This is a genomic window from Agrococcus lahaulensis DSM 17612, assembly GCF_000425105.1.
GTDB classification, from domain to species: Bacteria; Actinomycetota; Actinomycetes; order Actinomycetales; family Microbacteriaceae; genus Agrococcus; species Agrococcus lahaulensis.
In genome coordinates this window covers 275983-330829 of record NZ_AULD01000005.1, presented here as the reverse complement: position 1 = coordinate 330829, position 54847 = coordinate 275983, and the positions used below count along the sequence as shown (strand labels likewise).

General features: G+C 72.7%; 56 protein-coding genes, 1 pseudogene and 1 riboswitch (2 of these 58 running past the window's edge). Of the genes and pseudogenes, 25 read left to right on the top strand and 32 right to left on the bottom strand.

The window, feature by feature from the left end:
• A pseudogene (locus H508_RS18005) lies at positions 1 to 167 on the top strand (dihydrofolate reductase family protein); its annotated part reaches 415 nt to the left of the window's first position; the annotation flags it as partial.
• 125 nt (positions 168 to 292) lie between these two features.
• On the opposite strand, the gene H508_RS17030 reads toward H508_RS18005, so the two are convergent.
• Positions 293 to 901, bottom strand: coding sequence for a uridine kinase family protein (locus tag H508_RS17030; RefSeq protein ID WP_245569421.1), 609 nt, complete (start codon positions 899 to 901; stop codon positions 293 to 295).
• Between the two features lie 90 nt (positions 902 to 991).
• On the opposite strand from H508_RS17030, the gene H508_RS0102075 reads away from it, so the two are divergent.
• From H508_RS0102075 to H508_RS16535, 3 genes are read left to right on the top strand one after another with little or no spacing between them, the layout of a single operon-like run.
• Positions 992 to 1669: a response regulator transcription factor gene (locus H508_RS0102075; RefSeq protein ID WP_026372835.1), complete on the top strand. Its 678-nt coding sequence runs from the start codon at positions 992 to 994 to the stop codon at positions 1667 to 1669.
• Positions 1662 to 3014, top strand: a complete 1353-nt coding sequence (locus tag H508_RS0102070) for a sensor histidine kinase (protein ID WP_051222525.1) — start codon at positions 1662 to 1664, stop codon at positions 3012 to 3014. Before H508_RS0102075 ends, H508_RS0102070 begins: the two co-directional genes overlap by 8 nt.
• A 56-nt stretch (positions 3015 to 3070) precedes the next feature.
• Positions 3071 to 3814, top strand: coding sequence for a hypothetical protein (locus H508_RS16535; protein ID WP_051222523.1), 744 nt, complete (start codon positions 3071 to 3073; stop codon positions 3812 to 3814).
• A gap of 48 nt (positions 3815 to 3862) precedes the next feature.
• On the opposite strand, the gene H508_RS0102060 is transcribed toward H508_RS16535, so the two are convergent.
• From H508_RS0102060 to H508_RS0102050, 3 genes are all read right to left on the bottom strand, one after another.
• Complete coding sequence (locus tag H508_RS0102060) at positions 3863 to 4624, bottom strand: alpha/beta fold hydrolase (protein ID WP_051222521.1); 762 nt, start codon at positions 4622 to 4624, stop codon at positions 3863 to 3865.
• Positions 4625 to 4713: 89 nt separating this feature from the next.
• The gene (locus tag H508_RS0102055) at positions 4714 to 5211 is read right to left on the bottom strand and encodes an Hsp20/alpha crystallin family protein (protein WP_026372832.1); all 498 of its coding nucleotides are present in this window, start codon (positions 5209 to 5211) and stop codon (positions 4714 to 4716) included.
• 167 nt (positions 5212 to 5378) lie between these two features.
• Positions 5379 to 6146, bottom strand: a complete 768-nt coding sequence (locus H508_RS0102050) for a hypothetical protein (RefSeq protein ID WP_026372831.1) — start codon at positions 6144 to 6146, stop codon at positions 5379 to 5381.
• A gap of 186 nt (positions 6147 to 6332) precedes the next feature.
• Here H508_RS0102050 and H508_RS13990 point away from each other — a divergent pair, with 186 nt between their 5' ends.
• Both H508_RS13990 and H508_RS0102040 read left to right on the top strand, forming a co-directional pair.
• The gene (locus H508_RS13990) at positions 6333 to 8573 is read left to right on the top strand and encodes an ATP-dependent Clp protease ATP-binding subunit (RefSeq protein ID WP_084154944.1); all 2241 of its coding nucleotides are present in this window, start codon (positions 6333 to 6335) and stop codon (positions 8571 to 8573) included.
• A 91-nt stretch (positions 8574 to 8664) separates the two neighbouring features.
• Positions 8665 to 10110 carry a sugar porter family MFS transporter gene (locus H508_RS0102040; RefSeq protein WP_051222519.1) on the top strand — a complete coding sequence of 482 codons (1446 nt, stop codon included), beginning with the start codon at positions 8665 to 8667 and terminating at the stop codon, positions 10108 to 10110.
• A 7-nt stretch (positions 10111 to 10117) separates the two neighbouring features.
• Here H508_RS0102040 and H508_RS13985 read toward each other — a convergent pair whose 3' ends face one another.
• Entirely contained in the window at positions 10118 to 11437 is a 1320-nt protein-coding gene (locus H508_RS13985) for a cytochrome P450 (protein WP_035253644.1), read from the bottom strand.
• A gap of 418 nt (positions 11438 to 11855) precedes the next feature.
• Here H508_RS13985 and H508_RS0102030 point away from each other — a divergent pair, with 418 nt between their 5' ends.
• Positions 11856 to 13457, top strand: a complete 1602-nt coding sequence (locus tag H508_RS0102030) for a DEAD/DEAH box helicase (RefSeq protein ID WP_026372829.1) — start codon at positions 11856 to 11858, stop codon at positions 13455 to 13457.
• 186 nt (positions 13458 to 13643) lie between these two features.
• Here the strand turns inward: H508_RS0102030 and H508_RS0102025 are convergent, their stop codons facing one another.
• Positions 13644 to 14600, bottom strand: coding sequence for an ROK family protein (locus H508_RS0102025; RefSeq protein WP_026372828.1), 957 nt, complete (start codon positions 14598 to 14600; stop codon positions 13644 to 13646).
• A 99-nt stretch (positions 14601 to 14699) separates the two neighbouring features.
• On the opposite strand from H508_RS0102025, the gene H508_RS0102020 reads away from it, so the two are divergent.
• Positions 14700 to 15458, top strand: a complete 759-nt coding sequence (locus H508_RS0102020; RefSeq protein ID WP_026372827.1) for an endonuclease/exonuclease/phosphatase family protein — start codon at positions 14700 to 14702, stop codon at positions 15456 to 15458.
• Between the two features lie 19 nt (positions 15459 to 15477).
• The gene (locus H508_RS17770) at positions 15478 to 16620 is read left to right on the top strand and encodes a pyroglutamyl-peptidase I family protein (protein ID WP_084154940.1); all 1143 of its coding nucleotides are present in this window, start codon (positions 15478 to 15480) and stop codon (positions 16618 to 16620) included.
• Here the strand turns inward: H508_RS17770 and H508_RS0102005 are convergent.
• Positions 16605 to 17297, bottom strand: coding sequence for a YdeI/OmpD-associated family protein (locus tag H508_RS0102005; RefSeq protein WP_026372826.1), 693 nt, complete (start codon positions 17295 to 17297; stop codon positions 16605 to 16607). The two genes, H508_RS17770 and H508_RS0102005, sit on opposite strands and share 16 nt — an antisense overlap.
• A gap of 167 nt (positions 17298 to 17464) precedes the next feature.
• Here H508_RS0102005 and H508_RS17765 point away from each other — a divergent pair, with 167 nt between their 5' ends.
• The 3 genes from H508_RS17765 to H508_RS0101990 are packed head-to-tail and all read left to right on the top strand — an operon-like array spanning position 17465 to position 19610.
• Positions 17465 to 18505, top strand: coding sequence for a hypothetical protein (locus H508_RS17765; RefSeq protein ID WP_051222517.1), 1041 nt, complete (start codon positions 17465 to 17467; stop codon positions 18503 to 18505).
• Positions 18506 to 18552: 47 nt separating this feature from the next.
• On the top strand, positions 18553 to 18972 hold the full coding sequence (locus H508_RS17760) for a phage holin family protein (RefSeq protein WP_035253642.1): 420 nt from the start codon (positions 18553 to 18555) through the stop codon (positions 18970 to 18972).
• The gene (locus tag H508_RS0101990; RefSeq protein WP_026372824.1) at positions 18969 to 19610 is read left to right on the top strand and encodes a DUF3618 domain-containing protein; all 642 of its coding nucleotides are present in this window, start codon (positions 18969 to 18971) and stop codon (positions 19608 to 19610) included. The genes H508_RS17760 and H508_RS0101990 overlap by 4 nt, the downstream gene beginning before the upstream one ends.
• A gap of 69 nt (positions 19611 to 19679) precedes the next feature.
• Here H508_RS0101990 and H508_RS0101985 read toward each other — a convergent pair whose 3' ends face one another.
• A complete protein-coding gene (locus H508_RS0101985) occupies positions 19680 to 20738 on the bottom strand; it encodes a threonine aldolase family protein (RefSeq protein WP_035253875.1) in 1059 nt (352 codons plus the stop codon).
• A 134-nt stretch (positions 20739 to 20872) separates the two neighbouring features.
• On the opposite strand from H508_RS0101985, the gene H508_RS0101980 reads away from it, so the two are divergent.
• From H508_RS0101980 to H508_RS0101965, 4 genes are all read left to right on the top strand, one after another.
• Positions 20873 to 21118 (top strand): hypothetical protein, encoded by a 246-nt coding sequence (locus H508_RS0101980; protein WP_026372822.1) that lies wholly within the window; start codon positions 20873 to 20875, stop codon positions 21116 to 21118.
• A 9-nt stretch (positions 21119 to 21127) separates the two neighbouring features.
• Entirely contained in the window at positions 21128 to 22477 is a 1350-nt protein-coding gene (locus tag H508_RS0101975) for a cryptochrome/photolyase family protein (RefSeq protein WP_026372821.1), read from the top strand.
• A gap of 119 nt (positions 22478 to 22596) precedes the next feature.
• Positions 22597 to 22878 (top strand): hypothetical protein, encoded by a 282-nt coding sequence (locus H508_RS0101970; protein WP_026372820.1) that lies wholly within the window; start codon positions 22597 to 22599, stop codon positions 22876 to 22878.
• A 124-nt stretch (positions 22879 to 23002) separates the two neighbouring features.
• The gene (locus H508_RS0101965) at positions 23003 to 23185 is read left to right on the top strand and encodes a hypothetical protein (RefSeq protein WP_021009644.1); all 183 of its coding nucleotides are present in this window, start codon (positions 23003 to 23005) and stop codon (positions 23183 to 23185) included.
• A gap of 75 nt (positions 23186 to 23260) precedes the next feature.
• Here the strand turns inward: H508_RS0101965 and H508_RS13970 are convergent, their stop codons facing one another.
• The 9 genes from H508_RS13970 to H508_RS13960 form a co-directional block, all read right to left on the bottom strand.
• Positions 23261 to 24001 (bottom strand): hypothetical protein, encoded by a 741-nt coding sequence (locus tag H508_RS13970; protein ID WP_035253622.1) that lies wholly within the window; start codon positions 23999 to 24001, stop codon positions 23261 to 23263.
• 11 nt (positions 24002 to 24012) lie between these two features.
• Positions 24013 to 24912: an ABC transporter ATP-binding protein gene (locus H508_RS0101955; RefSeq protein ID WP_026372819.1), complete on the bottom strand. Its 900-nt coding sequence runs from the start codon at positions 24910 to 24912 to the stop codon at positions 24013 to 24015.
• Positions 24909 to 25268, bottom strand: a complete 360-nt coding sequence (locus H508_RS0101950; RefSeq protein ID WP_026372818.1) for a GntR family transcriptional regulator — start codon at positions 25266 to 25268, stop codon at positions 24909 to 24911. Before H508_RS0101950 ends, H508_RS0101955 begins: the two co-directional genes overlap by 4 nt.
• 98 nt (positions 25269 to 25366) lie before the next feature.
• On the bottom strand, positions 25367 to 26179 hold the full coding sequence (gene erm / locus H508_RS0101945) for a 23S ribosomal RNA methyltransferase Erm (RefSeq protein ID WP_026372817.1): 813 nt from the start codon (positions 26177 to 26179) through the stop codon (positions 25367 to 25369).
• Between the two features lie 231 nt (positions 26180 to 26410).
• Positions 26411 to 27559: an ABC transporter permease gene (locus tag H508_RS13965; protein ID WP_084154938.1), complete on the bottom strand. Its 1149-nt coding sequence runs from the start codon at positions 27557 to 27559 to the stop codon at positions 26411 to 26413.
• Positions 27556 to 28437: an ABC transporter ATP-binding protein gene (locus H508_RS0101935; RefSeq protein WP_026372816.1), complete on the bottom strand. Its 882-nt coding sequence runs from the start codon at positions 28435 to 28437 to the stop codon at positions 27556 to 27558. Before H508_RS0101935 ends, H508_RS13965 begins: the two co-directional genes overlap by 4 nt.
• A gap of 276 nt (positions 28438 to 28713) precedes the next feature.
• Positions 28714 to 29538: an MBL fold metallo-hydrolase gene (locus tag H508_RS0101930; protein ID WP_026372815.1), complete on the bottom strand. Its 825-nt coding sequence runs from the start codon at positions 29536 to 29538 to the stop codon at positions 28714 to 28716.
• A complete protein-coding gene (locus H508_RS0101925; RefSeq protein WP_026372814.1) occupies positions 29535 to 30005 on the bottom strand; it encodes an SRPBCC family protein in 471 nt (156 codons plus the stop codon). Before H508_RS0101925 ends, H508_RS0101930 begins: the two co-directional genes overlap by 4 nt.
• Before the next feature lie 40 nt (positions 30006 to 30045).
• The gene (locus H508_RS13960) at positions 30046 to 30441 is read right to left on the bottom strand and encodes an ArsR/SmtB family transcription factor (RefSeq protein ID WP_156905953.1); all 396 of its coding nucleotides are present in this window, start codon (positions 30439 to 30441) and stop codon (positions 30046 to 30048) included.
• Positions 30442 to 30548: 107 nt separating this feature from the next.
• On the opposite strand from H508_RS13960, the gene H508_RS0101915 reads away from it, so the two are divergent.
• Positions 30549 to 31424, top strand: coding sequence for a DUF72 domain-containing protein (locus H508_RS0101915; protein ID WP_026372813.1), 876 nt, complete (start codon positions 30549 to 30551; stop codon positions 31422 to 31424).
• Here the strand turns inward: H508_RS0101915 and H508_RS0101910 are convergent.
• A complete protein-coding gene (locus H508_RS0101910) occupies positions 31416 to 31826 on the bottom strand; it encodes an arsenate reductase ArsC (RefSeq protein WP_026372812.1) in 411 nt (136 codons plus the stop codon). The two genes, H508_RS0101915 and H508_RS0101910, sit on opposite strands and share 9 nt — an antisense overlap.
• A gap of 210 nt (positions 31827 to 32036) precedes the next feature.
• On the opposite strand from H508_RS0101910, the gene H508_RS0101905 reads away from it, so the two are divergent.
• Complete coding sequence (locus H508_RS0101905) at positions 32037 to 32381, top strand: ArsR/SmtB family transcription factor (RefSeq protein WP_026372811.1); 345 nt, start codon at positions 32037 to 32039, stop codon at positions 32379 to 32381.
• A 10-nt stretch (positions 32382 to 32391) separates the two neighbouring features.
• Here H508_RS0101905 and H508_RS0101900 read toward each other — a convergent pair whose 3' ends face one another.
• Positions 32392 to 33114, bottom strand: coding sequence for a response regulator (locus tag H508_RS0101900; RefSeq protein ID WP_026372810.1), 723 nt, complete (start codon positions 33112 to 33114; stop codon positions 32392 to 32394).
• A 32-nt stretch (positions 33115 to 33146) separates the two neighbouring features.
• Here H508_RS0101900 and H508_RS13955 point away from each other — a divergent pair, with 32 nt between their 5' ends.
• Positions 33147 to 34892: a cell wall-binding repeat-containing protein gene (locus H508_RS13955; protein WP_084154936.1), complete on the top strand. Its 1746-nt coding sequence runs from the start codon at positions 33147 to 33149 to the stop codon at positions 34890 to 34892.
• Positions 34893 to 34899: 7 nt separating this feature from the next.
• Here the strand turns inward: H508_RS13955 and H508_RS13950 are convergent, their stop codons facing one another.
• Positions 34900 to 36186, bottom strand: coding sequence for a sensor histidine kinase (locus H508_RS13950; RefSeq protein ID WP_051222513.1), 1287 nt, complete (start codon positions 36184 to 36186; stop codon positions 34900 to 34902).
• 128 nt (positions 36187 to 36314) lie between these two features.
• Between H508_RS13950 and H508_RS0101885 the strand changes: the two genes are divergently transcribed.
• The 3 genes from H508_RS0101885 (at position 36315) to H508_RS0101875 (ending at position 37276) form a co-directional block, all read left to right on the top strand.
• Positions 36315 to 36593: a hypothetical protein gene (locus tag H508_RS0101885; RefSeq protein WP_026372809.1), complete on the top strand. Its 279-nt coding sequence runs from the start codon at positions 36315 to 36317 to the stop codon at positions 36591 to 36593.
• A complete protein-coding gene (locus tag H508_RS0101880; RefSeq protein ID WP_026372808.1) occupies positions 36580 to 36777 on the top strand; it encodes a hypothetical protein in 198 nt (65 codons plus the stop codon). Before H508_RS0101885 ends, H508_RS0101880 begins: the two co-directional genes overlap by 14 nt.
• Before the next feature lie 121 nt (positions 36778 to 36898).
• Positions 36899 to 37276: a hypothetical protein gene (locus H508_RS0101875; protein ID WP_026372807.1), complete on the top strand. Its 378-nt coding sequence runs from the start codon at positions 36899 to 36901 to the stop codon at positions 37274 to 37276.
• Positions 37277 to 37294: 18 nt separating this feature from the next.
• Here H508_RS0101875 and H508_RS0101870 read toward each other — a convergent pair whose 3' ends face one another.
• The 5 genes from H508_RS0101870 to H508_RS0101850 form a co-directional block, all read right to left on the bottom strand.
• Positions 37295 to 38428 (bottom strand): MFS transporter, encoded by a 1134-nt coding sequence (locus H508_RS0101870; RefSeq protein ID WP_026372806.1) that lies wholly within the window; start codon positions 38426 to 38428, stop codon positions 37295 to 37297.
• A 176-nt stretch (positions 38429 to 38604) separates the two neighbouring features.
• Positions 38605 to 40299, bottom strand: a complete 1695-nt coding sequence (locus tag H508_RS13945; protein WP_035253618.1) for an HNH endonuclease signature motif containing protein — start codon at positions 40297 to 40299, stop codon at positions 38605 to 38607.
• Positions 40300 to 40459: 160 nt separating this feature from the next.
• Positions 40460 to 41284 (bottom strand): MetQ/NlpA family ABC transporter substrate-binding protein, encoded by an 825-nt coding sequence (locus tag H508_RS0101860; RefSeq protein WP_026372805.1) that lies wholly within the window; start codon positions 41282 to 41284, stop codon positions 40460 to 40462.
• A 9-nt stretch (positions 41285 to 41293) separates the two neighbouring features.
• The gene (locus H508_RS13940; protein ID WP_084154930.1) at positions 41294 to 42106 is read right to left on the bottom strand and encodes a methionine ABC transporter permease; all 813 of its coding nucleotides are present in this window, start codon (positions 42104 to 42106) and stop codon (positions 41294 to 41296) included.
• A complete protein-coding gene (locus H508_RS0101850; protein ID WP_026372804.1) occupies positions 42103 to 43089 on the bottom strand; it encodes a methionine ABC transporter ATP-binding protein in 987 nt (328 codons plus the stop codon). Before H508_RS0101850 ends, H508_RS13940 begins: the two co-directional genes overlap by 4 nt.
• Before the next feature lie 186 nt (positions 43090 to 43275).
• On the opposite strand from H508_RS0101850, the gene H508_RS0101845 reads away from it, so the two are divergent.
• On the top strand, positions 43276 to 44196 hold the full coding sequence (locus H508_RS0101845) for a DUF3883 domain-containing protein (protein ID WP_026372803.1): 921 nt from the start codon (positions 43276 to 43278) through the stop codon (positions 44194 to 44196).
• A gap of 174 nt (positions 44197 to 44370) precedes the next feature.
• Entirely contained in the window at positions 44371 to 45090 is a 720-nt protein-coding gene (locus H508_RS13935; protein WP_051222511.1) for a SinI family restriction endonuclease, read from the top strand.
• Here H508_RS13935 and H508_RS17020 read toward each other — a convergent pair.
• The 3 genes from H508_RS17020 to H508_RS13925 all read right to left on the bottom strand — a co-directional run bounded on the left by H508_RS17020 (position 45030) and on the right by H508_RS13925 (position 49193).
• A complete protein-coding gene (locus tag H508_RS17020; RefSeq protein WP_211220828.1) occupies positions 45030 to 46256 on the bottom strand; it encodes a DNA cytosine methyltransferase in 1227 nt (408 codons plus the stop codon). The genes H508_RS13935 and H508_RS17020 overlap by 61 nt on opposite strands.
• A 133-nt stretch (positions 46257 to 46389) precedes the next feature.
• Entirely contained in the window at positions 46390 to 47799 is a 1410-nt protein-coding gene (locus tag H508_RS0101830) for an LLM class flavin-dependent oxidoreductase (protein ID WP_026372802.1), read from the bottom strand.
• A complete protein-coding gene (locus H508_RS13925) occupies positions 47796 to 49193 on the bottom strand; it encodes an MFS transporter (protein ID WP_084154926.1) in 1398 nt (465 codons plus the stop codon). The genes H508_RS0101830 and H508_RS13925 overlap by 4 nt, the downstream gene beginning before the upstream one ends.
• 90 nt (positions 49194 to 49283) lie before the next feature.
• A riboswitch (SAM riboswitch) is annotated at positions 49284 to 49371 on the bottom strand.
• A gap of 131 nt (positions 49372 to 49502) precedes the next feature.
• Between H508_RS13925 and H508_RS13920 the strand changes: the two genes are divergently transcribed.
• Positions 49503 to 50276 (top strand): LEM-3-like GIY-YIG domain-containing protein, encoded by a 774-nt coding sequence (locus H508_RS13920; protein WP_051222509.1) that lies wholly within the window; start codon positions 49503 to 49505, stop codon positions 50274 to 50276.
• A gap of 39 nt (positions 50277 to 50315) precedes the next feature.
• Here H508_RS13920 and H508_RS0101815 read toward each other — a convergent pair whose 3' ends face one another.
• The 4 genes from H508_RS0101815 to H508_RS0101800 form a co-directional block, all read right to left on the bottom strand.
• Entirely contained in the window at positions 50316 to 50699 is a 384-nt protein-coding gene (locus H508_RS0101815) for a RidA family protein (RefSeq protein ID WP_026372801.1), read from the bottom strand.
• Between the two features lie 39 nt (positions 50700 to 50738).
• On the bottom strand, positions 50739 to 52469 hold the full coding sequence (locus tag H508_RS0101810) for a nuclease-related domain-containing DEAD/DEAH box helicase (protein ID WP_026372800.1): 1731 nt from the start codon (positions 52467 to 52469) through the stop codon (positions 50739 to 50741).
• Between the two features lie 70 nt (positions 52470 to 52539).
• A complete protein-coding gene (locus H508_RS0101805) occupies positions 52540 to 53298 on the bottom strand; it encodes an SDR family NAD(P)-dependent oxidoreductase (protein ID WP_026372799.1) in 759 nt (252 codons plus the stop codon).
• Between the two features lie 26 nt (positions 53299 to 53324).
• Positions 53325 to 54847: the 3' portion of an amidohydrolase gene (locus H508_RS0101800; protein WP_026372798.1), read on the bottom strand. Its footprint extends 115 nt past the window's final position; only the last 1523 of its 1638 coding nucleotides appear in the window; its start codon lies off the right edge, out of view; it ends in the stop codon at positions 53325 to 53327.

The window sequence follows — 54847 nt, the reverse complement described above, 5'->3', positions numbered from 1 at the left end:
GCGCCCTCAAGTCGACGGGCGACGGCGAGCTGCAGGTGCACGGCTCATGGCGGCTGCTGCAGACCCTCATCGCCGAGCACCTCCTCGACGAGCTGCGGCTCATCGTCTTCCCGGTGATCGTGGGCGAGGGGAAGCGCGTCTTCGATCGCGTGACGCAGCCGACCGGGTTCGAGGTGGCGGGTGCGCGCGTCGCGCCGAGCGGTGCCGTCGCGATGTCGCTCACCCCGGCGAGGTCGTCGACGGCCGCGAGGTCGCGGTCGAGGAGGAGCGGGGCGACCTCGACTGACGTCGCTCAGCGCCGGGCGGCTGCTCTCGCGAGCATGCGCCTGGCCGCGCGCACGCGCACGGGCCGGCAGCCCGCATCCGTGAGCCTCGCGACGATCGCCGGCTCGCGGCCGGCCAGGATGAGGCCGCGCTTGACGAGGAACGCGGGGCTCTTGCGCCGCTCGCGCAGGTCGCGCGCGAAGCGCAGCGCCATCGTGAGCCAGCGCGAGCGGTGCACGCAGAGCGCGTCGGCGAGGATGCCGCGCCGCCGCGCCTCCTCGACGACCTCGGCCACGAAGACTCCCTCGGCGACGAAGAGCCGCGCGCCGTCGAGCGCGACGGGATGCACGCCGACGGATGCGCTGCGGGAGATGTCGTAGACCGGCACGGTGGTGCGGCCGGTGCGGGCGAGCTGCTCGAGCGCGTCGATCGCCCGGTCGCGGTGCCATGAGCCGGGGTGGTCCCAGTCGACCTCGCCCGTCTCGAGCCGCGGCAGCTCGGGGTCGTCGCCCTCGCGGTAGAAGTCGTCGAGCCGCAGCACCGGGAGTCCGGAGCGCTCGGCGATGCGCGACTTGCCGGAGCCGGACGCGCCGCCGATGAGGACGACCCGCGCGAGGGGCTCGTCGGCGGCGGGCATGGGCTCCATCTTCTCACGGCGCTGGACCGCGGACGGCGAGGGCGCGTGCCGTTCAGCCGCGCGTCAGTGCCGAGCCGCCATGCTCGACGCATGCGCGTGCTCGTGGTCGACGACGAGGTGCGCCTCGCCGACGGCATCCGGCGCGGTCTGCTCGCCGAGGGGATGACGGTCGACGTCGCGCACGACGGCGTCGACGGGCTGTGGCGTGCGCGCGAGTTCGCCTACGACGTCGTGCTGCTCGACGTGATGATGCCGGGCATGAGCGGCTATCGCGTCTGCCAGGCGATGCGCGCCGAAGGCATCTGGACGCCCGTGCTCTTCCTCACCGCGAAGGACGGCGAGTGGGACGAGGTCGAGGGGCTCGACACCGGCGGCGACGACTGGCTCACCAAGCCCTTCTCCTTCCCCGTGCTCGTCGCGCGGATCCGCGCGCTCGCGCGCCGCGGGGGCCGCGAGCGGCCGGTCGTGCTCGAGGCGGGCGACCTGCGGCTCGATCCCGCGGCGCGCACCGCGCATCGCGGGGACGAGCGGCTCGAGCTGAGCGCGCGCGAGTTCGCGGTGCTCGAGCTGCTCATGCGGCGCCGCGGCGAGGCGGTGACGAAGCGCGAGCTGCTCGACGACGTCTGGTCGGAGGACTTCGAGGGCGATCCGAACATCGTCGAGGTGTACGTCGGCCGGCTGCGGCGGAAGATCGACCGGCCGTTCGGGCGCGAGGCGATCCAGACGGTGCGCGCCGCCGGCTACCGGTTGGCGGCCGACGGTGGCTGACGAGGCGGTCGAGCGGCGCGCGGGCCGCCGCCCGTCGATCCGGCTGCGCATCGTCGCCGCCGCTGTCGCGGTCGTCGCCGTCGCGCTAGGAGTCGGCGCGGCGACGCTCGTCTGGACGCTCGAGCGCATGCTGCAGGCATCCGTCGCCGAGCAGCTCGCCGACGAGCTCGACGCCCTCGCGCAAGGCGTCGACGAGGGCACGATCCAGACGGCGGCGCTCGTGCAGCGGGACGACGACGTGCTCGTGGCGCTGCGCTCGCCCACGAGCGTCGTCGTCAACACCGACGCGGCTGCCGCGCTGCCCGTACCGGAGGGCCGGGCGCCGGTCACCGCGACCGTCGACGGCGAGCGCTTCGTCGTGGTGGCAGCCGAGGTGGACGCCGGCACGATCGTCGTCGCGCGGTCGCTCGCGCCGGTCGACGACGCCGCGCGCTCGGCGACCGCGCTCCTCGCTGTCGCGGTGCCGCTCGCGGTCATCCTCGTCGCGACGGTGGTGTGGATCGTCGTCGACCGCGCGCTCGCGCACGTCGACCGGATGCGGGCGCAAGTCGACGACATCGACGCGACGGGCCTCGACCGCCGGATCGAGACGACGAGCCGCGGCGACGAGCTCGACCGGCTCGCGGCGACCATGAACCGCATGCTCGACCGCATCGAGGCCGACGCGCGCTCGCGCCGCCGCTTCGTCTCGGACGCGTCGCACGAGCTGCGCTCGCCGCTCGCCTCGATGCGGCAGTTCGCCGAGCTCGCGCGGGCGCATCCCGACGCCGTGCGGCCGGACGAGCTGACCGACGTCGTGCTGCAGGAGGGCGAGCGGATGCACGGCATCGTCGAGGCGCTGCTGCTGCTCGCGAGGCTCGACGAGCGCGGCGCCGCGAGCGGCCAGCGGCAGCCGGTCGACCTCGACGACCTCGCGCTCGCGGAGGTCGCTCGCGTGCGTGCGCTCGGCCGCGCGGCGGTTGGCGCCGCGGTGCGAGCCGCACCGGTCGAGGGCGACGCGCGCCTGCTCGGCCTCGCGTGCCGCAACCTCGTCGACAACGCGCTCCGGCATGCGCGCGACCGGATCGCGCTCGGCTCCGGCGTGCGCGACGGCCGAGCCATGCTCTGGGTCGACGATGACGGCGCCGGCGTGCCGGTCGAGGAGCGGGAGCGCGTGTTCGAGCGCTTCGTGCGCCTCGACGAGGCGAGGGCGCGCGACGACGGCGGAGCCGGGCTCGGCCTCGCGATCGCGCGGCAGGTCGCTCGCGCCTACGGCGGCGACGCCTGGGTCACAGACGCTCCGCTCGGCGGGGCGCGCTTCGTGCTCGAGCTGCCGGCCGCGCGCGATGCCGAACGCGGCGCCTGACGCCGCGTTCAGCATCGTTCAGTCGTGCGTCAGCGCCCGGCGGCGAGGGTGGAGCCATGAACGAGCAGCAGCACCCCGAAGACCGATCGCCCGAGACCATCGGTGCCGACGACCCGTCGCCGCGCCACCCCGACGCGCCCGCTGACGCGGCCGCGGCCGACACCGCCCGGCACGACGCGGCGGCCGAGCCGACGCCGCCGCGCCGCGGCCGCGGCATCCTGCGTCCCATCCTCATCGGCTCCGGCGCGGCCGCGGTCGTCCTCGCGGTCGCGGGCGTCGGCCTCTCGATCGCCGACGCGTTCGACGACGACGACGATCCCGCGCCCGCCGCTTCCGCCTCCGCGTCGTCGGAGGCCGGCGATGACAGCGACGACGACTCCGCGGCGGCCCTCGACGGCACGGTGCCTGCCGAGCCCGCCGACCTCGCCGCCGCCATCGAGGCGGCGATCGTCGCCGCAGGCGGTGGCGACGCGACGAGCGTCGAGATCGAGCGCGACGGCTGGAAGGTCGACGTGCGCCTCGCGGACGGGAGCGAGGTGGAGGTGCGAGTGCCGCTGACCGGCGAGCCGGTCGTGCGCGCCGACGGCAACGGCGACGACTCGAGCGACGCGCCGCTCGACCCCGCGCGGGTCGCGCAGATCAGCGATGCCGCCATCGCGGCCGCGGGCGGCGGCGTCGTGGTCTCGATCGAGACCGAGGACGACGCCGATGTGCGATTCGAGGTCGAGGTCGCAATCGGCGGTGACGAGGTCGACGTCGAGCTCGCCGACGACCTGACGGTCGTCTCGGCCGACCGCTGACCGACCGGAGGCGCCCGGCGAGCCAGCCTCGCCGGGCGCCTCGACGCGTCACCCCTCGAGGAAGCGCGCGAGCACCTCGGTGAACACCTTCGGCTGCTCGGAGTGCACCCAGTGGCCCGCGCCCTTGATCGTCACGCGGCGCACGTTCGGGAACAGCGCCTCCATCTGCGGGGCGAACTCGTCGCGCACGTAGCCGGAGTCGGCGCCCGCGATCCACAGCACGGGTCCCTCGTAGACGGCGTCGGTCTGGGGGAAGCCGCGCAGCACCGCGAGGTCGCGGCGCAGCACCTCGAGGTTGGGCAGCCAGCGCCAGCCGTCGCCGTCGCGCTGCAAGCTCTGCAGCAGGAAGCCGCGCACGCCGGGGTCGGGCGCGGCCTCGGCGAGCGCTTCGCTCGCCTCCGAGCGGGAGCCGAGCGCCTCGAGGTCGATCGCGAGCATGCCGTCGATGTAGCGCGCGAACTCGTCGGTCGAGCGGTAGGCGACGGGGGAGACGTCGACGACGCACAGCCGCTCGACCTTCTCAGGGTGCCGCAAGGCGGCGAGCATCGCGGCCTTGCCGCCCATCGAGTGGCCGACGAGCGCGGTCGGCTCGTCGATCGCGCTCGCCACCGCATCCGCCATCTCGAGGTAGTCGAGGCGCTCGGTCCAGCCGGAGCGCCCGTGGTTCGGCATGTCGACGAGCGTGACGCGATGCCGATCGGCGAGCGCCTTCGCGACCTGCGTCCAGTTCTTGCCCTGCCCGAAGAGGCCGTGGCAGAGCATGACGGGCGAGCCGCGCTCGCCGAGGCGGGTCAGGTGCAGGTCGGTCACGCCGCCACGCTATCGGCGCGACCCGTGGAGGCAATATGAAGGCGCGGCGTCCGCCGGGTGGCGGCGCCGCGCCTGCGGAGCGGCACGGCTCAGCTCGTCGAGCCGGCCGTCGCCGACGCCGACTCGCCCTCGCTCGAGCGCGAGCCCTCGCCGGTGCCGATCTGCGTCTGACCGCCGCTGCCGTGCTGCACCTCGATCTTGCGAGGCTTCGCGCGCTCGGCGACCGGGATCGTGAGCGTGAGCACGCCGTGCTCGTACGACGCCTCGATGCGGTCGAGGTCGACGTCGTTGCCGAGGCTCAGCTGGCGCATGTAGCGGCCGGCGGGTCGCTCCTGCGCGATCCACTGCCGCTGGTCGCCGCCGCCGATCGTGCGCTCGGCCTGGATCGTCAGCGTGCCGGCGTCGATGCCGAGGTCGATCGAACCCGGGTCGATGCCCGGCAGGTCGACGTGCACGACGTAGTGATCGCCGGAGCGGTAGAGATCCATCGGCATCCAGCTCGAGGCCGCCGCGGCGCCACCGGCGCCGCTCAGCAGCCGAGCGGTCATCCTGTCCATCTCGCGGAACGGGTCGAAGGTCAGTGCCATTGACAACCACCTCCTCCACGTGCGGCCGCGCCCTGTGCGACGGCCGTCGGTGTCTTCGGCAGCTCCCTCGGGCTCTGCCCCGAGGAGCGCCTCCATTTTAGCACTCGACCCAAGAGAGTGCTAACGCCTCGCTTCGAGCCTGCTGGGAGCCGGAGGCGTGCTCGCGGCTACCGGCGATCGCTCACGTCGAAGCCCGCGCGATCGACGCGGCGGTGGAAGCGCATGCCCGCGAGGCCGCCGAGCACGGCCCCGATGAGCGCGACGACCGCGACCACGACCGCCGAGATGATCGTCGCGAGCGTCGCCTGGTCCTCCGGGAGCGGCAGGGTCGGCATCGAGCCGGGCGGGAGCGCGAAGTTCTGCCCCGCGACGAGCCCGATGATCGCCGCGACGATCGCGATCACGACCGCCCACGCCCAGACGGCGACGCCTTGCTTCGCGCCGTCGAAGCGCGCCATCCGGCCGGCGACGTAGCCGCCGCAGTAGTAGGCGACGAACCAGATGACGAGCAGGATGACCGCGCCCCAGATGCCGGCGGACTGCAGGTCCTGCTGCGCTCCCTCGACGACGTCGTCGACGTCGCGGCCGGAGAGCGATGCGATGAGCGCGCCGATCGCGGCGGCGAGCGCGATGAGGAGCACCACGGCGCCGGTGGCGGTGAGCCAGCCGAAGAACGCCGCGCCCGCCTTCACCCCGCCGAAGCGCTCGCGCTCGCGCGCGACGACCGCCTCGCGATCGTGGCGCAGGTCGCCGGTCACGCGGTCGTCGTCGTGCCGACGCTCGCGGGCGTCGGTGGCTCCCGAGCGGTCGTCGTCGTGCCGGTGCGCCCGCGCCTCGGTGGCACCGGTGCGGCCGTCGTCGCGCGTCGAGGCATCCCGGTCCGGATCGAAGGGGCGGCTCCGCGGAGTGGAGTCGTCCGGGCCCTGTGTGGTCATGTCGAGCTCCTCACATCGGTCACGTCGTCGTGGTCGATCGGGGCGCCGGTGCGGCGACCGTCCCTTCAGTATCCGCCGCCGAGCGCATCGGGCCCGGTTTTCCTAGCCAACGTCCAGCATCCGTAGTAAACTTGAGCCAATAGCACTCAAGTTCGGATTGTCAGGACCAGGAACGATGGAGGAGCCATGGCACGCATGGGCGGCATGATGCCGGGCCAGGAGGAGCAGCAGTCGGCGCTCGAGCAGTTCGGCACCGACCTCACCGAGATCGCCCGCTCGGGGCGGCTCGACCCCGTGATCGGTCGCGACGAGGAGATCCGGCGCATCAGCCAGGTGCTCTCGCGCCGCACGAAGAACAACCCCGTGCTCATCGGCGAGCCCGGCGTCGGCAAGACGGCCGTCGTCGAGGGCCTCGCGCAGCGCATCGTCGCGGGCGACGTGCCCGAGAGCCTCAAGGGCAAGTCGCTCGTCGCGCTCGACGTCAACGCGATGATCGCGGGCAGCAAGTACCGCGGCGACTTCGAGGAGCGCATGAAGAACGTGCTCGCCGAGATCGCGAAGGCCGAGGGCCGCATCGTCACGTTCATCGACGAGCTGCACATCATCATGGGCGCCGGCGCGGCCGAGGGCAGCCAGGGCGCGAGCAACATGCTCAAGCCGATGCTCGCGCGCGGCGAGCTGCGCCTCATCGGTGCGACGACGCTCGACGAGTACCGCGAGTTCATCGAGAAGGACGCCGCGATGGAGCGGCGCTTCCAGCAGGTCTACGTCGGCGAGCCGAGCGTCGAGGACACCGTCGCGATCCTGCGCGGCCTCAAGGAGCGGTACGAGGCGCACCACAAGGTCACGATCGCCGACAGCGCCCTCGTCGCAGCCGCATCCCTCTCGAACCGCTACATCACCGCCCGCCAGCTGCCCGACAAGGCGATCGACCTCATCGACGAGGCCGCGAGCCGGCTGCGCATGGAGATCGACTCGGCCCCGACCGAGATCGACCAGCTGCGCCGCACGGTCGACCGCATGGAGATCGAGCGCCTCGCCCTCAAGCGCGAGCGCGACGACGCGTCGAAGGAGCGGCTCGCCGAGCTCGAGGCGACGCTCGCGGAGCGCCGCACCGAGCTGGCCGCGCTCGACGAGCGCTGGCAGACCGAGCGCGCGAGCCTCAACCGGATCGGCGGGCTGCGCGAGCAGCTCGACGAGCTGCGCGGCCGCGCCGAGCGCGCGCAGCGCGAGGGCGACCTCGAGCGTGCCTCGCGGCTGCTCTACGGCGAGATCCCGCAGGTCGAGCAGCAGCTCAAGGAGGCCGAAGCGCAGGCCGCGGAGTCGGGTGCGCGCATGGTCGGCGACCAGGTGACGGAGGACGACATCGCCTCGGTCGTCGCGGCGTGGACGGGCATCCCCGTCGGCCGCCTGCTGCAGGGCGAGACCGAGAAGCTCCTCGCCCTCGAGGACGAGCTCGCGAAGCGCGTCGTCGGCCAGCGCGAGGCGGTCAAGGCGGTCTCGGATGCGGTGCGCCGCAGCCGCGCGGGCGTCTCGAACCCGAACCAGCCGACGGGCTCGTTCCTGTTCCTCGGCCCGACCGGCGTCGGCAAGACCGAGCTCGCGAAGGCGCTCGCCGAGCTGCTCTTCGACGACGAGAAGGCGCTCGTGCGCATCGACATGTCGGAGTACGGCGAGAAGCACTCGGTCGCGCGGCTCGTCGGCGCCCCTCCCGGCTACATCGGCTACGAGCAGGGCGGGCAGCTCACCGAGGCCGTGCGCCGCCGGCCCTACTCGGTCGTGCTCATGGACGAGGTCGAGAAGGCGCACCCCGAGGTCTTCGACCTGCTGCTGCAAGTGCTCGACGACGGCCGCCTGACCGATGGGCAGGGTCGCACGGTCGACTTCCGCAACACGATCCTCATCCTCACCTCCAACCTCGGCTCGGCCTTCCTGACCGATCCGACCATCTCGACCGAGACGGCGCGCGAGCAGGTCATGGGCGCGGTGCGGGCCGCCTTCAAGCCCGAGTTCATCAACCGGCTCGACGACATCGTCATCTTCGACGCGCTGACGCAGGAGGAGCTCGGCGCGATCGTCGGCATCCAGGTGCACGCGCTCGACCGGCGCCTGCGCGAGCGCCGACTCACGGTCGACGTGACGGATGCGGCGAGGCAGTGGCTCGGGGAGCGCGGCTACGACCCCGTGTACGGCGCGCGGCCGCTGCGCAGGCTCATGCAGCGCGAGATCGACGATCGGCTCGCGCGGGCGCTGCTCGCGGGCGAGGTGCGCGACGGCGACCGGGTGATCGTCGACGTCGCTCCCGGCGGCTCGGGCCTGTGGGTCGGCGCCGAGGGCGCGGAGCGGCCCGCGCAGTGGTCGTTCGACGCCGACGTGGTCGACGACGTCGACGAGGTGATCGACGCGGAGCCGCTCGACGAGCCGTGACCGCACGGCGCCCACGACGGCGGATGCCGCGTGAGCGCGCCCGGCACGGCAGAATCGAGCGGTTGCTGACCGCTCGTCGACCGGAGGACCGATCGTGGCCATCGCCCCGTCCAGTGCCGACAGCGAAGCGGGGCTGCCGCCGCTGACCGGCGGGCCGCACCGCGCCCGGCTCGGCGTCATCTCGATCGTCGCGTGCTTCGGCGGGCTGCTGTTCGGCTACGACACGGGCGTCATCAACGGCGCGCTGCAGCCGATGAGCGCAGAGCTCGGACTCGAGGCGCTCACCGAGGGCATCGTGACGAGCTCGCTCGTCTTCGCGGCGGCCTTCGGCGCGCTGCTGGGCGGGCGCGTCTCCGACGGCGTCGGCCGCCGCTCGACGCTCATCGCGCTCGCGGTGCTCTTCTTCATCGGCACGCTCGTCGTCGCGCTCGCACCGGGATTCGCGGCGGTCGTCGTCGGCCGCGTGCTGCTCGGGCTCGCGGTCGGCGGCGCCTCGACGGTCGTGCCCGTCTACCTCGCCGAGCTCGCGCCGTTCGAGATCCGCGGCTCGATCTCGGGCCGCAACGAGGTGGCGATCGTTTCGGGGCAGCTCGCCGCCTTCGTCGTGAACGCGGTGCTCGGCAGCACGCTCGGGCACGTCGACGGCGTGTGGCGCATCATGTTCGCGGTCTGCGCGCTCCCCGCGATCGCGCTCTTCGTCGGCATGCTGCGCATGCCCGAGTCGCCGCGCTGGCTCGCCGAGCGCGGCCGGCGCGACGAGGCGCTCGCGGTGCTGCGCTCCGTGCGCGCCGGCGAGCGCGCCGAGGCGGAGCTCGAGCACATCGAGGCCCGCGTCGCCGCCGGGGTCGCGCCGCGCGGTCGGGCTCGGCTGCGCCCGCTGCTCGCGAACCGCTGGCTGCGCCGCGTGCTCCTGGTCGGCATCGGCGTCGGCGTCGCGCAGCAGCTCACCGGCATCAACGCGATCATGTACTACGGCACGGCCGTGCTCGAGGAGTCGGGCTTCGACCGCTCTGCGGCCCTCATCGCGAACATCACGCCGGGCATCATCGCCGTCGTCGGCGGGCTCGTCGCGCTGCGACTCATGGACCGCATCGACCGGCGCACGACCCTGCTCACGGGCTTCGCGCTCACGACGCTGTGCCACGCGCTCATCGGGATCGCGTCGATCGCGCTCGAGCCGGGGGACCCCATCCGCCCCTTCGTGCTCCTCGCGCTCGTCGTCGCCTTCGTCGGCGCGATGCAGACGTTCCTCAACGTCGCGACCTGGGTCTACCTCTCCGAGATCTTCCCGCTGCGCGTGCGCGGCCTCGGCATCGGCATCGCCGTCTTCGCGCACTGGCTCGCGAACGGCGCGCTCGCGCTCGCGTTCCCGTCGCTGCTCGAGGCGGTCGGCATCACGGGCGCCTTCTTCCTCTTCGCCGCCGTCGGCGCCCTCGCGCTGTGGTTCATCGCGACCAACGTGTTCGAGACGCGCGGCCGCAGCCTCGAGGCGCTCGAGGCCGACATCGCGAGCGGCGAGCTCTTCGCGCGCCGCTGACGCCCGGTCAGTGGAACGGGCAGCCGCCGCCGGCGCTCGCCCGCGGCCGGCGGTGAGCGCTGCGCACGACGCCGCCCGAGGAGGGCCTCGTCGGCATGCGCCGGTGGCTCACGTCGAGGCCCTCGCCGAGGATCGTCACGCGCGGGTCGCTCAGCGCCGCGATCGCGCTCGTGAGCGTCGCGAGGGTGACCTTCTCGCCGGGGCAGCGGTGGCCCGTCGACGGATGCCCGCCGCCCTGCGGTACGAACGCGCCCATCGCCTCGATCTCGGCCCAGTCGTCGATGCCGACGAAGCGCTCGGGGTCGAACTCGGTCGCGCGCTCCCAGCTCTGCTCGTCGAGGTCCGTGCCGAGCACGTCGAGCAGCAGCAGGGCACCCGCGCTTACGCGCTCGCCGTCGAGCTCGACCTCGTCGACCGCGCGGCCCGGCAGCATCGGCACGAACAGCGCCGTGCGCCGCACCTCGTGCGCGAACGCGGTCGCGAGCGGGCCGCCGGTGAGCCTCCCGCGCTCGGCGGCCTCGGCCGCGATGCGCTCGCGCCACTCGGGCCGCTCGTGGAGGGCCTTCGCGGCGAAGGCGACGAACCGGCACACCGCGATCGCGGGGCGGAACGAGTTCTGCAGCTCGATGCCGGCGAGCCGCGCGGGCAGCAGCTCGCCGTCCGGGTCGCGGTGCCACGCCCACGCGTGCAGCGCGGTGCCCGTCCGCGCCTCGAGCTCGCCCGCGCGCACCGCCTCGATGAGCGCGCTCGCGTGCCGGTCCGACCACCAGCGGTTGACCATCGTCAGGAGGAACTCGGGGGAGTAGGGCACGCCGAAGCCGTCGACGATCTGCGCTTGCCGCCGCGCCCAGCGGGTCTTCGCCTCGGGCGTGCCCGGCAGGCCGGCCCAGCGCTGCATCGCGCGGCCGATCGCACCGACCGCGGCGTCGTAGGCCGAGCGCTCGCCGCCCGCGACCCAGTCGGCGAGCTCCTCGCCCCACTCGCGCTCGAGGTGCGGCTCGAGCCGGCGCACCTCGGCGTCGTCGTAGGCGAGGCCGAGGAACGTCCGCTTGCGGTGCCGGTGCTCCGCGGTGTCGAGCGAGTGCACCGAGCCGTGGCCGAAGAGCGACTCCTGGATGACCAGCGGCATGGCGCCGTGCCGGCGCACCTTGGACTCGTCGTAGAAGAGCTCGACCGCCTCCGCGCCGCGCATGAAGAGCGCGTCGCTGCCCAGCGCCTGCGTCCGCAGCGCGCGGGCACCCGGCCGGGCGCGCTCCCAGATCGTCTCGCTCGTGTCGTAGCCGCGGGTGAGCAGCAGGAGGGCGTCGTCCTTCAGGGGGTTTGCCATGCCCCGGACCGTATCGAGCGCACCTGGGCGCCCCTGCGGAGCCCCGGCCCCGCGCTGTCCGCGACCGAGCTCGTGCTCGTCAGCCGGCGTACGACTTCCTGACACTCGACGGCGCCGGGGCTAGGTGATGTCAGACCCCTGCTGATAGGCTGGGGTCACTGCGCGAGCAGGGCATCGCTGCCGGCTCGCCTGCGTCGTTGAACGCTCCTCTCTCCGCCCGGTTCTCGGGCGTCGATGAACCTTCCACGGCGAACGATCGCGGCCACCGCCGCGCTCGCCGAACTGCGTCGACGCATCCACCCAAGAACCCTGCCCGCACGAGTGTGCGGTCGGCCCGGATGCGCGCGCACGCTCACAGAAAGAGCAACCGTTGACTGACACCTCCACCACCGAGGCCACCCAGGCCCCCGAGGTCACCATGACCTTCGCCGAGCTCGGCGTGCCCGCCAAGCTCGTCACCGCCCTCAAGGCGATGGACCGCGAGCACCCGTTCCCGATCCAGGCCGACACCCTGCCCGACACGCTCGCCGGGCGCGACGTGCTGGGCCGCGGCAAGACCGGCTCGGGCAAGACCCTCGCGTTCTCGATCCCGCTCATCGCGCGCCTCTCGGGCGAGCTCGCGGGCGGCAACCGCCGCAAGGGGCTGCCGCTCGGCCTCGTGCTCGCCCCGACGCGCGAGCTCGCGACGCAGATCGCGACCGAGATGGCGCCGCTCGCGAAGGCCGCCGGCCTCACCGTCACGACCATCTTCGGCGGCGTCTCGCAGCGCCCGCAGGAGACCGCGCTCCGGAACGGCGTCGACATCGTCGTCGCGTGCCCCGGCCGCCTCGAGGACCTCATGAAGCAGGGCATCGCCTCGCTCTCGGCGATCGAGATGACCGTCATCGACGAGGCCGACCACATGGCTGACCTCGGCTTCCTGCCGGTCGTGACGAAGATCCTCGACAAGACGCCCAGCTCGGGCCAGCGACTGCTGTTCTCGGCGACCCTCGACAACGGGGTCGACAAGCTCGTCAAGCGCTTCCTCACGAACGAGGTCATGCACTCGGTCGACGAGGCGAACTCGCCCGTCGCCGCGATGACGCACCACCTCTTCGAGGTCGCGCCCGACGACAAGAACCTGCTCGTCCGCCGCCTCGCGTCGGGACTCGGCCGCCGCATCCTCTTCACTCGCACGAAGCACCAGGCGAAGAAGCTCGCGAAGCACCTCACCGCTTCCGGCATCCCCGCCGTCGACCTGCACGGCAACCTGTCGCAGAACGCCCGCGACCGCAACCTCGCCGCCTTCAGCGACGGCTCGGTGCGCGTGCTCGTCGCGACGGATGTCGCCGCTCGCGGCGTGCACGTCGACGGCGTCGAGCTCGTGGTGCACGTCGACCCGCCCATGGAGCACAAGGCCTACCTGCACCGCTCGGGCCGCACGGCGCGCGCCGGCACCGAAGGCGATGTCGTGACGGTCATGCTGCCCGCGCAGCGCGGCGACACGATGTCGCTGCTGCGGAAGGCGAAGATCGGCGTCCAGCCGCAGCAGGTGACGGCGTCGTCGGATGCGGTGGACGCGCTCGTCGGACCGTACGCGCCGCACGTGGCCCCGGTTCCCGGCGGCCCCGGCTCGGGCAACGAGATCCAGCAGCAGGGCGGCGGCGGCCGCTCGACCGGCGCGAACGCGCGCCGGAAGCGCGCGGCCCGCGAGGGCGTCGCCGGCTCGGGCGCGCACGGCGCCACGGCGGGCGCGGCGCGCTCGGACCGCCCGCGCAAGGATCGCTCGGGTCGCCCCGAGGTCAAGCAGGGCGCCGGTGCGGCCGGCGGCCGCGGCGGCCAGGGCGGCGGCCGCTCCGGCGGTCGCGCCGGTGCGCCGGCCCGCTCGGGCGGTCAGCGCTCCGGCGGCCAGGGCGGCGCGCCGCGCGGCGGCTCGTCGGTCGCGTGGTCGTCGAGCGGCGGCGGCTCGCTGCAGTCGGGCGCGTCCTCGGCCCGCTCGGGCGGCCAGCAGCGCCGCGGCCCGCGCCGCGCGCAGGGCTGAGCCCCAGCACCCGCTGTCCCACAAGAACGGCCCCCGGCTTCCGCCGGGGGCCGTTCCGCGTCTCACCAACCGCGGATGTGCACCCTCTTGCGGCCTGACTCGGCCGCGAGCGACAAGAGCGTGCACATCGCGGTCGACGGGCGACAAGAGCGTGCACATCGCGGCGGGTTCGCCGCCGCAGCACGGTCAGCGCGCGGCGAGCACCGCCGCGCCGATCGCCGCCGCGTGGTCGCCGAGCCGCGCGAGCTCGAGCCGCCGCGGCTGCGGCACGCCCTGCAGCGGCGCGTGCTCCGCGAGCTCGCGCTCGATGACCGGCAGCAGCAGGTCGGCCGTCTGCAGCATCACCCGCCCGCCGAGCACGACGACCTCGGGGTCGAAGGCCGGCAGCAGGCGCCGCAGCCCGGCAGCGACCGCGCGGCCCGCGCCCTCGAGCACCTCGAGCGCTCGCGCGTCGCCGGCCCGCGCCGCCTGCTCGAGGTGCATCGCGCTCGGCCGGCCGCCGGGCGCGAGCGCGACGGCCGCGGGCACCGCGGCGGCGTCCCGCGCGAGCGCGTTGCCACCCGCGAACGCCTCGACGCAGCCGCGCGCGGTGCACGAGCACACCGGCCCCGACTCGTCGACCGTCACGTGCCCGAGCTCGCCCGCGAGGCCGTGCGCACCGATGAGCGGCCGCCCGTCGGCGACGAACGCGCCGCCCACCCCGGTGCCGAGCGCGAGCAGGAGCGAGGACGACGCATCCGCCGCCGCCCCCATCGCCGCTTCGCCCATGAGGTAGCCGTCGGCGTCGTTGTGGATCGTGACGGGCATGCCGAGCCGCTCGGCGAGCGCGGGCCGCAGCGCGAAGTCGCGCACGCCCAGGTGCGCTGCCCACGTGATCGACTCGCGGTCGCGGGGCATCCAGGCGGCGATCGCGAGACCGACGGCGTCGATCGGCGCGTGCCCCGCCTCGGCGAGCTGCGCGTCGAGGTCGCGCACGGCGGCCTCGAGCGCGTCGAGCAGCGCCTCGGGACCGTGGATGCGGTGGGGTCGGTGGCTGCGCGCGAGCACGTCGTCGATGCTCCAGCCGGGCACCGCGGCATCCCGTCGCGCGAGGGCGGCCCCCGCGATCTTCGTCCCGCCCACGTCGAGGCCTGCGATCGTCACGGCTCCATACTGCCGCCTCGGCCGGCTGCCCTGCCTGCCACCCCTGCCTGTCACCCCCGGCCTGCCACCGCGGGCGGCCGCGAGCGGCAGGATGGGCGCATGCGGCTCGCGACCTGGAACATCCTCCACGGGCGCACGCCCGCCGACGCCGCCGTCGATGGAGACCGGCTCGCCCGCGCGGTCGCGGCGCTCGGCGCCGACGTGCTCGCGCTGCAGGAGGTCGATCGCGGCCAGCCGCGCTCCGGGATGCTCGACCTCACCGCGATCGCGGCGGCGGCGATGGGCGGCGCCGCGTCGCGCTTCGTGCCGGCGCTCATCGGCGATCCGGCGCGGCAGTGGCGGCCCGCCGGCGATGCCGACCTCGACGCGACCGCCGACGGCTACGGCGTCGCGCTCGTGAGCCGCCACCCGGTGCTGCGCTGGCACGTCCTGCGGCTCGAGCCCTCGGCGCGCTTCCGCGCGCCGCTGCGCGAGCCCGGCGGCGAGGTCACGTGGATCCGCGACGAGCCCCGAGTCGCGATCGCCGCGACGGTGCGCACGCCGACGGGCGACCGCACGATCGCCGCGACGCACCTCTCGTTCGTGCCGGGCGTCAACGTGCGGCAGCTGAAGCGCACCCTCCGCTGGCTCGAGGTGCTCCCCGGCCCGCGCATTCTCATGGGCGACCTCAACCTGCCGGCCGCCGTCGTGCGCCGCGTCGCCGGCTGGCACTCCCTCGCGCGGCAGCGCACCTTCCCGGCCGATCGCCCGATGGTGCAGCTCGACCATGTGCTGAGCGACGAGCGGCTCCCCGCGCGGCGCATCCGCGTGCCGCGCCCGCCGCTCTCGGACCACCTGCCGCTCGTCGTCGAGGTCTAGCGGGGGCACACTGGATGGCATGCGCATCCTGGTGACGGCCTTCGAGCCCTTCGGCGGCGACCCCGAGAACGCGAGTCTCCAGGCGGTGCGGCGCCTCGAGCAGGCATGGCGCGACGAGCCGCAGCCCGGCATCGAGCTCGTGACCGGCACGCTGCCGGTCGCGTTCGGCGCCGCGGGCCCGGCGCTCGCGGCGCTCGTCGAGCGGCATGCCCCGGATGCGGTGCTCGCGGTCGGCGAGGCGGGCGGTCGCTCCGCGATCACCCCGGAGCGCTGGGCGGTCAACGAGGACGACGCGCGCATCCCCGACAACGCGGGGGACCAGCCCCGCGGCACCGCGATCGACCCGGCCGGACCGGCCCGGCGACCGTCCGGCCTCGACGTCGACGCGCTCGTGAGCGCGATCCTCGCCGTCGGGCTGCCCGCGCACGCGAGCGACGACGCCGGGCGCTTCCTCTGCAACCACGTCGCCTACCTCGTCGCGGGGCTGCCCGTCGCGGGCGGCTTCGTGCACGTGCCCGCCGTGCGCTCGAGCGGCACGGCGAGCGTCGGCGACGAGACCGATCCCGGGTCGTCGGCCGACGCATCCGTCATCACCCACCAGGGCCGGGCGCTGACCTTCGACGACCTCGCGCTCGCGCTCGCCGCCGCCGTGCGCGCGATCGCCCGCGGCGACCGGGAGTCGCACGACGCCGACCGCGCGGAGGCCATCGCGCGCGTCGACCGCGCGGGCACGGTCGTCGCGGCGCCGCCCGAACGGGTCTACGGCGCGCTGCTCGACGCGGACGCGCTGCGGCAGTGGCTCGCGCCCGACGGCGCGACGGCGACGATCGAGGAGCTCGACGCCCGCGAGGGCGGCGGGTTCCGCGCCGTGCTGCGCTTCGACCGCCCCGTCGACGCGAAGTCGGGCGACGACGTCGACGTCTCGCGCGTCACGTTCGTCGAGCTCGTGCCGAACGAGCTCGTCGTGCAGCGCGTCGCGTTCGAGACCGCCGAGGAGCGGTTCGCCGGCGACATGCTCATGACGTGGCGGATGCAGCCGGTCGCGGCGGGCACGCGCGTCACGGTCGCGGCGTCCGACGTGCCGCCGGGCATCTCGCCGGCCGACCACGAGCTCGGCCTCGGCCAGTCGCTCGCGAAGCTCGCCGCCTACCTCGAGGGCTGACCGCCCGCCGCCGCCGCGGCCGCCGCGGCGCGGTCGACCCACTTGGGCGTCTCGCCGTAGCGCTGCGGCGGGATGAGCCGGCCGGCGGCGGAGTCGTCGGCGAGCTGCCTCGCCCGCTGCTCGCGCGTCGCCTCGCGCTTCGCGCCGAGCACCCACGCGATCGCTCCGCGACGGTAGGTCGCGGTCGCCTCGGCGAGGAAGGCGAGCGCCGCGGGCTGCTCGTCGAGGTGGCGCTGCAGCTCGGGCGGCAGCGCGGCGTCGGCGTTCTCGTAGGCGTACACCGCGGTGCGCTCGGGCCGACGCGCCTCGAACGCGGCGATGCCGGCCGGGTGCATGCGACCCTCCGCGAGCAGGCGCTCGACGTGGGCGACGTTCACCGCCGACCAGTTCGAGCCCGGCTTCCTCGGCGTCCACCGCTGGCGGCGCGCGTCGTCGTCGATGCGCTGCGAGAGCGAGTCGATCCAGCCGAAGCACAGCGCCTCGGGCACCGCGTCCGCCCACGTGAGCCCGCGCGGCGAGACGTGCTTGGCGTTGAGCCCCATCCACAGCTCGGTGGCCGTCTCGTGGTTGGCCTCGAGCCACGCGCGGAACTCCGCCGCGTCGCCGAAGAAGACCGCCGGGCGCTCGGCCGTGCCGCCGGGCGTGCCGGGCCGTGCGTCGGCGTCGGGTGCGTGCATGCGAACAGCGTGACAGGAGCGACCCACATACCACTCGACCTTCAGGCTGCGCTTGAGTGCCATGCGGCCCATTCGCCGCCCACTCCCAGGTTCGGGGTACATCGTCGGGAGCACGGCAACACACCGCAGCGGAGGTACGCCTCCGCCCGAATCAGGATGGACGGACGATGACGAACGTGCAGCAGCCCGGCGGCCCCACGGAGGACCGGACCACGGTCGGCGGAGCAGCGTCGGGAGCCGGCATGCCCGGCCAGACGAGCGCCGGCGGAACCAGCAGTGCGACGAGCGGCACCACGAGCGGTGCCCACGCGGCAGGCAGCGGCAGCAGCGGCTCCGGCAGCAGCGGCTCGAACGGCGGCGGCAAGGCCGACGCCGCGAAGGAGGAGGCCGCGAAGCTCGGCGGCACCGCGAAGGACGCCGGTCGGCGCGTCGCGGGCACCGCGAAGGAGGAGGCCCACAACGTCGCCTCGGAGGCGAAGACCCAGGGCAAGCGACTGCTCGACCAGGCGATGCACGAGGCGTCGTCGCAGACGAAGGCGCAGCAGCAGCGCGCGGCCGAGGGCATCAGCACCTTCGCGAGCGACCTGCGCGGCATGGTCGACGGCTCGGGCGGCGGCGAGGGCTTCGCCGCGCAGCTCGTGACCGAGATCGGCGACCGCGTGGAGTCGGCGGGCCGCTGGCTCGAGGACCGCGAGCCGAGCGACCTGCTCGACGAGGTCAAGTCGTTCGCGCGCCGTCGCCCCGGCACCTTCATCGCGATCGCCGGCGTCGCCGGCCTCGTCGTCGGCCGCCTCACGGCCGGCATGATCGGCCAGGCGAAGGCGGAGCGCGAGAGCCAGAGCTCGAGCGGCTCCTACGGCGCGGGCTCGTACGGGACGACGCCCTCCGGCGCCTACGGCGCCTACGACACCACCGGCACGACGGGCTACGGCACGACGGGCACCGGCACCACGGGCTACGGCACGACCGGCACCGGCTCGTCGGGCTACAGCACGGCCGACTACACGACCGGCACCGCGGGCGCCGGCGTGCAGGGCTCCGCCGCGACGGGCACGTACGGCTCCGGTCAGGCCGCGACCAACGCGCAGACGAGCGGCACCGACCCGGCCATCGGCGGCTACGACGCCGACACGGCCTACCCGGGCAGCGACGAGTCGGGCAGCCCCGCCGACCGCCAGCCCGGCACGCGGGGGGAGCGCGGGCTGTGAGCACCGAGTACAACCCCACCGGGCGCCACTCGCCGGAGGATCCCGCGGTGATCGCCGCGGACACTCCCGCCGAGGAGCGTGCGGCGACCCAGTCGGTCGGCGACATCGTCGGCGACCTCATGCGCGACATGTCGCAGCTCATGCGCGACGAGATCGCGCTCGCGAAGGCAGAGGGCACGGAGCAGGCGAAGCGCCTCGGCAAGGGCGCGGGCATGCTCGGCGGTGCCGGGTACGCGGGCCACCTGCTCGTCCTGTTCCTGTCCCTCGCGCTCATGTTCGTGCTCGGTGACCTCCTCGACCACCTCGGCTGGGGAGCCCTCATCGTCGGCGTCCTGTGGGCGATCGTCGCGGCGGTCCTCTACGTCATGGGTCGCAAGGCCCTCAAGGAGGTCGAGCCCATGCCCGAGACGGTCGACTCCGTCAAGCACATCCCAGACGCACTGCACACCAAGGAGGAGAACCGATGACCGAGACACCCGAGGAGATCCGCGCGCGGATTGATCGCACGCGCGAGAGCGTGAGCGGGGACGTCGACGCGCTGGCCGAGAAGGTGTCGCCGAGCGGCATCGTCGGCCGGGAGACCGAGCGAGTGAAGGGCAAGGTGAACGCCGTGAAGGAGCGACTGTTCGGCTCTGATGACAGCAGCGACCACGGCGTCGTCGGCCAGGCCGGCCACGACGTCCGCGGAGCGGTCGGCCACATGGGCGAGAACGTGCGCGGCACGGTCTCGAACGCCGGCGACAGCGTCCGCCACGGCGCCGACATGGCCGTGCGGAAGGCGAAGGGTAACCCCCTCGCCGTCGGCCTCATCGCCTTCGGCGTCGGCGCGCTCATCGCCTCCCTCATCCCCGCGAGCGAGCCGGAGAAGCAGGCCGCCCAGAAGGTGAAGGAGGGCGCGGAGCCGCTCATGGAGGGCGCGAAGGACGTCGCCAAGGAGGCTGCCGACAACCTCAAGGAGCCCGCCCAGGAGGCGGCGCAGAACCTCAAGGAGACCGCGCAGAGCGCCGGGGAGCACGTCAAGGACGAGGCGCAGGGCGCCGCGGGCGACGTGAAGTCCGACGCGGAGCAGGCGCGCGACCGCGTGCAGGGCCAGTCCGGCTCCTGAGTCGCGGACGACGGACCGAGGCCCCGGCGGAGCACCGCCGGGGCCTCGAGCCGTCTGCCCGCGGTGCGCTTACGCGCCCGCGGCCTCCCGCACGGCGCGAGCGAGCGCATCCACGTCGTCCTCGGTCGTGTCCCACGTGCACATCCAGCGCACCTCGCGGGCGGCGCGGTCCCAGTCGTAGAAGAAGAAGCGCTCGCGCACCCGGTCGGCGACGCCCTCGGGCAGCCGGGCGAAGACGCCGTTCGACTGCGTCGGGTAGGCGAACGAGACGCCCGGCACGTCCTCGACCGCGGCGCGGAGCCGCGCGGCCATCGCGTTCGCGTGCTCGGCGTTGCGCCGCCACAGGTCGCCGTCGTAGAGCGCGACGAGCTGCGCCGAGATGAAGCGCATCTTCGAGGCGAGCTGCATGTTGAGCTTGCGCAGGTAGACGAGCGCCTCGCCGACGCGCTGCTCGCTCGCGCGCGCCGAGAGCACGACGACCGCCTCGGCCCCCATCGCGCCGTTCTTCGTGCCGCCGAGCGAGAGGATGTCGACGCCCGCGTCGGTCGTGAACGCCCGCAGCGGCGTGTCGAGCGCGACCGCGGCGTTCGCGAGCCGGGCGCCGTCCATGTGCAGGAGCATGCCGCGCGCGTGCACGTGATCGGCGATCGCGCGGATCTCGTCGGCCGTGTAGAGCGTGCCGAGCTCGGTCGACTGCGTGATCGAGACCGCGAGCGGCTGCGCGCGGTGCTCGTCGCCCCAGCCCCACGCCTCGAGGTCGATGAGCTCGGGGGTCAGCTTGCCATCGGGCGTCGGCACGGTGAGCAGCTTGATGCCGCCGACCCGCTCGGGCGCGCCGCCCTCGTCGACGTTGATGTGGGCCGTCTTCGCCGAGACGACCGCGCCCCAGCGGGGCAGGAGCGCCTGCAGCGCGAGCACGTTCGCGCCCGTGCCGTTGAAGACGGGGAACGCCTCGGCCGCCTCGCCGAAGTGCTCGCGCACGACCTCCTGCAGGCGCGCGGTGAAGGCATCGGCGCCGTAGGCGGTCTGGTGGCCGCCGTTCGCTGCCGCGATCGCGTCCAGCACCTCGGGATGCACGCCGGAGTAGTTGTCGGAGGCGAAGCCGCGGAGGTCAGCGTCGTGGAGCATCTGCACGCATCCATCCTCGCAGTATCCGGATGCGCGAGCATCGCCGCGCGAGACGTCCAGTGCCGTCCCAGCCGCGGCGGGAAGACTGCTCGACACACGCGGCGCCGCGGCGCCGCTCGAGGATCGGAGGACGGATGCCCGACACCACGCAACCCGGAGACGGCGTCGAGGCCGTCGACCCCGCCGCGAGCGACGCGAGCCTCGGCGCCGCCGAGTGGCCGGCCGGCGAGGCCGACGAGCCGCACGGGCGGGCGCAGGTCGCGGACTCCATGCACGGCACGGCGGCGGAGGACGCCGCCGAGGAGCAGGGTGCGGGCGGCGAGCGCGGCGGCATGGAGCGCGAGAGCGACGACGGCGAGCTGACGCCGAGCGACTCGTAGCCGCTGACGATGGCCGCCCAGGTCGTCTGGTTCCGCCGCGACCTGCGCGTGCGCGACCACCCCGCGCTCGTCGCCGCGGCCGCCGCGGGCGAGGTGCTGCCGGTCTTCGTCGCCGACCCGGCGTTCGCGGGCGCGGGCGCCGCCCGCGCCGCGGCGCTCCGCACGGCGCTCCGCGCGCTGCTCGAGGCGACCGACGGCGCGCTCGTGGTGCGATCCGGGCGGCCCGAGGAGGTCATCCCCTCCCTCGTGCGCGAGGCAGGGGCGGATGCGGTGCACGTCTCGAGCGAGTCGACCCCGTACGGGCGGCGGCGCGACGCGCGCGTCGAGGCGGCGCTCGACGTGCCGCTCGTCGCGACCGGATCGCCCTACGCCGTGTCGCCCGGGCGGGTGCGGAAGGGCGACGGCTCGCCGTTCCGCGTGTTCACGCCCTTCTCCCGGGCGTGGCTCGAGCACGGCTGGCGCGCGCCCGCCGAGCGGCCGAGCCCGAGCTGGGTGCGGCACGTCGAGGGGGAGCCGCTGCCCGAGCCGCCCGAGACGAGCGCCGAGCTCTCGTGGGCGAGCGAGGAGGGCGCGCTCGAGCGCTGGGCGACGTTCCTCGACGGGCCGATCGACGACTACGACGCCGCGCGCGACCGGCCCGACCTCGACGGCACCTCGCGGCTCTCGATCGCGCTCAAGCTCGGCACCGTGCACCCGCGCACGCTGCTCGCCGACCTCGACGCGGTCGCGCCGCGCCGCAGCAGGGCGGCGCAGCGCTCCCTCAAGCGCTTCCAGGCCGAGCTCGCCTGGCGCGAGTTCTACGCCGACGTGCTGCTCCACCATCCGGGCTCCGCCTGGCGCGACCTCGGCGCGCAGCTGCGCGGCATCGCCTACGACGAGCCGGGCCCGCTCTTCGGGGCGTGGTGCGCGGGGCGCACGGGCTTCCCGTTCGTCGACGCCGGCATGCGGCAGCTGCTCGCCGAGGGATGGATGCACAACCGGGTGCGGATGGTGACCGCGAGCTTCCTGACGAAGGACCTGCACGTGTGGTGGCCCTACGGCGCGCGCTTCTTCCTCGAGCACCTCGCCGACGGCGACCTCGCCTCGAACAGCCACGGCTGGCAGTGGACGGCCGGTACGGGCACCGACGCGGCGCCGTACTTCCGCGTCTTCAACCCCGTGTTGCAGGGCCAGCGCTACGACCCGGACGGCGACTACGTGCGCCGCTGGGTGCCGGAGCTGCGCCACATCCCCGGTGCCGCGGTGCACGAGCCGTGGAAGGTGCCGGACGGCCTCGCGCACGGCTACCCGGAGCGCATCGTCGACCACGCCGCCGAGCGGCGCGAGGCGCTCGACCGACTCGCGGCCGTCTCGGGGTGACGCGCGAGCGGCAGCGCGCGCCGCCCGCACAGTCGCGGCCCAGGTGCGAGGGCGAGACTCGTGGGAGCGGAGGCAGCGGTGCCGCCCGGCGTCGCCCGCTCGGAGCGAGGGAGATCCCGATGACGGATGCGACGGATGACGGACTGCAGCCCGGCGGCACGACCGGCGCGGAGCACGACGGCGGGGAGCAGCAGGTCGCGGCCGAGTCGCAGGACGCGCTCGACGAGGCGCTCGACGGGAGCTCGCCCACCGGCGCCGAGCGCCCGGTGAGTGGCGGGAGCGACGACCCGCTCGCGGGTTCCGGCGCTCCCGCCGAGGGCGCGACGGGGCCGGAGCTCGGCGGCGCCGGCCAGGTGGTGCAGGACGGCGCGAGCGACGACGGCGCGGTCGCGCAGCCCTGACGGACGGAGTCGGCGGAACCTCTGGAGCGCTCCACAGTCGCCCACCAGGTTGGGGTACGAGACTGTCGGATGCGGAACCAGCGGCGCCAGCCGGTGCCGCCCGCGCAGCTGGAAGGAGTTCCAGATGACGGACGCGCCCCAGACGGGCTCGATGACCGCGATCCCGGAGGAGGCCCACGCCATCCCTCCGGTGGGCGAGGGGATCGAGCCGAAGGGCGACGCCGATGTGCCCGGCACGACGCGGCACCTCGATGCCGGCGAGCAGCCGCCCGGCGGCCTCCCGCAGCAGGCGGACCCGCTCGGCTGAAGTCGCGAAGAGGGCCCGCCCACGAGTCGGAGTCGACTCGCGGGCGGGCCCTCTCGCTGCGCCCCGAGGCTGCTGCTACCGAGCCTGCGCCCGTCGCACGAGCGCGAGCCAGATCGCGCCGCCGATGGCACCGATGCCGGCGGCCACGACCATCCATGGCACCCAGCCCATCGCGGCGACGTCGACGACGAGGCGGCGGAAGCCCTCCGAGAGCAGCGCACCGGCGAGGACCCCGACGACGACGACGGCGAGCGCGATCCAGAAGACCCAGAGGAACGGCTGGCCCCAGCGGTGGAAGGCGGTGGTGATCGCCGCACCGACGAGCGCGACGCCCAGGATGAGGATGAAGGTCTGGATGAGTGTCTGCCACCACTCGCCGACGCCGGTGTAGACGACGTCGAAGAAGCGCACGCCGAGCCCGTAGCCGCCGGTCGCGACCTCGATGACCTTGCCGACCGTGACGATGACGGCGTAGAAGGCGGCGTTGAAGACGAACACGAGCACGGTGCCGGTGGCGAACTCGCGCCGCGTGAGGCCCAGGCCGAGCGCGAGCGGGAAGTACTGCCCCATCGCGGTGAAGCCGAAGCCGATGAGCGGCCCGAGCAGCGCGAAGATCGCGCCGTTGAACATCATGCCGGTGTTCATGCCCTGCCGGGCCTCGGTGAGCGACTCCGCGCCCTGGGAGGTCGCGACGTTGATCACGAGTCCGCCGATCACGAGCACGATCGCGAGCGACACGAGCATGATCAGCAGCGGCCAGCCGAAGGCCTGCATGCGGTTGACGGTGTGGAGCTGGATGACGTTGCGGATGCGCACGGTCACTCCTCTCAAGCAGTCGCGACCGGGGTCGCGGGGTCGGTGGCGGATGCGTTGGCGGTCGTGAGGTGCACGAACAGCGCCTGGAGGGAGACGGGCGAGATGTCGAGACCCGCCTCGCGCGCGGCGCGCTCGTCGCCGTCGCGCGCGGCGAGCGTCGCGGTCGCGAGGGAGCCGAGCCGGGTGTGCTCGAGCGGCTCGCGGCCGGCGAGGAACGCATCCACGTCGTCCGCTCGGCCCGAGACGGTGAGCGCCGCGTCGTGCAGCTCGTCGGTGTCGGCGTCGAGGAGCACCTTGCCCTGGTCGAGGATCACGACGTGCTCGAGCAGGTTCGCGACCTCGTCGATGTGGTGCGTCGAGAGCACGACCGTGCGCGGGTGCTCGGCGAAGTCGTGCAGCAGCTCGTCGTAGAACATGCGGCGCGCGACGGCGTCGAGGCCGAGGTAGGGCTCGTCGAAGAACGTCAGCGGCGCTCGCGACGCGAGCCCGACGACGATGCCGATGCCCGAGAGCTGGCCGCGCGAGAGCTTCTTGATGAGGCGCTTCGTCGGCAGCTGGAACCGCTCGACGAGCCGGTCGGCGTAGGCCTGGTCCCACTTGGGGTAGGCGCCCGCCGCGATGCGGAGCACGTCGATCGGCCGGAAGGTGTCGGGGTACTTCTGGCTCTCCTGGATGAACGCCGTCTGCGAGAGCACGTCGACGTTCTCGACCGGGTTGCCGCCGAGCACCTCCATCGAGCCGCTCGAGGCGAACACCTGGCCGGTGAGCAGCTTCATGAGCGTGGTCTTGCCGGCGCCGTTGCGGCCGAGGAGGCCGTGGATGCGGTGCTCCTCGAGGGCGAGCGTCACGCCGTCGAGGGCGTTGACCTCGGCGTAGCGCTTGGCGAGGTCGGTGGTGACGATGGCGGTCATCGTGCGACTTCCTTCGTGATCATGTTCGCGAGCTCCTCCGGGCCGATGCCCAGGGCTGCTGCCTCGCGAAGCAGGGGTGCGATGAACTGGTCTTCGAATGCGAGCTTCCGGCGCTCGCGGAGCGCCGCTCGGGCGCCGGGGGCGACGAACATGCCGATCCCTCTCCTCTTGATGAGCACACCCGCGTCGACGAGGAGGCCGAGGCCCTTGCCGGCGGTCGCGGGGTTGATGCGGAGGAAGGCGGCGAGCTCGTTGGTCGAGGGCACCGCCGCGTCCTCCGGGTAGCTGCCGTCGAGGATGCCGTCCTCAATCTGCTCCGCTACCGCGACGAAGAGCGGCTTGCTGTCATCGAGCACGCCTGCCTCCTAGTGGTCGGGAGAGCGCTGCGCATCGCACTCCATGGGTTCATTACTCGACCAATGAACCACCGAACCGGCGGGCTGTCAAGCACGAGTCACGGTTCGAGGATCCGGCGGTGGGCGAGCCACAGCTCGGCCCAGTCCTCCGGCTTGAGATCTCGAGGCAGGGCGCCGGCGCGGGAACGCTCCCGCAGCCAGCGCTTCGCGGCCGCGCGCGGCAGGACGCCCGCCGCGGGGAGGTTCGCGGCGAGACCGGCCCCGGGGCTCGCGAAGACGCGCGCGACCATCGCGGCGTACTGCCGGCGATCGGCGGGGTGGACGAGGGGTTCGGCACGGCGCTGCACCGCGAAGAGCCCGGCGTCGACCTGCGGCATCGGCCGGAACGCCGAGCGCGGGATGCGCCGGCCGAGCGAGAACTCGAACCACGGGGCCGCCTGGGCGGTGAGCTGCGTCGCGCCGCCCACGCCAGCACGGCGCCGGGCGACCTCCCACTGCGCGATGAGCACCGCATCCGTCCACCCCGGCGCCGCGAGCAGCCGCCGCAGCAGCGCGGTCGTGATGTGGAACGGCAGGTTCGAGACGACGACGTGCGGATGCGCGTCGAAGCGGTGCGCGAGGGCGTCGGCGTGCTCGACGCGCACGTGGCCGGGCGTGCGGGCGTCGAGCCGGGCGGCGCGGCGCGCGTCGAGCTCGAGCGCGCGGATGGGGCGACCGAGGCGCGCGAGCGGCAGCGTCAGCGCGCCATCGCCCGCGCCGATCTCGAGGATCGGGCCGCGCGTCGCCGCGACCCGGTCGACGACGTCGGCCACCGCGCGGCGGTCGACGAGGAAGCTCTGGCCGAGCTCGTGCCGGCCGGGGACGTGCAGGGGTGCGCGCGAGGTCGCGCGCGACGGTGTCCGTCGGGACATGGGGAGTGCTCCACTCTGCGGGAGCCGGGCAGCCTGAACGAGCCGCACCGGCGGTCGGAGAGCGGCGAGCTGCGAGTGTTCAGCGGGATCCGGAGCAGCTCGCCGTCAGCGGCGGCGCATCCGGATGCTGGAGATCATGCCCATGTGGCCACTCTAAACACCTGTCCCGGGCACGACGCAAGCCCGCACGCGGGGTCGCGTGCGGGCTTGCGCTGTCGTGCGTGGGGAGGCCTACGCCTTGAGGGCGTCCCGCCACTTCACCATCGAGCCGGTCTTCAGCAGCGACCGCTCGTAGATGCGCGCGGCGACCCCGATCACGAGCACCGTGAAGAGCACGAGCACGCCGAGCGAGAGGTAGGGCTCCCACCACTCGGTCGTCTGCAGGTAGACGCGCATCGGCACGGCCACCGGCGCCGAGAACGGCACGTACGACATGATCTGCAGCGCGAGCGGGTTGTTGTTGAAGACGATCACGAGGAAGTACGGGATCATCACGAGGAAGATGAGCGGGCTCGTGGCCGAGCCGAGGTCCTCGGCGCGCGAGACGAGCGCCGCCGCCGCCGCGTAGAGCGCCGCGAGCATGATGAAGCCGACGGTGAAGAGCACCACGAACCAGACGATCGGCATGCCGAGGCCGTCGAGCAGCAGCTGCGAGCCGGTGAGCGCGCCGCCGATGAGCGTGACGGCCGCGATGAGCGCGATCTGCCCGAACGCGAGCACCGAGTTGCCGATCACCTTGCCTGCGAGGATCGCGCGAGCCGGCACGGTCGCGAGCATGATCTCGACGATGCGCGACTGCTTCTCCTCGACGACCGACTGCGCGATCGTCTGGCCGAACGTCATCGCCGACATGAAGAACACGAGGCCGAACGCGAGGCCGATGAAGTACGTGAGCAACGGGTCGGGCGCGTTCGGGTCGAGCAGCTCGACGTCGGGCGTGACGCTCAGCAGCTGGATGAGGCCGCTGTCGGCCTCGCGGTCGCCCACGACGGTGAGGCCCGACGGGCCGTCGCCCGCGATGACGCCCGCGTCGACCGAGCCGTCGCGCACGGCGTCGCGCACCGCATCCGCGTCGTCCGTCGGCACGACCGCGAGGCCGTCGATGGCCTCGAGCGTCGGCGCGATCTCGGACGTGGTGGCGACCTCGGTGTCCTCGTCGAACAGCGCCGGGCCGAACGACGAGAAGAGCACCGCGCCGAACACGAGCGCGAGCGTGATGAGCGTCGAGATGATGAAGGCCTTCGAGCGCAGCTGCATCATGATCTCGCGCTGGGCGACGATGCCCGCCGCCTGCGCGAAGCGCGTGCGCCCGCGGTCGTTGGCGACGGATGCGTCGGCGCGGCCCGAGGGGCCCGGTCGGCTCGGGGCGGTGGTGGTCATCGGACGACCTCCTGGAAGATCTCGGTCAGCGGGCGGATGGAGGGGGCGAAGCTGCGGACGGTGCCGCGCTCGAGCGCCTCGCGGAGCACGCGGTCGGCGTGCGCGTCGGAGTCGGCGGCGAAGCGCACGTGCCCGCCGTCGAAGTCGATGACCTCGATGCCGGGGATGCCGCGCACGAAGCCGGCGTCGTCGGTCTCGAGCAGCCACTCGGGGCGCGTGTGGGCCGCGCGGATCTGCTCGCGCGTGCCGGCGGCGCGCACCTGGCCGTGCGCGAGGATGACGAGCGAGTCGCACAGGCGCTCGACGAGGTCGAGCTGGTGGCTCGAGAAGAGCACGGGGGCGCCGGTGCGGGCGACGTCGCGCAGCACGCCGAGCGTCGTCTCGACCGCCATGGGGTCGAGCCCGGAGAAGGGCTCGTCGAGCACGAGCGCCGTGGGCTCGTGCACGAGCGCGGCGGCGATCTGCGCCCGCTGCTGGTTGCCGAGGCTGAGCGACTCGAGCTTGTCGTCGCGGCGCTCGGTGAGGCCGAGCTGCTCGAGCAGCTCGTCGGCACGAGCGGCGGCGCGGGCCGAGGAGACCCCGTGGAGGCGACCGAGGTAGACGAGCTGCTCGTGCACCTTCATCTTGGGGTACAGGCCGCGCTCCTCGGGCATGTAGCCGAACTGGGCGCGGTCGTCGGCGGTGACGGGGCGGCCGTCGACGAGCACCTCGCCGGCGTCGGGCGAGAGCACGCCGAGGATGATGCGCATGGCGGTCGTCTTGCCGGCGCCGTTGGCGCCGACGAAGCCGGTCATCAGGCCGTCGCGCACGTCGAAGGTGACGTCCTTGAGCGCCTGGTGCCCCTTGAACGAGCGGGAGATGGAGCGGATGGAGAGCATGCTTCGAATCTAAGAAGCCGCTCGGCGCCGCACCTCCCCCCGACGGCTGGACTTCGTGCTCCGCCGAGCGGGGGAGCGGGCTGTGCGGTGTCCCCCGTCCTTCTCCTCCCGCTGGTCGAGCTGCGCACCCCACCGCTGGTCGAGTGGCCGCCGAAGGCGGCGTATCGAGACCGATCTGCTCCGTCTCGATACGCGCGCTCCGCGCGCTACTCGACGAGCGGGTGGGAGCGCGCTGCGCGCGCTACTCGACGAGCGGGTGGGAGGGCGTTGCGCGCGCTACTCGACGAGCGGTGAGGCGCGGAGCGCCGCGAGGGCGTCGGTCTGCGCGCGGTGGACATCCGTCATCCATTCGAGCGGCGCCGACGGGCCGATGCGCGGGTCGTCGGGCTCGCGCCCGTCGCGCAGCGCCGTCACGTATGCGCGGTCGAGCGCGATGCGGGCGCGGAGCTCCGCCTGGTCGCCGGTCGAGCCGTGGCCAGGCACGATGACGTCGACCGCATCCGCGACGCCCTCGAGCACGTCGAGGCCCGCGAGGTAGTCCTCGATCGGGTCCGGCCCGCCGAGGTCGACGAACGGCACGAGCACGTCGGAGACCATGTCGCCGGCGACGAGCACACCGCGCTCCTCGACGAAGAGCGCCGCGTGGCCCGCAGCGTGCGCGCGGTGCTCGAGGATCCGCACTGCCGGCCCGTCCCACGGGACGTGCGTCGACGCATCCGGCACCGCGGTGATGAGGCCGAGCAGCTCCATCGGGATGTCGCCCGCGAACTCCGGCGGCAGCCACGGCGCGAGCTCCTCCTGCCAGTCGGGTCCCCCGCGCAGCTGGGCCATCGCCGCCACGCACGCCGCCGTGCCGTAGCGCGGCGCATCGCCGAGCTCGGCGTGCCAGAGCGTGTGGTCCCAATCGGGATGGGTCGCGAACGCGGCGACCGCGGGCTGCTCGAGCTCGCGCAGCGCGGCCGCGATCGCGGCGAGCTCGGCGCGCGTGATGCCGGGGTCGACGACGAGCGCGCCGGTTGCGCCGAGCACGACGGTCGACCGGCTCTGGATGCACGCGCTCTCGTGCACGAGCACGCCCTCGGCGATGGGCTCGAGCGTCATCGCGGCACCGCTGACCCCGCGGCGCTCGCGAGCGCGTCGTCGAGCTCCTCGAAGGCCTCGGCCCAGCCCTGCGAGACGCTCTCCGAGCTCACGCGGTCCTCGTCGACGCCCTGCAGGTGGAAGGTCATCTCGCATCGGCCGCCATCGAGCTCGACGAGGTCGACCGTGATGAGCATCGCCTCGTCGACCGTGTCGCCGGGGTCGGCCCACGAGAAGCGCAGCCGCGACGGCTCGTCGACCTCGAGGTACTCCCCACCGGTCGGGTACTCGCTCCCGTCGGGCGCGACCATCAGGTACTCGTACGTGCCGCCGACCCGCAGGTCGATGCGCACCGACTCGGGCGGCGTGACGACCTCGTGCGGGTGCCACCACTGCGCGGCGATCGCGGGGTCGGTCCACGCGCGCCACACGGCCTCGCGCGGTGCCGCGAACTCGCGGGTGATCGTGAACTGCTTCCTCGTGTCCATCACTGCTCCCTTGCGGTGTGGGTGCGGACGGTCGTCCGCCTCAGGCTTCGGATGCGTCGGGGCGGTCGGCCGCGCCGCCGCGCGTCGTGCGGCGGGTGCCGTCGGCACCGCCGGTGAGCCCGGCGAGCGCCTCGTCGAGGCGGTCGAACCGCGACTGCCACGCGGCGCGGTGCTCGGCGACCCACGCCTCGGCGTCGTCGAGCCCCTCGGGGCGCAGCGCGCACGAGCGCCACTGGCCCTGCCGCGTGCGCTCGATGAGCCCCGCCTCCTCGAGCACCCCGAGGTGCTGCGAGATCGCGGGGCGGCTCACGGCGAACGGCGCGGCGAGCTCGCCGACGGTCTGCGGCCCGGCGGCGAGCCGCTCGAGCATGGCCCGCCGCGTCGGGTCGGCGAGCGCGAAGAAGATGCGGCTGAGCGGATCAGTGGCGATCGGCACCCGGCCACCTCCTCTGCGTAAGCAACTGCTTACATGGTGCGCCGACGCATCCGCCGTGTCAAGAGGGCGCTCAGACCGACCGGACGTGCGGGTGCGAGAGTGGCGGCATGGATCCGACGCCGAGCGCCCCCGCCGGGCGAGCGCGCGTCGGCATCTCGGGCTGGCGCTACGCGAGCTGGCGCGGCGACTTCTACCCGAAGGGCCTCGTGCAGCGGCGCGAGCTCGAGTACGTGGGCGAGCGCATGTCGAGCGTCGAGCTCAACGGCTCGTTCTACTCGCTGCAGCGGCCGGCGAGCTACGAGCGCTGGCGCGACGCGGTGCCGGAGGGCTTCGTCTTCGCGGTCAAGGGGCCGCGCTTCATCACCCACATGCTGCGGCTGCGGAGCGCCGAGACCGCGATGGCCAACTTCTTCGCCTCCGGCGTGCTCGCGCTCGGCGCGAAGCTCGGCCCGATCCTGTGGCAGCTGCCCGAGCGGCAGGAGCTCGACGCCGAGGTGCTCGAGGCGTTCTTCGCCGGCCTGCCGCGCTCGACGACCGAGGCGCTCGAGATCGCGCGGCGCCACGACGAGCGGATGGTCGGCCGCGCGTGGCTCGAGGACGTGACGGATGCGCCCCTCCGGCACGTGCTCGAGCCCCGGGCGCGCTCGTTCGAGACCCCTGAGGCGGCCGAGCTGCTGCGACGGCACGACGTGGCGCTCGCGGTCGCCGACACCGCAGGGCGCTGGCCCGCGTTCGGCGAGGTGACGAGCGGCTTCGTCTACATCCGCCTGCACGGGTCGCGCGAGCTCTACGCGAGCGGCTACACGCCCGACGAGCTCGACGACTGGGCCGAGCGCATCCGCTGCTGGACGAGCGGTGCGGCGACGCCCGACGGCCGGCCGCGCGACGTGTACGCCTACTTCGACAACGACATCCACGGCCATGCGCCGCACGACGCCGTGGCGCTCGCGAGCCGGGTCGAGCGCTGGCCCGAGTCAGGCTGAGGGCGCGAGCTCCGCGAGCAGCGCCTCGACGCGCCGCTTGATGTCGTCGCGGATCGGGCGCACCGCCTCGAGCGCCTGCCCGGCGGGGTCGTCGAGCTCCCAGTCCTCGTAGCGCTTGCCGGGGAAGATCGGGCACGCGTCGCCGCAGCCCATCGTGATGACGACGTCGGACTCGCGCACCGCATCCGTCGTCAGCACCTTCGGCCGGTTCGCGGCTATGTCGATGCCCTCCTCGCGCATCGCCTCGACGGCGACCGGGTTGATCGCGTCCTTCGGCGCGGAACCGGCGGAGCGCACCTCGACGCGGCCGCCCGCGAGGTGCTGCAGGTAGCCCGCGGCCATCTGGGAGCGGCCGGCGTTGTGGACGCAGACGAACAGGACGGTGGGCTTCGGATCGGTCATGGGTTCCATTCTCGAGCAGGGGCCGCTCCTGGTGCACGCAGGAGCGGCCGGTCGGTCGGCTCAGCAGCAGTCCTGGTCGAGCTCGGGCGGGCAGCCCAGCTCGCCGCACAGCGTCTCGGAGTCCATCGCACACCTCCTTCCATCGATGATCGTCGATGCATTGTGGTCGCATCCATCGACGGATGTCAATGCATGTGCCACGATGGATGCGTGACGACCGTCCTCCCGATCACCGACCTGCAGGCGTGCTGCTCGCCCGTCACCCGCGAGGTGATGGACGCCGACGCCGCGGCGACGCTCTCGCGCGCGCTCAAGGCGCTCGCCGACCCCGCGCGGCTGCGCCTGCTGTCGATGGTCTCGGCGCACGCCGACGGCGAGGCGTGCGTGTGCGACCTCACCGAGCCGCTCGGCCTCTCGCAACCGACCGTCTCGCACCACCTCAAGGTGCTCGTCGACGCCGGCTTCCTCACCCGCTCGAAGCGCGGCACGTGGGCGTACTACCGGCTCGCGCCCGGCGCGCTCGACCAGATCGCGGGACTCCTCGCGCGCCCCTGAGCCGGCTCAGTCAGCCACGGGGCGCGATCACCCCGTGCTCGTACGCCCAGATGACGGCGTGGATGCGGTCGCGGATGCCGAGCTTCAGCAGCACGTTCGACACATGCGTCTTCACGGTCGCCTCGCCGACGAAGAGCTCCTTCGCGATCTCGGCGTTCGAGCGGCCGCGCGCGAGCAGCAGCAGCGTCTCGCGCTCCCGGTCGGTGAGCGGGGTGAGCGCGCCGGATGCGTCGACCTCGGTCGCGCTCCCGGCCCCGTGACCGGCCGGGCCGGCCTCGGCACCGCGGCCCGACGCATCCGCCACCGGAACCCTGGTCGCCGCGAACCGCTCGATCACGCGCCGCGTCACCTCGGGGGAGAGCAGCGCGTCGCCGCGCGCGAGCGCGTGCACCGCGTCGATGAGCTGCTCGGGCTCGGCGGTCTTGAGCAGGAACCCGGAGGCGCCCGCCGAGAGCGCCTCGAAGAGGAAGTCCTCGCGGTCGAAGGTCGTGAGCATGAGCACGGCGGCGTGCGAGTCGCTCGCGCAGATCGCGCGGGTCGCCTCGAGGCCGTCCATGACCGGCATCTGCACGTCCATGCAGATGACGTCGGGCTGGAGCTCGGCGGCGAGCCGCACGCCCTCGGCGCCGTCCTTCGCCTGCCCGACGACCTCGAAGCCCGGCTCCGACGAGAGGATCGTCTCGAAGCCCCCGCGCACGAGCGCCTGATCGTCCACCAGCAGGATGCGCGTCACCCCTCAACGCTACCGGCGCGATCCGCACCCGTATGCTGACCACGACCCCGCTGCCCGATGGAGGACGACGGATGCGCGCAAGATCACGGACGCTCGTGGCCGGCCTCGTCGCCGCGCTCGTCGGCGGCCTGCTGACGGTCGTCCCGTCGCCCGGTCCGGAGGGCAGCGCCAGCGCCGCGGTCGCGGCCGACTTCGACCCGGGGCTCATCATCTCCGACGAGCGCTTCTACGACGGGCTCGCGATGAGCGCCGCCGAGGTGCAGGCGTTCATCGACTCGAAGCACCGCGGATGCACCGCGGGCTACACGTGCCTCGACACCTACGCGCAGCGCACGCCCACCATGCCCGCTGACGCCTACTGCGACGCGGTGCCGGGCAGGGCGAGCGAGTCCGCGGCCAGCATCATCGCCCGCGTCGGCGAGGCGTGCGACATCTCTCAGCGCTACCTGCTCGTGCTGCTGCAGAAGGAGCAGTCGCTCGTCACCCGAGCTGCGCCGACCGCGGTGCACTACATGAAGGCGACCGGATTCGGCTGCCCTGACACCGCGCCGTGCGACCCCACCGTCGGCGGCTTCTTCTACCAGGTGTACTACGGCGCGCGGCAGTTCCAGCGGTACGCGGCGCACCCTGAGCGCTGGAACCACAGGGCCGGCGTCGTGAACCAGGTGCGCTTCCACCCGAACGCCGCGTGCGGGTCGAGTCCTGTGCTCATCCGCAATCAGGCGACCGCGGGCCTGTACAACTACACGCCGTACCAGCCGAACGCTGCGGCGCTCGCGAACCTCTACGGCGAGGGCGACGCGTGCTCCGCCTACCGCAACCGCAACACCTGGCGCATCTGGACCGACTGGTTCGGCGACCCGACCGAGCCGTTGCCGACGGCGCAGCGCATCGCGGGCGCCGACCGCTACTCGACCGCGGTCGAGATCTCGCGTCGGGCGTTCCCCTCCCGCGCGGACGTCGTCTACCTCGCGAGCGGCGAGAGCTTCCCCGACGGCCTCGCCGCAGGTCCAGCCGCGGCGGCCGAGGGCGGCCCGGTGCTCCTCACGCCGCGCGGCAGCGCGCCCCGGATCGTGCTCGACGAGATCCAACGGTTGCGACCGGCGGAGGTCGTGATCGTCGGCGCCGAGCCCTCGGTGTCGGCGGCGGTCGAGACGGCCGTGCGGGAGCTCCCCACGGCCCCCGAAACCCTCCGTCTCGGCGGCACCGACCGCTTCCACACGAGCCGGCTCATCGCCGAGCACGCGTTCGGATCCGCGTCCGACGCCCTCATCGCGACAGGCCTCAAGTTCCCCGACGCGCTCGCGGCGGGTCCCGTCGCCGCGCGCCGAGACGGCCCGGTGCTGCTCGTCAACGGCGGCAGCGGTGCACTCGACGCAGGCACAGCGGCGGCGCTCGAGCGGCTCGGGGTCGGATGGGTCGGGGTCGTCGGCGACGAGACCTCGGTCTCGGCGGGCATCGCCTCGGGCCTCACGAGTGCGCGCATCGACGTCGACCGCTACGCGGGCGCCGACCGCTTCGCGACGGCGGCGCAGCTCGCGCGCGAGTTCGGCGTCGTCGAGACCGCCTACCTCGCGAGCGGCACGGGCTTCCCCGACGCGCTCGCGGGAGCCGCCGCGGCTGGCGCGGTCGGCGCTCCGCTCCTGCTCTCGCGGCACGGCTGCATGCCGGCCGCGACGCGCAGCGCGCTCATCAGGGCCGAGCCCGATGCCGTGCTCGTGCTCGGCGGGCTGCCGACGCTCAGCCCGGCGGCGGCGAGCTACACGCGCTGCCCCTGACCGCTCGTCAGACCGTGGTCGTCGGCGCTGCGGGTGCCGCGTCGGCGGGATCGGTCGCGGCGTCGGTCGGCCGTGCCGCCCCGCCGTGCGCGGGGATGCGCGCCCGCACGAGCCAGCCGCCCCTCGAGCGCGGCCCCACCTCGAGCGAGCCGCCGAGCGCGGCGACGCGCTCACGCATGCCGAGCACGCCCGCACCGGCGCCGTGCTGGCCCGCACCGCTGCCGTGGCCGTCGTCGGCGATCTCGACCTCGAGCTCGTCGGGCAGGTAGCGCACGCGCACGTCGACCTCGGCGACGGGGCCGGCGTGCTTGCGGGCGTTCGTGAGCGCCTCCTGCACGACGCGGAAGGCCGTGAGCCCCACCATGGGGGTCACGCGGCGCGGCTCGCCGATCGTCGCGAGCGTCACCCGCTGGCCGCTCGTGCGCGCCGCCTCGACGAGGTCGGGCAGCGCGTCGAGGTCGGGTGCAGCGGCGGCGCCGTCGTCCTCGGAGCGCAGCGTGACGACGAGCGAGCGCAGCTCGGTGATCGCCTCCCGCGCCGACGCCTCGACGTGCCGGAGCGCATCCGCCGCCTTCTCCTGGTCGGTCGCGAGCACGCGCCTCGCGGCGCCGGCCTGCACGCCCATCGCCGAGACGTGGTGGGCGACGACGTCGTGCAGCTCGCGCGCGATGCGCAGGCGCTCGAGCGAGACGGCCTGGTCGGCGAGCTGCTGCTGCTGCGCCTCGATCTCGGCGTGCGCGGCGGCGAGCCGCTCCTGCTCGATGGCCGAGCGCCAGGCGCGGTCGCCGAAGATCCAGCCGCCGCCGAAGTACGCGGCGTTGACGACCACCTGGATCATGAGCAGCGCGAAGTACGCCGAGACCCCGCGCTCACCCGTCTCGGGGTCGAAGAAGCCGCGCACCGCCGACGCGGCGAGCCATGCGGCCATGAGCAGCGAGATCACGACGCGCGACCAGAACGCGCGCCGGCGGTCGGGATCCCACGCGCCGATCGAGTAGAAGCCCATGAACAGGGCGACCTGCGAGGCATAGAGCTCGATCGCGCCCGACTCGCCCGCGGCGACGTAGATGACGATCTGCGCGATGGCGGCCGGCACGGGGAAGCGCCGCCGCCACACGAGGGGCAGGGGCAGCAGCAGGGCCGCGAGGAGCGGCGCCCAGATGGGGATGTCCGCGAACTGGAGGCCGGTCATGTCGGTGAGCGCCACCATGAGGCAGCCGATGGCGGCGAGCACTCCGGCGAGGGTGGCGTCGGCTCGCGTCGAGCTCGCGTTGGGGGCCTTGCGCACGGGCATGCGTCGAGCCTAGGACGGCCGCTGGGAGCACGCCTCAGCCGTCGGGAGGGGAGCTAGCGGTGGCCGGCCTCCGTCGCGCGGGGGAGGGCGAGGAGGTGAGGAAACCTATCGCTCACCTATGTACCCCAGTGGAGTACGCTCGACGCATCACCATCGAGTCAGTCAAGAACGTCGCCTCCACGGGTGCCGACACCGACGAGATCCTCGCCGAGCTGAACGCATCCCCCGCCGGTCATCGCAGATCCGCGGCCCTCTCCTCCCCGTCGCACCAAGAGATCGCACTCCCCATCGCAGGAGCGGGCATGAATCGCATGCACCTCGCGGACGCCACCGAGCACGGCGAATCGATCGAGCTCACGCTCGTCGACGGCGCCTGGAAGCGGGCGCGCGATCATGCCGCTCAGTGAGCTCCTCAACCCTGCCGTGCTGCTGGCGGTGGGCATCGCCGTCGCCTTCCCCATCGTGGTCGTGATCGGGGTCGCCGTGCTGCGCCGCATCGTCGCGCGTCGGAACCCCGAGCTCGCGCCGGCTCCCGCAGAGGCGGATGCGCCTTCGCCGCCGCGCACGAATCGCGAGGCTGGGCTCGCCTAGCACCGCTTTCCCGCGTTCTTCTCGCCGACAGGCACGGAAATCCTCAGTTTCGGTTGAGTGTCGGCACCGGTAGGCCGTACTGTCACCCATGGTGCACTTCGCGCCCCGAGGGAGAAGACGGATGCTGCAGGACGACCGGGCACTGACGGTGCCCGAGCCGAGCGTGTGGGCTGGATGGCGCCGCGCGGACGCCGAGGCCTGGACTCAGGCGCTGCTCGCCTTCCCGCGACGTGAGGGCGCGGCGGTCATCTCGCCGATGCTGCGCCTCGTCCTATGGCACGACTGGACCCTGCGGCGAGCCCTGCCCGAGCTCGAGTGCTGGGCGACCCTCGCGGCAGACTTCGAGCGCCAAGGGGTGACGGCGGATGCGTTCACGCGCTTCCACGAGACCGCGAGCGTCGCGCCGTGGTCGCCCGCCGACGACGCGCCCGCGGGCCGCGGCGCAGCGGCGGCTGCGACCGACGCGCCGCCCGCCGTCGCCGAGGTCCCCGCGGCCTGAGTCGCGCGGCGCCGCGTGTCAGCGTGAGCGCGGGAACGCGAGCATCGTGAGCGCCCCCACCAGCCAGACGGCCCCCGAGGCGGCGAGCAGCAGCAGCGGATCGAGCCCGGCGAGGAGGCCGGCGACGGCCGTACCGGCCGCGCTCGCCGTCGTGCGCAGCGCGGAGCCGACCGTGAAGACCTGCGCGACGACGTCGTCGGGGCTCTCGAGGCGCCGGAGGGTCAGCATCGCCGCGGTCGGCGCGGCGCTGAACGCGCCAGAGAGGCCGACCAGCACGATCGTCCACCAGAAGCCGAGGTCGAGCGCGGCGGCGAGCGTCGCCAGACCCGTCAGGGCGAAGCCGACGAGCATCGTCGCCTGTGCGGATGCGTTCGTGCGCCGGATGGGTTCGACCATGGCCCCGATGAGCGCGCCGATCGCGAAGGCGGTGACGATGAAGGCGCTCGCGGCGGCATCGCCCGTCGCGAGCAGCGCGATGCCGATCGCGGCGATGGGCATGATCCCGCGACCGAACTCGACGAGCGTGCCGGAGACGGTGATCGTCGCGAGCGGCCGGTGCGTCGAGAGGGCGACGAGGCCCGCGCCGATCGAGCGCCACAGGCCCTTGCGCTCGGCCTCGCGCCGTTCGATGCGCAGCAGCGGGTAGGCGGCGAGCGAGACGAGCGCGATGGCGGCCATCGAGGCGAGCGCCCAGCGCGGACCGAGCGTCGGCGCGAGCAGCGCGACGAGCGCGGGGCCCGCGACGCCCGAGAGGTTGTAGCTGAGGGCATCGAGCGCGTAGGCGCGGCGCGCGTCGGTGCCGGCCGGAGCGACGAAGCTCGAGAGCCCGCCGAAGCCGAACGGGTTGAGCAGCCCGCTCAGCACGAGCGCGATCGCGACGAGCCACACCGGCAGCGGATCGAGCGCGGCCGTCAATCCGTAGGCGACCGCGGTGCCGGCGGCCGCCCCCATCATGAGCGGCCGCGGCCGGTGCACGCGGTCGAGGATCGCACCCACGAGCGGCGCCGCGATGATGCTCGGCACGAGCGCGAGCGCCGCGAGAGCGGCGCCGAGCGCGATGTCGCCCGTGATCGACACGACGAGGATCGGGATCGCGATCTGCGCACCGCTCGCGGCCGTGCGGATCGGCACCGAGGCGGCGAGCTGCCGCATCCCCGCTGCCTTCCCCTCGTGCGCCGCGACTCGGGCGGCCGACGACGCGGACGCAGACGGGTGCCGACTGGCGTCACGAGGGGAGTGCATCCCTCAAGCATGCCCCTCACGCGCTGCAAGGAGAGGGATGCGCGGTGCGCGCGCCGTGCGCGCAGCCGTTCGATCAGCGATACCGATCAGCGGCGGAGCACGATGCCCGGTCTCGGCAGCGCATCGGCGCGGGCGCTGTGCTCTCGAGCACGGCCGTGCCGCTCGAGCAGTGCGCGGAGGTGCCGCTCGGTCACGATGCTCGGCCGCCGGTGCCGCCGCGGTGGGCGGATGGATCGCTCGACCTGTCCGACCGGGTCCTGGGCAACGGGCTCGGCGGGGATCGCGCTGCGCGGCTCGCCGCTGCGCGCGGGGAAGTCGGGCAGCTTCACCGCGAGCGATGCCGGCGCGGCGGCAGCGAGGCTCCGCGGGCTCTCGGACGGTGTCTGCAGACCCGCGAACGAGAGGACGGCGGTGCGGGTGCGCGCGGGCTGGAGCTCGGCGACGATGCGCCATTGGCCTGGCCGTGGTCCGGCCTTCTCGACCCGCAATCGGCCCGCGTGGATCTCGTGGTGATGGTAACTGCAGACGAGAATGCCGTTGTCGATGTCGGTCTTGCCGCCGAGCTGCCAGGGGACGATGTGGTGCGTCTCGCACCAGGCGACCGGCATGCCGCAACCGGGAACGCGGCAGCCCTTGTCGCGCTTGGCGAGCGCGCGCTTCTGCGCCCGCGTGAAGAGCCGCTTCACGCGACCCAGCCACAGCGGGTGCCCGTCCTCGTCGACGATGAGTTGGTGGGTGTCGGCGAAGCAGAGCAGCTGGTCGATGCCCTGGATGGGGATGAGGCTGCCGGTGTGCTCGATCGTGAGCGTGCAGTCGGTGCTGGTGAGGCCCTGCACGTGCGCGCTGTAGGCCTCGACGGTGCCGACGAAGGTGAGCACGGGTGGCTCGCCGCCGGCGAGCGGCGCGTCGGCGGAGGCGGCGTACGCGGTGACGGCGGCGATGAGCGCGTCGTGCGCCTTCTGCTCGCGGGTGCGGTCGTCGAGCGAGCCCTCGGCGTCGCAGTCGGTGCCGTCGCAGCCGCCCTTCGCGCAGCGGTCGTCGTGGAAGGCGACCTTCACGCGCGGGCCGCTGAACGCATCCGTCATCGCCTTGAGCTTCGAGCCATCCTCGGCAGGGGAGCGGATGATCGTTACCCACGACCCGTCGGGCTGCTGCCGCATGCGCAGCGACCGCAGCGCCCGTTGCTTCTCGTCGTTCGGGAGCATCCCGTCGGGATCGAGCAGCGCGACGCAGCGGCGGGCGAGCACCGTGAGCTGCTCCGGCGGCAGCGGCATGGCGGGGTCGGTCGCGTGCTGGACGAGCTTCTGCTCGGCGAGCGCGAGCTGCTCGAGATCCGCACGGGCTGCGGCCGGCTCGAGCGTCGAGAGGATCGCGTGCGCTTGCGCGAACGACAGCTCGCCCTCGGTCAGCCCGGCCGCGACCGCGGGGTACTTCGCGGGGATGGTGGCGCCGGTGAGCCCGAGCGACGGCGAGACCGCCCGAGCCATGACGAGCAGGTCGAGCGCGCGACCCGGCCGGATGCCGAAGGCCCTGCCGATCGCCTCCTTGGGGTGCCGCGCGCCGAGCACCAGCGACAGCGGCTCGTCGGTCGGGCCCTGCGAGCGCTCCTCGACCTCGTGCGCCAGCCGCACCTGCAGCGTGTCGACGATGCGTGAGAGCTCGGCGACCCTGCCGAGCACCTCGATGACGTCATCGCGCGGCGCGGTGGGGAAGGACGGGGCGTCCGCGAGCAGCGCGCGAGCGGCCTCGACCGCCGCTCCTGCCCGCTCGGTGCTCGACATCGCTGCCTCCCTTGCGAGGAGGGTAGATGGGGCCACCCACATCCACTCCCGACCTCGTTGCGCGAAGACTAAGGGCGACCACTGACACGCGAACGATTCCGGAGACGACGACCGCGCCGCGTGCTCAGAGCACGCGGCGCGGTGAGGGGAGACCGGTCGATCAGCGCGCGACCGGGACGATCAGGCCGCCCCACGTGTCGAGCATGTACTGCTGCGTCTCCTCGGTCGTGAGCAGCTCGTAGAGCTTCGCGATGCGCGGGTCGCTCTCGAGCTCGGGCGTCGTCGCGAGGATGTTGAAGTACTCCGAGTCGTCGCCCTCGGTCAGGATCGCCTGGTCCTGCGTGAGGCCGGCCGGCAGGGCGAACGAGGCGGTGACGAAGACGGCATCGTTGTCGGGGATCGCGAGCGGCAGCGTCGCGTTCTCGACCTCGGTGAAGCGGAAGTTCGACGGGTTCGCGGTGATGCCGTCGAGGTTCGTCGCACCCTCGGCGATCTCGATGAGCCCCTCGGCCGCGAGGATCTCGAGCGCGCGCGCCTCGTTCGTCGGGTCGTTCGGGATGGCGATCGTCGCGCCCTCGCCGAGCTCGTCGATCGACGTGATCGAGTCGGAGTAGAAGGCGGCGGCCGGGAGGTAGACCTCGCCGACGGAGACGAGCGAGCCGCCCGCCTGCGAGTTGTAGGTCTCCATGAACGTCGCGTTCTGGAAGAGGTTCGCCTCGGTCGAGCCGTCGGTGAGGGCGGGGTTCGGAGTGTTGTAGTCGGTGAACTCGACGTACTCGATGTCGAGACCCTCGGCATCCGCGAGATTCTCGTCCACCCAGTTGAGGATGTCGCCGGCCGGCACGGGGAGCGCGCCGACGCGCACGGCGCCGAGCGAGCCGTCCTCGGGCGCGGCGGTGTCGGCGGCGCCGGAGGTGCAGGCGGTGAGCGCGACGACGGTCGCGCCCGCGGCGAGGGCGGTGATGAGGGAGCGGCGGTTGGCCATGGGTGGTTCCTAACGGGTGGGGGAGTCGGCGTCGCCGCGGGCGGGCGCGGAGACGATGGATGCGTCGTCGAGGTCGAGCGCGGCGCGCTCGGTCCGTCGGGCGGTGCGGCCGGCGGCGGGGGTGGCGCCGCTGAGGCGTCGTGCGAGCCGAGTGAGCAGCCACTGCACGACCTGCACGATGACGAACAGGATGATGACGACGAAGACGATGTGGAGGGCGCTGTAGCGCTGCATGCCGTAGGTGAGGGCGACGTTGCCGAGGCCGCCGCCGCCGACCACGCCGACCATCGCCGAGAAGTTGATGATCGAGGTGACCGTCGTGGCGGTGCCGAGCGCGATCGCGGGCCACGCCTGCGGCAGCAGCACGCGCCGCACGACGAGCCAGCGGGAGGCGCCGAGCGACTCGGCCGCCTCGAACAGGCCCGGGTCGACCTCGCGCACGGCGATCTCGACGACGCGCACGAAGAATGGGATCGCGACGAGCGTGAGCGGCACGATCGCGGGGCCGGTGCCGATGAACGAGCCGAGCAGCCAGCGCGTCACCGGGATGAGCGCGATCATCAGCACGATGAACGGCACCGAGCGGCCGAGGTTGACGACGAAGCCCAGCACCGCGTTGATCGCGCGGCCGAGCCAGCGCCGGCCGAGCGGCGCCTCGAGGAAGCGCCCGGGCTCGGTGCCGACGAGCACGATGCCGAGCGGCAGCCCGACGACGAACGTGATCGCCATCGCGATCGCCGTCATGTAGAGCGTCTCCCACGTGCCCTCGAGGAGCACGGCGAAGAGCTGCGGCCAGAACTCCGGCGCGGCGGGGTCGATCACGGGTGCACCTCCCACGCGGTCACGCCCTGCGACGTGAGCCGGTCGATCACCTTGAGGGCGACGGATGCGTCACCGGGCACGGCGAGGCGCGTGCGGCCGGCCTGGTGGCCGCGGATCGTCTCGAGTGCGGCGCCGAGGATCGACACGTCGAGGCCGAAGTCGCGCGAGAGCTGCGCGATGACCGGCCGGTCGGCGCTGAGGCCCGTGTAGGTGACGTCGATGATGCGGTGGCCGGGCGTGTAGTGCGCCTCGCCGACCGGGAAGAGCTCGGCGGCGACGCGCGAGCCGGGCGTGCGGATGAGCTGCTCGAGCGCGCCCTGCTCGACGACGCGGCCCTGCTCCATGAGGGCGGCGGAGTCGCAGATGCGCTTGACGACGTCCATCTCGTGGGTGATGAGGAGCACGGTGAGGCCGAGCTCGCCCGAGAGGCGCTTGATGAGGTCGAGGATCTGCCGGGTCGTCTCGGGGTCGAGCGCGCTCGTCGCCTCGTCGCTCAGCAGCACGTCGGGCTGCGAGGCGAGCGCGCGGGCGATGCCGACGCGCTGGCGCTGGCCGCCGGAGAGCTGCGCGGGGCGGTCGTTCGCGCGGTGGGCGAGGCCGACGAGGTCGAGCATCTCGAGCGCCCGGCGGCGGCGCTCGTCGCCCTTGACGCCGACCGCCTCGAGCGCGAACTCGACGTTCTGCGCGACCGTGCGGTTGCCGACGAGGTTGAAGTGCTGGAAGACCATCCCGATCTTGTGGCGGGCTTGCCGCAGGGCAGCGCCCTCGAGCCCGGTGATGACGGTGCCGTCGACGGTCACGGTGCCGGAATCGGGCCGCTCGAGCGCGTTGACGGTGCGCAGCAGCGTCGACTTGCCGGCGCCCGACTGCCCGACGACGCCGAAGATCTCGCCGCGCTGCACCTCGATGGAGACGTCGTCGAGCGCGACGACGGCGTCGGGGCCGTCGCCGAAGCGCCGGCTGACGTGGTCGATCGTGATCATGGGGGAGGCTCCCGGTGCGGATGCGGAGGGTCGCCTTCCATGGTCTCACGCTGTCAGATAGCGCGGCGGGATGTGACGGAGTGTGACGCGCAGACCGAGAGGATGCGCGCGTCCGGAGTCGCGCGGCGCCTCTATGCTGCCGCTATGCATGCATGGTGGAAGAACTATCCAGCGCAAAGATATTGGATGGAGAAGCTAAGCCGACCGCTGCAGGGGGAGGAGCTGTTCGCCCCAAAATCGAAGAACTGGTCACACCAGTTGCTGCAGTTCGTGATGCCGGGCGACGTGGTGCTGCATTGGCGCAGCGGGGAAGGCTTCATCGGGACGTCAGTCGTCCTGGAGGGGGCCAGTGTCGGCACCAGGGTTTGGGCCGGCCGGGCTCAGGAGTGTTGGGTCGTACCGCTAGCCGAATTCGAGGCGTTCGAGCGAATCATTTCGCTGACGGACGTTCGTGAAGTTGAGGCGCAGTTGATGCGCGCCCAGACGGTCCTTGAATCGGCCTACGACAACTACAAGTACTTCCCATTCAACTTCTCGCCGTACCGACCATTGCGAGCCCACCAGGCGTATTTCACCAAGTTTCCTGTGGAGCTCTTCGAGATCCTTGCGCTCGTGGGGCTCGAGCTGCCTGTAGTATTCGACATCGATACCGGCCAGGCGTTGCCACGCGTTCCAACGACCGCAGCGAGAGGCGGGCCGCGGTTCTTGTCCGACACTCAGCTTCGTCTTGCGATCGAGCGGTACTCGGTGGCGGCAGCGCGTCAGTGGTATGAGCGGCGTGGAGCGAGAGATGTCACTGAGCTGGGTAAGCCGTACGACCTCGAGTTGACGCTGGCCAGCAAGATCCGGCGCGTCGAGGTGAAGGGATCCTCGCTTCCGAGGGTTGGAACCGTACTGCTCACAACGAATGAAGTGCAAAACGCTCGGGTCTACCCTTACACCGATCTCGTCGTTGTGGACGCCATACAGTTCGTGAGAGACGATGATCAGCAGTATGTCTGCTACGGGGGAGAGCTCAGGCGCTGGCAAGACTGGTACCCCGAAGATCGGCACCTCCGCAACCTTCAGCTCGAGTACGAACTGCCCAGCGGCTCGGACGCCTCGTAGTTGCAGCACGGCGGCCCTCGAAGTCTTGGCCGGACTGCACGAGATCCACGCCGGGCCGCGACCGAGCACTGCTGACCCGCTTGATTAGTGACTCAGGCTCACGTAGTCTGCGAGGCAGCGAGAGATTCCTCTTCGCGGACTCGCGCCAAGGCGCATCGAAATAGTGGAGCGCCGATGGTGAGCGTGCTGTCATCCCTGTCCCCGAGCACAATCGAGCAAGCGCTTCAGCGCCTCAAGTTCGACGGTGTCCTGCGCTCCAAGTTTGAAGTTGTGTTGGACTTCCTCGACTACTCGCCCGGTTTGATGCCTACGGTGGGTAGAGGTGCGATGGCTCCGAAGCCGGGCTCAGTCGGATACGTCGTCAATCTCGGCAACAAGTTCCGAGCGGGGCGCGCAGTGCTCGCACCCGCGCAGCCGGGCACCGCCGAGGATCCTTTGATGGACGACATCCTCGAGACCTTCTATGGATTCGCCCCCACGGAGCTGCGGCGCGCTGTGGAGTCACACCGCCTCGCGATGGTCGCAGAGAACCTCTCCGGCGAACTGCTTGAGCGCTACATCGCTCAAGAGCTTGAGCCGCTGGGATGGGTCTGGTGCTCTGGCAGCTCGGTTCGAGCGGTCGACTTCATCAAGCACACCCCTGACGGGCGCGCAGAGTGGCACGCCCTACAGGTCAAAAGCCGCAACAATACTGAAAATTCATCCAGTTCTGCGATCCGCAAGGGAACCGATATCTCGAAGTGGTGGCGCTTCCATGCCAAGAACGGCAGCACCAACTGGGCCTCGTTCCCCATCGAGGCTGCCGGCACGCTGTCGGAGGAAGGTTTCCGAGCCTATGTTCGCGCCGCGGGTGAGGAGTTCGCCAGCAAGTCGCGATCCGACGTTAGTTTGTAGCGCGAGAAGGGGAAGCCCGCTGGAGGATCCATATACTCGCCTCGCCGGGCGCGAACGATGAGGTCGCCGATAGCTTGTCCAAGCCCTACCGGCACAGCGTTGCCGAGCTGACGATATTTATCGCGGATCTTGCCCTCAATATGCCAAGAGTCTGGGAACTGCTGAATACGTCGATACTCTTCGACGCTAAGGGGTCGCAAGTCCTCCGGATGTCCGAGGTCGGTCGCCGGCATCGTGGGACTCGTAACCAATGTCGGTGACGGCTTGTCCCATGCAAGGCGTCGGTAAAAGCCTGTCTTTCCGCCACCCAGCATAAGACTCTTCCCCATTGCTTCGGCATGCAACTCAGCAGGGAGGTGTCGCCAGTACTGGCCCTCCTCCAGGAGTCGAAAGAACCTGAGACGCTTCTCGGGGAACTCCTCGTGCTGATGAGGCCGCCCTCTTAGGTCGGAAATCGCCTCGCGAAGCGTCTGCCACGGCGCGAGACCGAATGCAGGGTCGTTGCTGTGAGTCGGCATGAGGTAGGGCAAGCGGCGACCTCGTGCGGCGACCAGCACGACTCGCTCACGCACCTGCGGAACTCCGAAGTTAGCCGCGTTGTACAAATTGAAAGTCACCTCGTAGCCTGCGTCACGAAGTCGATCCGACACCAATTCGATTGCGCCGAACCGGTGATTGTAGCGATCTCCCGCACTGCCGGCGTTAGCAGCGGGCATCGAAAGCAATCCGCGGACGTTCTCGATTACTACAAATTCTGGATCCAGCTCAGCGGCCAAAGAAATGAACTTCAGGAATACGTTGCCTCGATCGTCGCTAAATCCGCGCCGAGCGCCCGCGGTGCTGAACGCTTGACAGGGTGGCCCTCCTGCAACCACATCGATGGGCTCGTCCGAGGTCAATCCCGCTGCGGCCCGCACGTCCGACGCGGAGTACTTGTTGATGTCTTCGAGAATCGGGATGTCCGGCCGGTTAGCGGCAATCGTTGCCCTGCTCGCGCGGTCGTTCTCGCAAGCCAGAAGCGTGTGCAAGCCGGCGATCTCCAGACCTTGATCGAGGCCCATCGCACCGGAGAAGAAGCTCAGAGCCCGCAGTGGCGGCTCGTTGCCAGCGTCGTTGTCCGGGCGGGGACGAATCGATGGCGAGGCAAGGGCTGGGTTGTGTTGCATGCTGGTCTCCACCGTACTGCTGAGCGCCCACAAGGCTGCGCCAAGGCTCGGGAGGAGCGCAGCTGTCTCGACGTGTCGCAGATCTCTGAATGTCTCGACTTGTCCGCCACATCGCGTGCAGCCATGCGGTGCTTCAACTGCGTCGAGGGGCAATGGTGCTAGCGCGTGCTCCCTCGCGTCGTAAGCTCGAACCGACGTGATCCGGCGGGAGTTGAGCATGAGCGCCGGCTAGTTGCTCGCGCAGCGTGAGCCCCTGCGACTCATCGCCCGCTTCGGGCAGCAGCCCGCGTCGCCGCAGCTCCGGAGTCACGAGATCGACGAAGCGCTCGATGTCCGCCGGCCGCACCGCCGCCGTGATGTTGAAGCCGTCGACGCCCGACTCCTCGCGCCAGCGCTCGAGCTCGTCGACGACCGTGGTGGGGGAGCCGACGATGACCGGGCCGCGGCCGCCGATCGCGACGAACTCGGCGAGGTCGCGCACCGTCCACTTGCGGCCGGTCGAGAGGGTCGTGAACGACGCGAGTGCCGAGTGGTTCGCCTCCGTCTGCACGTGCTCGAGCGTCGCATCCGGGTCGAGCCCGGAGAGGTCGACGCCGGTCCAGCCACCGAAGAGCGCGAGCGCGCCCTCGATGTCGACGTGCTGCCGGTACTCCTCGAGCCGCGCCTGCGCCTCCTCGTCGGTCTCGGCGACGATCACGGTCGCGATCGTCAGGATCTTCACCGCATCCGCCGACCGTCCCCGTTCGACGAGCCCGTCGCGCACGCCGTCGACCCAGCGCCGCACGAGCTGCGGCGTCGACCCCGAGAAGAAGATCGCCTCCGCGTGGTCGAGCGAGAACGCCTGTCCGCGGCTCGACGCGCCTGCCTGGAAGAGGTAGGGCGTGCCCTGCGGCCCCGGGTGCGCGAGCGCGTAGCCCGGCACCTTGAACCACTCGCCCTCGTGCCCGATCGGGTGCACGCGGTCGGGGTCGACCCAGACCCCCGATTCCTTGTCGGCGACCACCGCATCCGGCTCGAACGAGCCCTCGAAGAGCTTGTACATGACCTGCATGTACTCGTCGGCGCGGTCGTAGCGCACGTCGTGCGGCAGCTGCTTGTCGTAGCCGAGGTTGCGCGCGGCGGAGTCCTGGTAGGAGGTCACGATGTTCCACGCGATGCGGCCGCCGGTGAAGTGGTCGAGTGTCGTGAGCGTGCGCGCGAGCAGGTAGGGCGACTCGTAGGTGACCGACGCCGTGACGCCGAAGCCGAGCCGCTCGGTGACAGCCGCCATCGCCGGCACCGCGACGAGCGGGTCGAGCACCGGGAACTGCACGCCGCCGCGTGCGGTCGCCTCGATGCCGTCGCCGTAGACGTCGTAGACGCCCGGGATGTCGGCGAGGAACAGCGCCGAGAAGCCGCCGCGCTCGAGCGTCTTCGCGAGCTCGGTCCAGTAGCCGAGCGTGTCGAAGTCGCGCGCCTGCGACTCGGGGTGCCGCCAGAGGCCTGGCGACTGGTGGTTGGGCACGAGCATCTCGAAGGCGCTCAGCAGCAGGGGGCGGGTCATCGTGCGGTCCTCTCGGTGGCGGTGAGCGCGGGCTCGGCCTCGGTCAGGGTGGTCTCAGGGTCGGATTGAGAGCGGATGCGCTCGGTCGCGCTATGCAGGTCGCCCAGGTCGGTGCCGGGGCGGTCGCGCGCGGGGTCGGCGGCGAAGAGGGCAGCCACGATCGAGAGCGCCGCGAGCACCGACAGGTAGCCGGCGATGAGCCACGGCTCGTTGCCGCCGGCGGAGAACAGCAGCGCGGCGATCATCGGCATGAGGCCGCCGCCGAGCACGGAGCCGATCTGGTAGCCGAGGCTCACGCCCGAGTAGCGCACGTGCACCGGGAACTGCTCGGCGAACCACGCGGCCTGCGGGCCGTAGACGGAGTCGTGGGTGATGTTGACGCCGATGACGACGACGAGCGGCAGCAGCGCGAGCGGGCCGGCGTCGAGGAACGCGAACAGCGCCCAGCCGAAGACGCCGATCGATGCGTAGCCGAAGATCGAGACGCGACGGCGGCCCACTCGGTCGGAGAGCCAGCTCCACAGCGGCGTCGCGACGAGCCCGAGCGCCGAGGCGATCATGACGGCGGTGACGCCCGACGTCGTGTCACCGCGCTCGCTCGAGAGGTAGCTGAGCATGTAGACGGTGATGAGGAAGTAGACGGCGTTCTGGCCGAGACGCAGGCCGATCGTGATGAGCAGCGGGCGCCGGTGGTTGCGCAGCAGCTCGGCGACCGGCGCGCGTGTGACGCCGGTCGAGCGGTGCTCCTCGAACTCGGGTGCATCCTCGACGCCGAGCCGGATCCACAGCCCGAACGCGACGAGCGCCGCCGAGACGAGGAACGGGATGCGCCAGCCGAAGTCGCTGAACTGCTCGGCGCTCAGCACCTGCTGCACGATGAAGAAGGCGCCGGTCGCGAGCAGCATGCCCGCCGAGGAGCCGAGCTGCGTGAACGAGCCGAAGAGCCCGCGGTGCCGGGCTGGCGAGTGCTCGACGCTCAGCAGCGCCGATCCACCCCACTCGGCGCCCGCCGAGAGGCCCTGCAGGACGCGCAGCACGATGAGCCCGACGACCGCCCACCAGCCGATCGCCGCGAAGTTCGGCAGCAGGCCGATGATCGTCGTCGCGACGCCCATGAGCAGCAGCGAGGCGACGAGCAGCGACTTGCGCCCGATGCGGTCGCCGAGGTGTCCGGCGATGATGCCGCCGAGCGGTCGCACCACGATGCCGACCGCGAGCGTCGCGAACGACGCGATCGTGCCGGCGAGCGCGCTGCCCTCGGGGAAGAACTGCGTGCTGAAGATGAGGGCGGATGCGGTGCCGTAGAGGTAGAAGTCGTACCACTCGATCGTGGTGCCGACGAAGGAGGAGGCGAGCACGCGCCGTCGTTGCGCGCTCCGGTCGATGCTGGTCATGCGGTGGTCCTCTCGTAGCCCAAGGGAGCCGCATCCGGGCACGCGCAGCGGGCTCGGTCGATGCCGGCCTCGGCCGGTCTCGATGCGGGAGATCCATCGGTCCTGGCCGAAGCACCCGCGCGATCACGGGTTGCTGCGGCGTCGTCGAGCCAGGTCTCTCAGCCGCTCTGGATGGTGTGCTCTCAACGTAGGAGCGCGGAGCTGGGAGCGCACGGGTGGCCCGTCACGGTCGGTAACAGAGCGGATGCGCGACATGCTGGCGCCGCCGGACACGGCAGTGGAGCGTCAGCCGCTCAGTAGCATTCGAGCATGGCGGCCGACGCTCGCATTCCGGGTGAGGTCGCGGACGTCTTGCGCTACTACGTCTACGCGCTCCGCGATCCGCGCGACGGCAAGGTCTTCTACGTCGGCAAGGGCATCGGCGACCGCATCAACGCCCACGTTCGGGAAGCGGGCGCCGACCTCGCCTCCGAGCGGGCCAAGATCCGGACGATCAACGAGATCGAGGCCAGCGGCCAGCCGGTCGACCTGCTGTTCCTCCGCACCGGCATCGAGGACGAGCACACGGCGTTCATCGTCGAGCAGGCAGTCATCGACGCCTTCCACGCCGACCATCACCCGCTCACGAACCTCGTTCGCGGTCATCACTCGGGCCAGCACGGCCTCGCCACACTGCCCGCTGTCGTCGCGCGGCACCAGGCCAAGCCGTGCCCGCCGATCCCTGAGCCGGTGATCATGCTCAAGATCCAGAACGGCTGGCGCGCCGACATGAACGAGAGGGAGATCTACGACGCGACGCGCGGTCACTGGAAGATCGCCGGATGGGTCCGCGACCGGGCGGCGTACGCACTGGGCATCGCCTACGGCATCGTGCGCGGCGCGTACCGAGTCGATTCGTGGTTCCCGTCGGAGATGCCTTGGGACGAGGGCAAGGACAGGTGGGGTTTCATCGGCGAGCCAGCACCCGAGCTCGCGCATCTGCTCGGCACCCAGGTCCGAGACGCCTTCCCCAATCAGGTGATGTACCGGCGCTTCCTCGACGGCTATCCAGGGTCTCGGGACACGGGAGCGAGTGACGCCTGAACTGGCGGACAGGATCGCGAGCGCTCGCGGTCGTGCTGGTCAGCGGCCGACGTGCGCAGTCAGCGCGATCGACACGAGCACGCCGGGCAGCTCCGGACCGAGCCGGGCGACCGCGCGAGCGGGCGGGTCGGTAGCGAACACGGCCGCGTAGGCCTCGTTCATGCCGGCGAAGTCGTCCGGATGCGCGAGCAGCACGGTCACCATCGCGACGTCGTCCAGCGTGCAGCCCGCGGCCTGGAGGACCGATGCACAGTTGTGCAGGGCCTGCGTGGTCTGGCTCTGGATCAACGCTCCCGCGAGCTGGCCCGTCTGCGGGTCGATGCCGACCATCCCGGACACGTAGATCGTGGAGCCGACGCGGACGCCCTGAGCGAAGAGTGCGGAGCCGGGGGCGTCGCTCGTCGTGATGATCCTCCTCGTCATGCTCCGGACGGTAGACCCGGCCTTCCCGGCGCGCGAGGGTCAGTGCGGGAGCGGCGCGCGGTCTGCGATCTCGTCGAGCGACGTGAGCACGACGAGCCGCTCGGTCGCCCGCGTGGCACCGACGTAGAGCAGGTCGCGCCAGCCTGGCGTGGCACCGTCCACGTCGGTGAGCACGACGACCGGCGCCTCGAGCCCCTTGAAGAGGTGCACCGTGCCCCACCGGATGCCGGGACCGTCGGCGTCGTCGGGGGCCAGCGCATCCGCCACCGAGCCCGTCGCGTGACGGGCCGCCGACGCGCGGCGAGGGGAGAGCACGAGGATGTCGCGCGGCTCCCAGCCCTCCTCCCACAGGGCTCGCAGCACCTGCTGCAGCTGCGCCTGCTGCTGCTCGGCGGAGTCGAACCGCAGGATCTGGCCGCACTCGACGCCGAGCTCGGCGCGATCGTACTGCTCGTAGACGTCGTCGCCGAGCAGCTCCTCGACGAAGGCGGCGAGCTCGGGGCGCTGGCGCACGTTGCGGGTCACGGCCATGCGGCCGGCGTCGGAGAGGCGGGCGAGGAGCGTCTCTCGTCTCGATACGCCCGGCTCCGCCGGGCTACTCGACGAGCGAGCGTGGCGTGGGCGGTAGATGTCCTGCCCGTCGAAGTCGCCGGCGACGATGACCCGGCTGCCGGCGAGGCCGCCCTCGAGCAGGCTGTCGAGCACGTCGAGCGTCGAGTCGCGCGCGAGGTCCTGCGCCTCGTCGGCGACGAGGCACGAGTAGGGCGGCGCGAAGCCGGATGCGCGGGTGATCGCCAGGGTGGCGTCGGGCAGGGCGCCGTTCCACCAGGCGTCATCGGCGTCGGGTGGGGGAGTGATGCCGGTGATGGCGAGCATGAGGTGGTGGACGCGCGCGACCGTGACCTCCTCGCGATCGCGCAACCGGTGCCGCAGCTCGGCCTCGAGCTTCCTGTTGAAGCACGTCAGCAGCACGCGCTCCTCCCGGTTGGCGGCTTGCAGCGCCGCGCGCACTGCGATGTTCGTCTTCCCGGTGCCGGCGGGGCCCTCGACGACGAGCCGCGGGTAGTGCGCGAAGTACTGCAGCGCCTCCTCCTGCCGCTCGGTCGCCTCGCGCAGGTCGCGCTCGCGAGCGGCTCGCGCGTCGGCGCTCGCCTGCTGCCACGTCACGGGCGGCGTCAGCAGGTCGCGGGCCTCGGCGAGGTCAGCCTGGGTCGGCCGCCCCTCCTCGTAGCGCACGCCTCGCGCGCGCAGCTCGCGCTCGCCCGCCCGCAGCGCCTTGATGAGGCTCGTCACCAGCCGGTCGAACTGCAGGTCGGGGCGCGTGAGCGTCGCGTCGGGCGTGACGTCGATGCGCGCCTCGAGCTGCTTGACGAGCTCGCCGCCGCGGTTCGGGAACCACACCGCGTGCCAGATCGGGTACCGCGGGTCGTAGGCGCGCCGCAGGATCCACGAGCGCAGGCTCCTCGCGTTCTCGATCGCCTGGTCGTAGGGCGAGCGCGACGTGGGCTCCTGGCTCCCGAGCCTCCAGAGGCCGTCGTCACCGACCTCGACGCGCTCGTGCGACTTCACCTCGACCACGAGCATCCCCTCGCCGGGGATCACGATGACGAAGTCGGCCTCGCCCTCGACCTGCGTCTCGTGGTGGCGGATGGGCAGGCCGTGCCAGACGATCCAGTCGGCCGTGCCGGGGTGGTCGCGGAGCGCCTCGAAGACCTTCGCCTCGCCGGGCGGGGTGCCGGGGCGGAGTGCGCCGGGGATCATCGTGGCCATGGGCTCAACGTAGCCGGATGGCGAGCCGCGGCTGCGCGCGACCGCCCGCGCCGCCGGAGCCGCAGGCGCGCTACCGCGCCGTGTAGCCGCCGTCGACCGCGATGCTCGCGCCCGTGACGTACGCGGCCTCCGGCGAGGCGAGGTACGCGACGGCGGCCGCGACGTCCTCGGGCGTCGCGAGCCGGCCGAGCGGGATGTCGCGCAGCGTGTCGGCGAGCGCGCGATCGGGGTCGGGCTGGTCGGCGAGCCAGTCCTCGATGAGCGGCGTGCGCGCCATGCCCGGCGCGACGGCGTTCACGCGGATGTTGTGGGGCGCGAGCTCGACGGCGGCGCCCTGCGTGTAGGCGGCGAGGGCCCCCTTCGACGCCGTGTAGGTCGTGAGCGTCGGCACGCCCGATGACGCGAGGCGCGACAGCATGTTGATGATCGCGCCGCCGCCGGTCGGGATCATCGCCCGCGCGGCCGCCGCCGTCATCGCCATGGCGGCGATCGTGTTGAGGGCGAACACGTCGACGAGCTCCTCGACCGGGTTGTCGACGATCAGGCCCGCGTGCCGCCTGCCCGCGTTGTTGACGAGCACGTCGAGCCGGCCGAAGGCATCCACCACCTCCGCCACGATCCGGTCGGGCGCGCCCGGCTCGGTGAGGTCGCCCGCGACGAAGAGCGCATCGCCCAGCCGCTCGGCCGCCTCGCCGGCAGGCGCCCGGCGGCCGGTGACGGCGACGCGCATGCCGTCGGCCCGCAGCCTCGCGGCGATCTCGACGCCGAAGCCCGAGGTGCCGCCGGTCACGAGCGCGACGCGCGCGCCGGTGTCGTCTGGAGTGGTCATCGGATGCCTTCCCACGGTCGAGAGCGTCAGGCCACGTCGGCGTCGCGGTGCGTGAAGCGCCCGCCCGCGATCGTCGCGCGCACGGGGATCGCGCCGATCTCGGCCGAGTCGACCTCGCGCGGGTGCGCCTCGAGGAGGACCATATCGGCGAGCTGGCCGGGCGCGAGCCGGCCCTTCTGCGCCTGCTGGCCGGTGACCTCGCTCGAGCCGACCGTCGCCGCGTGCACGGCCTCGTCGACCGAGATGCGCTCGTGCTCGCCGTAGACGAGCCCCTCCTCGCTGATGCGGCGCACGAACGACTGGATGCCGAGCAGCGGCGCCCCCGGCGCGACCGGCCGGTCGGAGGAGAAGGCGAGCGGGATGCCGGCGTCGAGCTGGCTGCGCGCGCGGATCGACATCTCGCCGCGCCGCTTGCCGACCGGGCCGCGGATGCCCTCGCCGAAGGCGGTGATGAAGCTCGGCTGCACGACGCACGCGACGCCGAGCCGCGCGAGCCGCTCGAGCTGGTCGGGGCGCACGACCATGCCGTGCTCGACGCGGTTCGGCACGGGCGGCCAGCCGTTCGCGCGAGTCGCCTCCTCGATCGCGTCGAGGGCGAAGTCGAGCGCCGCATCGCCGACCGCGTGCAGCGCGAGCGCCCAGCCGGCGGCCGCCGTCTCGCGGATGCGGGTGCGCATCGCCTCGGGATCGTCCTGCAGGTAGCCGTGGTAGCCGGGGCAGTGCTCGTACTCCTCGCGCATGTGCGCGGTGCGGCCGAGGATCGAGCCGTCGGTGAAGACCTTGACCGGGCCGAGCTGCAGCCACTCGTCGCCCCAGCCCGTGCGCATCCCGGCGCCGAAGCCGCGCCGCGCCGGCTCGTCGTCGTGCCCGGGCAGCTCGTGCAGCGCGTCCATCACCGGCATGACCTGCATGCGCGTGCGCAGGCGACCCGCATCGCGCGCGGCCTGGTACGCCGCGAGCTCGGCTGGGGCGTGACCGATCCAGCCCCCGGCGACCCCCGCATCCGTCACGCTCGTGATCCCCTCGCGCGCGTACTGCGCGGTCGCGAGCTCGAGCGCTTGCTCGAGCGAGGCGAGCGGGTAGGGGAGCAGGATCTCCTGCACGAGCGCCATGGCGCGCTCCTCGAGCACACCGGTCGGGCGGCCATCGCGGCCGACCACGATCTTGCCGCCGTCGAGCTCCGGCACGTCGCGGTCGGCGACGCCCGCCGCGGCCAAGCCCGCGCTGCTCGCCTGGCCCGAGTGGCCGGATGCGTGCTTGATCCAGACGGGACGGCCGCCGCTCGCGCGGTCGAGGGCATCCCGATCCGGCACCGCGCCCTGCAGCAGCACGGGGTTGTAGCCCGCGCCGACGACCCACTCGCCGGGCTTCGTGCCGGCCGCCTGCGCCTCGATGCGGTCGTAGATGTCGTCGAGCGACGCGACGCCCGAGAGGTCGGCCTCCATGAGCGTCGTGCCGAACCAGACCGAGTGGGCGTGCACGTCGTTGAAGCCCGGCAGGAGGGCGAGGCCCTTCGCGTCGAGCGTCTCGCGCGCCGTCAGGCCCTCGA

Coding starts and splice junctions, on each gene's coding strand:
- H508_RS17030 (WP_245569421.1), bottom strand. CDS start 901: ATGCCCGCCGCCGACGAGCCCCTCGCGCGGGTCGTCCTCATCGGCGGC.
- H508_RS0102075 (WP_026372835.1), top strand. CDS start 992: ATGCGCGTGCTCGTGGTCGACGACGAGGTGCGCCTCGCCGACGGCATC.
- H508_RS16535 (WP_051222523.1), top strand. CDS start 3,071: ATGAACGAGCAGCAGCACCCCGAAGACCGATCGCCCGAGACCATCGGT.
- H508_RS0102055 (WP_026372832.1), bottom strand. CDS start 5,211: ATGGCACTGACCTTCGACCCGTTCCGCGAGATGGACAGGATGACCGCT.
- H508_RS0102050 (WP_026372831.1), bottom strand. CDS start 6,146: ATGACCACACAGGGCCCGGACGACTCCACTCCGCGGAGCCGCCCCTTC.
- H508_RS13990 (WP_084154944.1), top strand. CDS start 6,333: ATGGCACGCATGGGCGGCATGATGCCGGGCCAGGAGGAGCAGCAGTCG.
- H508_RS13985 (WP_035253644.1), bottom strand. CDS start 11,437: ATGGCAAACCCCCTGAAGGACGACGCCCTCCTGCTGCTCACCCGCGGC.
- H508_RS0102030 (WP_026372829.1), top strand. CDS start 11,856: ATGACCTTCGCCGAGCTCGGCGTGCCCGCCAAGCTCGTCACCGCCCTC.
- H508_RS0102020 (WP_026372827.1), top strand. CDS start 14,700: ATGCGGCTCGCGACCTGGAACATCCTCCACGGGCGCACGCCCGCCGAC.
- H508_RS17770 (WP_084154940.1), top strand. CDS start 15,478: ATGCGCATCCTGGTGACGGCCTTCGAGCCCTTCGGCGGCGACCCCGAG.
- H508_RS0102005 (WP_026372826.1), bottom strand. CDS start 17,297: ATGCACGCACCCGACGCCGACGCACGGCCCGGCACGCCCGGCGGCACG.
- H508_RS17765 (WP_051222517.1), top strand. CDS start 17,465: ATGACGAACGTGCAGCAGCCCGGCGGCCCCACGGAGGACCGGACCACG.
- H508_RS0101990 (WP_026372824.1), top strand. CDS start 18,969: ATGACCGAGACACCCGAGGAGATCCGCGCGCGGATTGATCGCACGCGC.
- H508_RS0101985 (WP_035253875.1), bottom strand. CDS start 20,738: ATGCTCCACGACGCTGACCTCCGCGGCTTCGCCTCCGACAACTACTCC.
- H508_RS0101980 (WP_026372822.1), top strand. CDS start 20,873: ATGCCCGACACCACGCAACCCGGAGACGGCGTCGAGGCCGTCGACCCC.
- H508_RS0101975 (WP_026372821.1), top strand. CDS start 21,128: ATGGCCGCCCAGGTCGTCTGGTTCCGCCGCGACCTGCGCGTGCGCGAC.
- H508_RS0101970 (WP_026372820.1), top strand. CDS start 22,597: ATGACGGATGCGACGGATGACGGACTGCAGCCCGGCGGCACGACCGGC.
- H508_RS0101965 (WP_021009644.1), top strand. CDS start 23,003: ATGACGGACGCGCCCCAGACGGGCTCGATGACCGCGATCCCGGAGGAG.
- H508_RS0101955 (WP_026372819.1), bottom strand. CDS start 24,912: ATGACCGCCATCGTCACCACCGACCTCGCCAAGCGCTACGCCGAGGTC.
- erm (WP_026372817.1), bottom strand. CDS start 26,179: ATGTCCCGACGGACACCGTCGCGCGCGACCTCGCGCGCACCCCTGCAC.
- H508_RS13965 (WP_084154938.1), bottom strand. CDS start 27,559: ATGACCACCACCGCCCCGAGCCGACCGGGCCCCTCGGGCCGCGCCGAC.
- H508_RS0101935 (WP_026372816.1), bottom strand. CDS start 28,437: ATGCTCTCCATCCGCTCCATCTCCCGCTCGTTCAAGGGGCACCAGGCG.
- H508_RS0101930 (WP_026372815.1), bottom strand. CDS start 29,538: ATGACGCTCGAGCCCATCGCCGAGGGCGTGCTCGTGCACGAGAGCGCG.
- H508_RS0101925 (WP_026372814.1), bottom strand. CDS start 30,005: ATGGACACGAGGAAGCAGTTCACGATCACCCGCGAGTTCGCGGCACCG.
- H508_RS0101915 (WP_026372813.1), top strand. CDS start 30,549: ATGGATCCGACGCCGAGCGCCCCCGCCGGGCGAGCGCGCGTCGGCATC.
- H508_RS0101910 (WP_026372812.1), bottom strand. CDS start 31,826: ATGACCGATCCGAAGCCCACCGTCCTGTTCGTCTGCGTCCACAACGCC.
- H508_RS13955 (WP_084154936.1), top strand. CDS start 33,147: ATGCTGACCACGACCCCGCTGCCCGATGGAGGACGACGGATGCGCGCA.
- H508_RS13950 (WP_051222513.1), bottom strand. CDS start 36,186: ATGCCCGTGCGCAAGGCCCCCAACGCGAGCTCGACGCGAGCCGACGCC.
- H508_RS0101880 (WP_026372808.1), top strand. CDS start 36,580: ATGCCGCTCAGTGAGCTCCTCAACCCTGCCGTGCTGCTGGCGGTGGGC.
- H508_RS0101875 (WP_026372807.1), top strand. CDS start 36,899: ATGCTGCAGGACGACCGGGCACTGACGGTGCCCGAGCCGAGCGTGTGG.
- H508_RS0101870 (WP_026372806.1), bottom strand. CDS start 38,428: ATGCGGCAGCTCGCCGCCTCGGTGCCGATCCGCACGGCCGCGAGCGGT.
- H508_RS13945 (WP_035253618.1), bottom strand. CDS start 40,299: ATGTCGAGCACCGAGCGGGCAGGAGCGGCGGTCGAGGCCGCTCGCGCG.
- H508_RS0101860 (WP_026372805.1), bottom strand. CDS start 41,284: ATGGCCAACCGCCGCTCCCTCATCACCGCCCTCGCCGCGGGCGCGACC.
- H508_RS0101850 (WP_026372804.1), bottom strand. CDS start 43,089: ATGATCACGATCGACCACGTCAGCCGGCGCTTCGGCGACGGCCCCGAC.
- H508_RS0101845 (WP_026372803.1), top strand. CDS start 43,276: ATGGAGAAGCTAAGCCGACCGCTGCAGGGGGAGGAGCTGTTCGCCCCA.
- H508_RS13935 (WP_051222511.1), top strand. CDS start 44,371: ATGGTGAGCGTGCTGTCATCCCTGTCCCCGAGCACAATCGAGCAAGCG.
- H508_RS17020 (WP_211220828.1), bottom strand. CDS start 46,256: ATGCAACACAACCCAGCCCTTGCCTCGCCATCGATTCGTCCCCGCCCG.
- H508_RS0101830 (WP_026372802.1), bottom strand. CDS start 47,799: ATGACCCGCCCCCTGCTGCTGAGCGCCTTCGAGATGCTCGTGCCCAAC.
- H508_RS13925 (WP_084154926.1), bottom strand. CDS start 49,193: ATGACCAGCATCGACCGGAGCGCGCAACGACGGCGCGTGCTCGCCTCC.
- H508_RS13920 (WP_051222509.1), top strand. CDS start 49,503: ATGGCGGCCGACGCTCGCATTCCGGGTGAGGTCGCGGACGTCTTGCGC.
- H508_RS0101815 (WP_026372801.1), bottom strand. CDS start 50,699: ATGACGAGGAGGATCATCACGACGAGCGACGCCCCCGGCTCCGCACTC.
- H508_RS0101810 (WP_026372800.1), bottom strand. CDS start 52,469: ATGGCCACGATGATCCCCGGCGCACTCCGCCCCGGCACCCCGCCCGGC.
- H508_RS0101805 (WP_026372799.1), bottom strand. CDS start 53,298: ATGACCACTCCAGACGACACCGGCGCGCGCGTCGCGCTCGTGACCGGC.